Genomic DNA, 44,837 nt, shown 5'->3' with positions numbered 1-44,837 from the left:
TCGGCAGGCTTAAAGACTGGAGGCGCGTGGCGACCCGCTACGACCGATGCCCAAAGGTCTTCCTATCCGCGATCGCCCTCGCAGCTGTCGTCATCTATTGGTTATGAATCCTGACCCTAGGACCGTCAGCAGCCTGATGCCCGGCCGGGGGAAATCTCTGGCCGGGCCTCGGTCCGCCGCATCTGCGCCACGCCAAGGCGGGCGCGGATGGCGCGCGACAGCGCATCGATGCCGACCGTGATCAGCGCGGTCGCGGCAAGGATGACGACGGCGCGGTCGATGCGCAACTCGGCGATGGCATCGTCGAGATAGAAGCCCAATGTCGCGATGCCCAGAATTCCCATGATCGCGGACTCGCGGATGATGATCTCCCACCGATAGAGGCAGAGGGCGACGAAATTGCCGAACAGGCGCGGCACGATCTCCCACCCCCACAGCGTCAGCCCGCGCGGCGCGTCGGGTCGCAGGACCAGCACCTCGGCCTGCCGTCCCAGAAGGTGGCCGATGATCGCCCCGTTGTGCAGGCCAAGCGCCATGATCGCGGGCAGCATCGACGGCCCCCAGACCTGCAGGAACAGATAGGCCAGCATGTATTCGGGGAACGACCGCAGCACGACCAGCAGCAGGTGCCCCGCGGCGGCGCCGATGCGCCCGCTGACGCGCGGCACGATCAGCGCCTGGCCGAGGAACGCCATCGCACCCGCGACGACCAGCGCCAGCTGCGCCACGACCAGCGTCGCCACCAGACCGGGCAGGATCGCCGTCGTGATCAGGTCCCACAGCCACGGCCACAGACCCGCCGGATCGCCCTGCCGCAGGGGCGCCGGCACGATGTCCTGCGACAGGAACCGCCACAGCGCGCCGCTGCCCATCGGCGGAGACGTAACCTGCGACAGCATCGCCGCCGCCGCGACAAGCCAGGCCAGCGCCAGTCGCGGCCGCATCCAAATACGGACGCTGGCGATCAGCGCGATATAGATGACCATGACCGCCCCGGCGGCCCCGTATTCGCCCTGCCTGAAGAAGCTGTCCAACTGGAAACCAAGCGTCGGCAGGCCCACGAAGCCCAGCACCGCGGACGATCGCAAGCCGCATTCCAGGCGATAGAGCGCATAGCTGACCATCTGCGGCCGGGCCAGGGGCGCGCGCGCCCACAGGAAGCGCGTCAGCGGATCGACCCTTTGTCCCAGCCACTCGGCGGGGCGCCGGTCGGATTCGTCCAGGATCTCGGACAGGACCTTGGCGAAGATCCCGGCATAGGGCAGGGCGATGGCCAGAAGCCCCGACCAGACGCTGATGCCCCAGACCTGCATCAGGATCAGCGCCCAGAACAGCTCGTGCACGGAACGAAGCGCGATGGCCAGCCAGCGTACAGGGCGCAATCGGTAGAAGGGCGCCATGCACAGCCCCGCCAGCCCGCCGATGGCCACGCCCGCGATGGCAAAAGCCACGGTCAGCGCGACGGCGCGAAAGATCTGCTCGATGGCCGAGAAGTCGGGCGACAGAAAGCCCCGCGCCATGCGCGACAACGTGGCCCAGGGGTCGTGGCCCGCCGTCGTCAGATCGGCCAGCGGCAGGCACAGCGCCGCGACGATCAGGAACCCCGCGACGACGCCCGTACGTGACAGCCTAGCGTGCATAGAGCGCCTCGATCCGCGCGGCGTCCAGATCGGCCACCGCTAGGTCGAACAGGAACGAGCCCTGCCGCAGCCCGATGACCCGCGTCGCGAAGGCGCGGGCGATGGCGACGTCGTGCAGCGCCAGGACGGCGGTCGGGAAGCCATCGCGAATGGTCGCTGCCAAGGCCTCGGCCTGCCGGGGATCGACCGCCGACAGCGGCTCGTCCCCCAGGAGCAGGTCTCCGCCCCGGTGCAAGGCGCGTGCCAGGGCGACGCGCTGCTTCTGTCCGCCGGAAAGGGCCTCAACGCGGCGGTCGGCCTCTGGCGCCAGGCCCACGCGGGCCAGATCGGCCAGCGCGGCCTGCCGGTCGGCGCGAGAGGGCCTGATCAGCGTACGAAGGTTGCGCCACGCGCCGTGGTCGTCCAGCCGGCCCATCAGCACGTTGCGCAGGGCCGACAACTGGGGAACCAGCGTCGCGTCCTGCGGCACCAGCGCCACGCGCCGGTCCGGCGCCGCCGAGGCAAGCAGCGCCGCCAGCAGCGTCGACTTGCCCGACCCGCTGCGGCCCAGCAGCGCGACCCGTTCGCCGGGCGCGACGTTCAGCCGCACTCCGCGAAGGACCGGCGTGCCGCCATAGCCCAGATCGGCGCCGTCCAGTGCCAGCATGGCCTATTCCAGCAGGTCCAGCTGCCGGCCGACTTGCTCGATTGCGACATAATCTTGGTTATCTGCGGAAATGAATGCATTGCGCGGGAAGGCCGCCAGCAGCTCGGGATCGTCCATGCCCACCAGCGCCGCCTGCACCTTGTCCGCGAAGCCTTCGCCCCAACGTTCGTCCACATCACCGCGGATCGTCCAGTTATAGTCGGGATAAGGCGGCGTCTGCCAGATGACCTTGGCGGTCTCGACCTCGGGGGCGCCATCGGCCACGGCCTGATCATAGACCGCGAAGTTCAGCGCGCCGACCTGCCAAGCCCCGGACGCGACCAGGCGCAGGGTCTGGCTGTGATCGCCCGAGAACCCTACGCGACCGAAGAAGTCCTCCGGCGCCTCACCGGTGTTCTCGCGGATCGCGTATTCCGGCATCAGCCGACCCGACGTCGAGGTCTTGGCCCCGAAAGTGAAGGACATGCCGCGCGCGTCCTCCGGAAAATCTTCCGACGCGGTCAGGCCGGTGTCGGTGTTGGCGATGAAATAGCTGACGAACTGCGTATCTTCGTCGCCCTGGGCGATCGCCCGCGCGCCCGGCACCAGCAGCCGCGCCTGAACGCCCGACAGGCCGCCGAACCAGGCCAGTTGCACCTGGTTGTTGCGGAAGGCGGTGACGGCGGCGGGATAGGATTTGACCGGCACGAACTGGACGGGAACGTCAAGCTCCTCGGACAGGTATTCCGCCACGGCGTCGAAGCGCTCGGCAAGCCGGGTCTCGTCCTCATCAGGGATGGCCGAGAAATAGAGTGTGTCCTGCGCGGCGGCCGCGCCCGACAGGGTCAGGCAGGCTGCAACGAGTGAGGCAAAACGACGCGGATTCATACAGGGGCACCTTTTCGGATGTTGGTCGACAGGGCGAATACGGCGGGCCGGGCCTCTCACCGTGTTCAAGCCCCCGACATGCGGCGCGCCCTCCGGCCCGAGCGCGCCCGGCGCATCGGCTTGTCCGGCCCTTCTATCGCGGCCCCTGCCCCGCGCGCAAGCCGCCGGATCTTGACTCGGCAGATGGGCCGGATGATCATCAAGCCGTACCTATCATGACGACAGGCAAAGGGGGGTCCCAATGAACATCGACCTTTCGCGCCGCGGCTTTCTGAGGCTGGCGGGTGCGGGGGTTGCGGCAACGTCGCTTGGAGCCATGGGCTTCGGCGAGGCCGAGGCAGCCGAGGCCGCGCATGTCCGCGCCTTCAAGCTGGCCACGACGACGGAAACGCGCAACACCTGCCCTTATTGCTCGGTCGCCTGCGGGATCATCATGTATTCCAAGGGTGATGTGAAGACCGGCGAAACCGCCGAGCTTCTGCACATCGAGGGCGATGCCGACCACCCGACGAACCGCGGAACGCTGTGCCCCAAGGGTGCGGCGCTGAAGGACTTCGTCCACGCCCCTACCCGCCTGACGCAGCCGCGCATCCGCAAGCCCGGCGCATCCGAGTGGGAGGAGATTTCGTGGAACGACGCGCTCGACCGCATCGCCCGCGCGATCAAGGACGACCGCGACGAGAATTTCATCGCCACCAACGAGGCCGGCACCCCGGTCAATCGCTGGACAACGGCGGGATTCCTGGCGGCCTCGGCCACGACCAACGAAACCGCATGGCTGACCTACAAGACGGTCCGGTCCATGGGGATTGTCGGCTTCGATAACCAGGCGCGCGTCTGACACGGCCCCACGGTGTCCAGTTTGGGCCCGACCTTCGGCCGCGGTGCGATGACGAACGCATGGACCGACATCAAGAATACCGACCTCGTGGTCGTCATGGGCGGCAACGCCGCTGAAGCCCACCCCTGCGGCTTCAAATGGGTGACAGAGGCCAAGGCGCATCGCGGCGCCAGGCTGATCGTGGTCGATCCGCGCTATACCCGCACCGCCTCGGTGTCGGATTACTATGCGCCCATCCGTCCCGGCACGGACATCGCCTTCCTGATGGGGGTGATCCGCTGGTGCATGGACAACGACAAGGTGCAGTGGGAATACGTCCGCAATTTCACCAACGCGAGCCTTCTGGTGCGCGAGGACTTCGGCTGGTCCGATGGCCTGTTCACCGGCTATGACGAGGAAAAGCGCGACTTCGACAAGTCCAGCTGGGACTATCAGATCGGCGACGACGGCTTTGCGCTGACCGATCCGACGCTGCAGGACCCCCGCTGCGTCTGGCAGCTGCTGCGCCAGCATGTCGATGTCTACACGCCCGAATTCGTCGAAAACGTCACCGGCACCCCGCGCGACAAGTTCCTGACCATCTGCGAGATGATCGGCGAATGCAGCGCACCGGACAAGGTGATGACCTCGATGTACGCGCTTGGCTGGACGCAGCATTCCAAGGGTGCCCAGAACATCCGTGGCATGGCGATGCTGCAACTGATCCTGGGCAATATCGGGATGCGTGGGGGCGGGATGAACGCGCTGCGCGGCCATTCCAACATCCAGGGCCTGACTGACATCGGCCTGATGTCGAACCTGATCCCAGGGTATCTGAACATCCCGACCGAGAAAGAGGTCGACTGGCAGACCTATCTGTCGACGCGGGAATTCCGTCCGATCCGGCCGGGTCAGACCAGCTACTGGCAGAACTACTCCAAGTTCATGGTCAGCTTCATGAAGGCGATGTGGGGCGACGCCGCCACGGCCGAGAACAACTGGGCCTATGAATACCTGCCCAAGCTGGATGTCCCCGCCTATGACATCCTGCGCATGTTCGAGCTGATGGACCAGGGCCGGGTGAACCTTTACTTCTGCCAGGGCTTCAACCCGATGCTGTCGATTCCCAACCGGGAAAAGATCACGCGGTCGCTGTCCAAGCTGAAGATGCTGGTGGTGATGGACCCGCTGTCCACCGAAACCTCGCATTTCTGGCAGAACCACGGCGTCCACAACGACGTGGACCCGTCTGCCATCCAGACCGAGGTGCTGGAGCTGCCCACGACCTGCTTTGCCGAGGATGAGGGCGCGCTGGTCAACTCGGGCCGTTGGCTGCAGTGGCACTGGCCGGGCGCGACGCCGCCGGGCGAGGCCAAGCACGACACCTGGATCATGGCGCAGATCTTCCTGCGCGTGCGCGAGCTTTATCAGCGCGAGGGCGGTGCTTTCCCCGATCCGATCCTCAACCTGACCTGGAACTATGCCGACCCCGAGGAGCCCCTGCCCGAGGAACTGGCGAAGGAGATGAACGGCCGCGCCCTGGGCGACGTCACCGACCCGACCTCGGGCGCGGTGGTAGCGCAGGCGGGCCAGCAGCTGTCGGGCTTTGGCCAGCTGCGCGACGACGGCTCGACCATGGCGGGCTGCTGGATCTATGCCGGCAGCTGGACCGAGGACGGCAACATGATGGCACGGCGGGACAATTCCGATCCGGGCGATGCCGGCTTGTTCCTGAACTGGGCCTTTGCCTGGCCGGCGAACCGGCGGATTCTCTACAATCGCGCCTCGGCCGACCTGCAGGGCAAGCCCTGGGACCCCGACCGCCTGCTGATCGCCTGGAATGGCGAGAAGTGGGAGGGGTATGACGTGCCCGACATCGCCCCCACCGCCAAGCCGACCGAGGTGGGGCCTTTCATCATGAACCAGGAAGGGGTCTCGCGCCTGTTCACCAGGGGCATGATGCGCGACGGGCCGTTCCCGACCCACATGGAGCCGTTCGAGACGCCCATGGCCAACGTGCTGAACCCGCGCATGCGCGGCAATCCGGTGGGCCGCGTCTTTGAAAGCGACGTGGCGAACCTGGCCACCAGCGACGAATTCCCCTTCGTCGCGACCTCGTACCGCCTGACCGAGCATTTCCACTATTGGACCAAGCACAACCCGGTGAACGCCGCGTTGCAGCCCGAGTTCTTCGTGGAGATCAGCGAGGAACTGGCGGCCGAGCGTGGCATCGCCAGGGGCAGCCGCGTCCGGGTCTGGGGCAAGCGGGGTGAAGTCTGGGCCAAGGCGGTCGTGACCAAGCGGATCAAGCCGATGGTCTGCGGTGGCAAGCCGGTCCATGTGGTGGGCATCCCGCTGCACTGGGGCTTCATGGGCGCGGCCAAGAAGGGCTGGGGGCCGAACAGCCTGACGCCCTTTGTCGGTGACGCCAACACGGACACGCCCGAGTTCAAGGCCTTCCTTGTCAACATCGAACCCGCAGCTGAGGAGCCGGTCGCATGAAGGATATCGCCACCGCCCCCACGACCGCGGTTTCGAACCCGCCCGTCCAGCCGACCGAGGCCTATTTCGATGCGCGCGACGTCGTGCGCATCTCGGCCACGCGGGACGTGCCCCGGCCCGAGCGCCAGCTGGAGCCGGTCGCGAAGCTGATCGACGTCAGCAAGTGCATCGGCTGCAAGGCCTGCCAGTCGGCCTGCGTGGAATGGAACGACACGCACCCGGAGATCGGCGAGAACGTGGGGGTCTATGAAAATCCCCACGACCTGACGCCGGACATGTTCACCCTGATGCGCTTCAGCGAATGGGAGAACCCGGCCACGAACGAGCTGGAATGGCTGATCCGCAAGGACGGCTGCATGCATTGCGAGGATCCGGGTTGCCTGAAGGCCTGCCCGGCACCCGGCGCGATCGTGCAGTATTCGAACGGCATCGTCGATTTCATCCACGAGAACTGCATCGGCTGCGGCTATTGCGTGACCGGCTGCCCCTTCGACATCCCCCGCATCAGCGAGGTCAACCACAAGAGCTACAAGTGCACGCTCTGTTCCGACCGGGTCGCGGTGGGCCAAGGTCCGGCCTGCGCCAAGGCCTGCCCCACGCAGGCCATCGTCTTCGGCACCAAGGAGGACATGAAGGTCCATGCCGCCGAGCGGATCGAGGACCTGAAGTCGCGCGGCTACGAGAACGCGGGCCTCTATGATCCGCAGGGCGTCGGCGGGACGCATGTGATTTATGTGCTGCACCACGCCGACAAGCCGGGCGTCTATGCCGATCTGGAGGAGAACCCCCGCATCTCGCCCATCGTCGAGGGCTGGAAGGGCGTCACCAAGACCGCGGGTCTTGCCGCGATCGGTCTGGCCGCGCTCGGCGCGACGCTGCACGGCCTCTTCTCTCGTGGCAACGAGGTCGATGACCATGACACTCAGGCTGCGGATGTGCTGGTCAAGGGCCGCGATCCCGACGATACCCACGGAGGTCAGGTCTGATGGCGCCGCGTCCCTATTATTCCGAGCGTGGCGACCGGATCGACGGCCTGGCCCCGGTGACTGTCAGCCGCTATCGCGGCTTCACCCGTGCCAACCACTGGGTCACGGCCCTGGCGCTGATCGTGCTGGCGCTGTCGGGGCTGGCGCTGTTCGACCCGGCGCTCTACTTCCTGACCGGCCTCTTCGGCGGCGGACAGACGACACGCTGGCTGCACCCGATCGTCGGCGTGGTGCTGTTCTTCAGCTTCCTGCTGATGTTCGTCCAGCTGTGGCGCCTGAACATGCCCCGCCCCGAGGACACGACCTGGGTCACCAAGTTCGGCGACGTGGTCAAGGGGAACGAGGACGCGCTGCCGGAACTGGGCAAGTACAACCCGGGCCAGAAGTTTGTCTTCTGGGCGATGACCGGCCTGATCGTGGTGCTGATCGTCACCGGCGTCCTGATCTGGCAGCAGGTCGTGGGCCACTGGGTCAGCGTTCCGGTGCGCCGCGTGGCGGTGCTGGTGCATGCCATTTCGGCCGTGCTGATCCTTCTGGTCTTTATCCTGCATGTCTATGCTGCGATCTGGACCCGCGGGACGCTGCGCGCGATGACCCGCGGCACCGTCACCGGCGGTTGGGCCTGGCGCCATCACCGCAAATGGCTGCGAGAGGTCGCCAGCCGTGACAACAAGGGCCCGGCAGAGTAATCTGCCGGCCACCACCGCCGACATCCCCTGTGGCCGGTCGGCCCGGAGAGACAGATGACCACGACCATCCAGCCCGATCCCTCGGCCATCGGCGGCGTCCCGAAGGCGCCCCTGGCCTTCCTGCCGGACCCGGCGCGCCTGTTCGCCACCCGTTCCAAACGCCTGAGGTTCCTGGCCGACAGCGGCAGCAACCTGGCCCCCTATCTGCGTTTCCTGGCCGATCTTGTCGACCTGCAGGCGCGTCTGTCGGGCGAACTGCCGCCTGTCACGCCCCTGGCCACCGAAAGCCTGCACCTGGCGCGGGAAAGCCGGATGCCGCCGATCGATCGCAAGGCGCTGGCGACCAGCCCGTGCCTGCACGGCACGCTGGACAAGGTCTTGGAGGGCGCCGCGCGGATCGACATGCCCAAGCCCGCGCGCATGACGCTGACCGCCGTGACCTCGGCGCCGCTGCCCGACCGCCACTGGATGATCGAGAACGTGCTGGCCGACGTCATCCCCGCCGACAGCGTGGCGCCGCACCTGTTCGTGGCCGTGGCGGTTCAGCTCTATGCCGCCCGGCTGGCCGCCACGCTGGATGCGGCGCAGCTGGTCCCGATCCGCACCGGCACCTGCCCGTCCTGCGGCGGTCGGCCGGCGACCTCCAGCGTGATCGGCATCGGCGGGCTGGACGGCGTCCGCTATGCCTCGTGCGCCTGCTGCCAGACCCAGTGGAACGAGGTGCGGCTGACCTGCCTCTGCTGCGGCTCGACCGCGGGCATCAGCTATCGCAGCGTCGAGACGGTCGAGGCCACCGTCAGGGCCGAGGTCTGTTCGGACTGCGACAGCTGGGTCAAGATTCTTTATCACAACCGCAACCACAGCCTTGAACCCGTGGCCGACGATGTCGCCAGCCTTGGCTTGGACATGATGATGCGGGACACCGACAAGCGGCGCGGGGGCTTCAACCCGTTCCTGACCGGGTACTGATGTCGGGCTATCGCGCCCTGCCCTCGGTCGACCAGCTGCTGCAGTCCGACGTCGGGCGGCGGCTGACCGAGAACCACGGCCGGCAGGCGGTCACCACCGCAATCCGCCAGCGCCTGGACGCCGCCCGACAGGCCATCCACGACGGCGCCGACGGTGCGGCCGAGGCCGCCCGCCTGCCGCATCTGGTCGCCGCCGACCTTGCAGTGCAGGCGGCCACGCAACTGCGCCCGATGCTGAACCTGACCGGCACCGTGCTGCACACGAACCTGGGTCGCGCAATCATGGCGGATGAGGCCATCGTCGCCGCCAACGTCGCGATGGCCAGCTCGCTGGCCTTGGAATACGACCTGCAGACCGGCGGGCGCGGCCAGCGCGACGACCACCTGCGTGGCCTGCTGTGCGAGCTGACGGGGGCCGAGGATGCGACCGTCGTCAACAATAACGCCGCCGCCGTGCTGATCGCGCTGAACACCTTCGGGCAGGGCCGCAACTCCATCGTGTCGCGGGGCGAGCTGATCGAGATCGGCGGCGCCTTCCGCCTGCCCGACATCATGGCCCGCGCGGGAACCACGCTGGTCGAAGTCGGGACCACGAACCGCACCCATCTGCGCGACTATCAGGACGCGCTGTCGGACATGACCGGCCTGATCCTCAAGGTCCACACGTCGAACTACCGCATCGAGGGCTTTACGGCCGAGGTCCCCGCCCCCCAGCTGGCCCCCGTTGCGCGGCAGGCCGGGGTCGTCCTGCTGAACGACCTCGGCGCGGGGTCTCTGGTCGACCTGTCGCAATGGGGCCTTCGGCGGGAACCCACCGTGGCCGAAGCCGTGGCCGAGGGGGCGGATCTGGTGACTTTTTCGGGCGACAAGCTGCTGGGCGGGCCGCAGGCGGGCTTCATCGTCGGGCGGCGCCACCTGATCGCGCAGATCAACCGCAACCCGCTGAAGCGCGTCCTGCGCCTGGACAAGATCCGAATCGCCGCGCTGCAGGCCACGCTGCGGCTCTATCGCGACCCGGACAGGCTGGCCGCGCGCCTGCCGGTGCTGCGGATGCTGTCGCGGCCCCTGGACGACATCGCGACCCAGGCCCGCCGCCTGGCCCCGCAGGTGGCGGCGCTGCTGCCCGAGGGATACGGCGCCGCGCCTTGCGATTGTGCCAGCCAGATCGGGTCTGGCGCGCTGCCGACCGATACCATTCCTTCGGCCGGGTTGCGGCTTACGGGTCGTGGCGGCGATGCGCCCGACCGGCTGGCCGCCCGGCTGCGCGCCCTGCCCCGCCCCGTTGTCGGCCATATCCGCGACGGCGCGCTGATCCTGGACCTGCGCTGCCTGGGCGACGACGCCGACCTTCTGGAGGCTCTGGCCCAGTCATGATCGTCGGCACTGCGGGACATATCGACCATGGCAAGACTGCGCTGGTAAAGGCCCTGACCGGAACCGACGCCGACCGTCTGGCCGAGGAGAAGGCGCGCGGCATCACCATCGACCTGGGCTTTGCCTATGCCGACCTTGGCGGCGGCACCGTCACCGGCTTTGTGGACGTGCCGGGGCACGAGCGTCTAATCCACACGATGCTGGCCGGCGCTGGCGGCATCGACCTGGCGCTCGTGGTGGTCGCCTGCGACGACGGCGTCATGCCGCAGACTGTCGAACACCTCGCCATCCTGAGCTTTCTGGGCTTGTCACGCGGGCTTGTGGCGCTGACCAAGGCCGATCTGGCCGATCCGCCCCGCCGGGCCGAGGTGGCCCGGCAGATCCGTACGGCGCTGGCGGGCAGCCAGCTCTCGGAAGCGCCGATCATCTCCGTCTCGACCGTCACCGGCGAAGGGATCGACGACCTGCGCCGCACCCTGCGCGAGGCCGAGGCCGCCACCACCGCCCGCGCCGCGGACGGACCGTTCCGCCTGGCCGTTGACCGCAGCTTTACCCTTCAGGGAACGGGGACGGTCGTGACCGGGACGGTCCTTTCGGGACAGGTCGCCCTGGGAGATCAGGTGACGCTCAGCCCGTCCGGGCTGACGGCGCGGGTCCGGGGGATCCACGCGCAGAACCGGCAGGCCACGCAGGGTCTGGCGGGGCAGCGATGCGCGCTGAACCTGGCCGGAGAGGCCATCGCAAAGGACACAATCCAGCGCGGCGACATCGTCCTGACTTCCGCGCTTCACGCCCCGACCGACCGCATCGACGCGGAGCTGTCCGTCATGGCGTCGGAACCCAAGCCCATCGGCACCTGGTTCCCCGCCCGCCTGCATTGTCACGCGGCCGAGGTCGGGGCGCGAATCGTTCCGCTGGCCGGTCCCATCGCGCCCGGACAGTCGGGGCCGGTGCAGGTCGTGCTGGACCATCCCTTGGCAGCCGCCGTCCACGACCGGTTCATCCTGCGCAACGTCTCTGCCAGCCGCACCATCGGCGGGGGGCGGTTCCTGGACCTTCGACCACCGGCCCGCAAGCGCCGGACGCCGGAACGGCTGGCGCTGCTTGCCGCGGCGGCCGCCGCGGATCCGGCAGCGGCGCTGGTCGGGATGCTGCGGGTCGCGCCGGTGGATCTGGCCATGTTCACCCGCGACCGCGGCCTGACTGCCGAACAGGCGGCAGCTGCACTGGCCCGCGCCGACGGCACGACGATGGGCGGGCTGATCCTGTCCCGCGCGCAGATGGAGGGTCTGCGGCAGGGTCTGCTGGACCAGCTGGCGCAGTTCCACGCCGACAACCCCGACCTGCCGGGGATGGGGCGCGAAAGGCTGCGTCTGTCGCTGACCCCGCGCCTGACGAAGGATGCGAACCTGGCGTTCCTGCGCCGCGCCTCTGATGCAGGCTCGGTGATCATGGACGGGGCCTTCCTGCGCCTGCCCGGCCACGAGGTTCGCCTGACGCCCGAGGACGAGGCCCTGTGGGACAGCATCCGCCCCGCCCTTCTGGGCGAGATGTGCTTTCGCCCGCCACGCGTCCGCGATTTTGCCGGCACCCTTGGCGTCGACGAGAAAGAGGTTCGGCGCGTCCTGAAGCTGACCCAGAAGCTGGGCCGGACCGACCAGATCGCGCAGGACCACTTCTTCGCGCGCGAGGTCACGGCGCGGATGGTCGCGATCCTGCGCGATGTGGCCGCGCAGTCGGCGGACGGCTGGTTCACCGCAGCCGCCTTCCGGGACCGCGTCCAGAACGGCCGCAAGGTCGCCATCGAGATCCTGGACTTCTTCGACCGTCATGGTGTCACGCTGCGACGTGGCGACCTGCGTCGCCTGAACCCGCACAGGCTGGACCTTTTCGGCTAGAGCGTGACGCCTCCCTGCTCGATCACCGCCTCCATCGCGACATAGCTGGAGGTGGCGTTGACATGCGGCAGGGACGAGATCTTCTCGGCCATGATGCGGCGGAAATCGGTCATGTCGCGCGACCTGACCTTCAGCAGGTAATCGAAGCCGCCGGCGATCATGTAGCATTCCTCGACCTCGGGGATCAGGCGGACGGCGGCGTTGAACGCCTCCAGCGCCTTCTGCCGCGTGTCCGTCATGCGCACTTCGACATAGGTGACATGGGTCAGGCCAAGCCTCACCGGCGACAGGATCGCGCGGTATCCGGTGATCAGGCCCGCATCCTCAAGCTGCTTGATCCGCAGCGCCACCGGGGTCTTCGACAGGCCCACCTTGCGCGCCAGTTCGGTCACTGGAATACGGGCATTGGCGGTCAGTTCCGCCAGGATCCGCCGGTTAGTCGGGTCAAGAAGTTCGTTCATCTCGCTACAGCCGTCAAATTTGGTCCGTTGGCCTGATGAACTACATGAACTTGGACACATCGTCCATGAAGGGCACTGTATGATTGGCAGGACAGTCGAAGGGGACCTTCCATGTATGATCTCGATCCAACCGACCTCGGCCTGAACGCCAAGTTCCAGCCCGAGGGGCCCCTGCTTGACCGCCTGATCCGCGAGGCGGCGCTGTCCGATCAGACCCGCGCCCGCATCAGCGCCCGCGCCGCCACGCTGATCCGCCGTATCCGTGCCGAGTCGAAGCCGACCATGATGGAGCTGATGCTGGCCGAATACGGCTTGTCGACGCGCGAAGGCATCGCCCTGATGTGCCTGGCCGAGGCGATGCTGCGCGTTCCCGACCGCGCCACAATGGACGCCCTGATCGAGGACAAGATCGCCCCCTCGGACTGGGGGCGGCATCTGGGCGAAAGCTCGTCCAGCATGGTGAACGCCTCGACCTGGGCGCTGATGCTGACGGGCCGCGTGCTCGAGGACGCACAGCCTGGGCTGGCCGGCACGCTGCGCGGCGCGATCCGCCGCCTTGGAGAGCCCGTGATCCGCACCGCCGTCACCCGCGCCATGCGCGAGATGGGCCGCCAGTTCGTTCTGGGGCAGACCATCGATGCCGCGCTGGATCGGGCGAAGGGTCAGGAAGCCAAGGGTTATTCCTACAGCTATGACATGCTGGGCGAGGCGGCGATGACCGCCCGCGACGCGGACCGCTATGCCGCCGAATACCGCAAGGCCATCTCGGCGATCGCCGGGTCCTGCACGAAGGGCTCGGTCCGCAAGAACCCCGGCATCTCGATCAAGCTCTCGGCGCTGCATCCGCGCTACGAGGTCGCGAACGAAGCTCGCGTGATGGCCGAACTGGTGCCGGTCGTGCTGGAGCTTGCGCAGCAGGCCCGCGCCGCGAACATGGGCCTGAACATCGACGCCGAGGAGCAGGACCGCCTGGCCCTGTCGCTGAAGGTGATCGAGGCGGTGCTGTCAGACCCCTCGCTGGCGGGCTGGGACGGGTTCGGCATCGTGGTGCAGGCCTATGGCAAGCGCGCCGGCGCGGCCATTAACCAGTTGCACGCACTGGCCGCGCGGCTGGACCGGCGCATCATGGTGCGCCTGGTCAAGGGCGCCTATTGGGACACCGAGATGAAGCGCGCCCAGGTCGAGGGCATGCCCGGCTTTCCGCTGTTCACGTCGAAGACGGCGACGGATGTCAGCTATATCTCTCTGGCGGCCAAGCTTCTGCGCATGTCCGACCGCATCTATCCGCAGTTCGCCACCCACAACGCCCATTCGGTGGCGGCGGTGCTGGAACTGGCGGGAAATCTCGGCGCGGCCGAAGGGACGTTCGAATTCCAGCGCCTGCACGGCATGGGCGAGCGCCTGCACGATATCGTGCTGCGCGACCACGGCACCGCCTGCCGCATCTATGCACCCGTCGGCGCGCATCAGGACCTCTTGGCCTATCTGGTGCGCCGGCTGCTGGAAAACGGCGCGAACTCCAGCTTCGTCAACCAGATCGTGGATGAGGACGTCGCGCCAGAGGAGATCGCCCGCGACCCCTTCGAGGCGCTGTCCGATGCCCATGCGCCGCAGGCGCTGCTGGCACCCGAAGCCATCTATGGCGACGGCCGCGTGAACTCTCGGGGCTTCGACCTGACGGCGGAGGACGAACTGGGGCGCATCTTCGCCGCCCGCGATGTGGCCATTGCCGACGCTGCCCCGCTGACGGCGGCCGAGGCGACCGGCACCGCCGTCCCGGTGGTCAACCCCGCGACCGGCGCCACCATCGCACAGATCACCGAGGCCGATGAGGCCACCGTCGCCCGTGCCATTGACGCGGCCCGCCCCTGGGACGCCCCTGCCGCCACCCGGGCGCAGGTCCTGCGCCGCGCCGCCGACCTCTACGAGGCCGAGTTCGGCCCCATCTTCGGTCTTGTCGCGCGCGAGGCCGGCAAGACGCTGAACGACGCCGTGGCCGAACTGCGCGAGGCGGTGGACTTCCTGCGCTACTATGCCCAGCAGGGCGAGGCGCGCGATGACGCCCCGCGCGGCATCATCGCCGCGATCAGCCCCTGGAACTTCCCCCTGGCGATCTTCACCGGCCAGGTGGCGGCGGCGCTGATGGCCGGAAACGGCGTGCTGGCAAAGCCTGCCGAACAGACGCCGCTGATCGCCGCCATGGCGGTGCGGCTGTTGCACAAGGCCGGCGTCCCGGCCACCGCGCTGCAACTGCTGCCCGGCGATGGCGCCACCGTTGGCGCGGCACTGACCCGCGATGCCCGCATCGACGGCGTCGTCTTCACCGGCGGCACCGACACGGCCCGCCTGATCGCCACCAAAATGGCGCAGCACATGCGTCCCGGCACGCCGCTGGTCGCCGAAACTGGTGGCCTGAACGCGATGATCGTCGACAGCACCGCCCTGCCCGAACAGGCCGTGCGCGACATCGTCGCCTCCAGCTTCCGGTCGGCGGGACAGCGCTGTTCGGCGCTGCGCTGCCTTTATGTGCAAGAGGATGTCGCCCCGCACCTGATCCGCATGATCCAGGGCGCGATGGACGAACTGACCGTGGGCGACCCGTGGGATCTGACGACGGACGTGGGCCCCGTCATCGACGCCGAGGCGCAGTCGGGCATCATGGCCTATCTGGCCGACCACAAGGACCGCATCCTGCACCAGCTGCCGGTGCCGTCGCAGGGCCATTTCGTCCCGCCGACGCTGATGAAGGTGACCGGCATCGAGGAGATGGACCGAGAGATCTTCGGCCCCGTCCTGCACGTGGCGACTTACAAGGCGCGCGACTTGGACAAGGTCGTCGCGGCGATCAACGCCCGTGGCTATGGCCTGACCTTCGGCCTGCACACCCGGATCGACAGCCGCGTCCAGGAGGTGACCGAGGCGATCCACGTCGGCAACATCTACGTCAACCGCAACCAGGTCGGCGCGACCGTCGGCAGCCAGCCCTTCGGCGGCGAGGGGCTGTCAGGCACCGGCCCCAAGGCTGGCGGTCCGCTTTACCTGCCGCGCTTCTTCGCGCCTGACGTGACGCAACCGGGAACGACCTGGCAGGGCGCTGACAGCGCGGATCGGCTGGCCAGGGAACTGGCCTCGCCCCCCGCGGCCCCCGCGCCCGAGGAGACGCTGATGCCTGGCCCGACCGGAGAGTTGAACCGCCTGCAGACGCTGGCGCGCGGTCCCGTGCTTTGCCTCGGCCCGGGCCCGGACGCCACCGCCGCCCAGGTTCAGGCAGTCACCCGCGGCGGCGGCCAGGCCGTTCCCGCGAACGGATCGATTGAGCCGCAGTCGCTTCAGACGCTGCCGAACCTGGCCGCCGTACTCTGGTGGGGGGACGATCAGACGGGGCGTGCCCTTGCGCAGGCGCTGGCCCGCAGGCCGGGCCCGCTGGTGGCGCTGATCACCGCCCTGCCCGACCGTGCGCATCTCTGCCATGAGCGGCATCTTTGCGTCGACACGACCGCCGCCGGCGGCAACGCGGCGCTTTTGGCAGGCTGAAACGGCTTGCTTCACCCGCGCCCGCTCCTATCGGATCGGGCGCGGCAAGCCGTCATCACCACGGACGCGTGGCAAGGGCCGATTTCAAGCCCCCGTGGGCTGCCCAGCCGACGGGGAAGACGGACTCCGGCAGGGCGACTCGGTTTCACCCGCCCTGCCGGTCGATCAGTGCCTCAGTTCGAGGATGAACCGCTGCTGCCGGTCCGTTGCTGTTCGACGGCGTCCGAAACCGTCATCTCGGGGCTTTCGCCGCAGAGGGTCACGACCTCGGCGATCGGGATCTCGAAGAGACCCGTGACGCGGACGACGGCAGGCTGATCGCCCTGCATGGTGCCGTCGCTGCCTGCCGCGGTGCTGCCCGCCGCGGTGCTGTCGGCTGCGGTGCTGTCGGCTGCGGTGCTGTCGGCCGCGGTGGTATCAGCTGGGGCACTGGTCCCCGCCTCCTGCCCCTCGGCCTGTGCGGGCATGCTGCTTTCGCCCTCGGTCATCTGATCCGCCTCGGCCGACTGGCCGGCATCGGCTGGCTGGCCGGCATCGGGCGCGTCGTCACCAGTGGTCGCCGCGCCACCGACCTCGGTGGATCCGGGCGCACCCCCGGGCATCTCTGAACCGGACATCCCTGCAGAGCCTGTCATGCTGGCCTGCTGATAGCCCGACACGAAGTAAAGGACGCCAGGAATAAGCTGGCTGTCCATCGTGACGATATCGGCGCAGGTCACCTGATCCGCACTGCGTTCGCCCATGGCGTCCTGCTGCATCCCGCTCTCCTGCGTCTGCGCCAGTGCGGCGCCAGCAGGCAGGGCACAAAGTGCCGCGACGGCGGCAAGTCTCGTCGAGATTGTCATCGGGTTTCCTCCATCCCAAGGCGCCCCTAATCCGCCGGGAACCGGAATGTTCCCGCACCCTACGCGGCAAAACGAGAAACATTCCGTCACCCGCAGAGTTTCGGGAACTGGACGCAAGGAAACATGACCCCATGCTAAAGCCGATTCTGGCGTTGCTGCTGTCAGGCAGCGCCGTCGCAGCCCAGGATGCCGAAACGCTGAGCCGACACGCCCTGGACCTCGTGAATGAGGCCCGGCAGGAGCAGGAGCTTGGGTCGCTGACCCTGGGCGACGATCTGGAAGAGGCGGCGCAGGCGCATGCCACGGATATGCTGGAACGCGACTACTATGCTCATGTCTCGCCCGAAGGCGACGACGTGGCCGACCGCTATGCCGAGGCGGGCGGCAGCGAATGGGAGTTGGTGGCCGAGAACATCGCCCGCTGCATCGGCTGCGATGTCCCGGCGGACATCCAGCGGGTCGATGCATTTCAGAAGGGGTGGATGAACAGCCCCGGCCACCGCGCCAACATCCTGGCCGAGGGGCTGGAGCGGTTCGGCTTCGCGACCGCCTCGGACGACCGGACCGTCTATGCGGTCCAGACCTTCGCCGGCCCCGGAACGTCCCGCGGAGAGGAACCGGGTCGGTCCGTCAATGCACAGGCCGCCGCCGAACTTGCGCTGCAGCGGATCAACGCCGCGCGGGAAGAGAACGGCCTGAAGCCCCTGCAGCTTGATCGCGACCTCCAGCAGGCTGCGGCAGAGTTGATCCCGGAGGATCTGCAGGGGTTCGGGCTGGATGATCTGGACAACCTAGGCGACGCGCTGCCCGAGGATGCGCTGCAGGGCTGGCGGCGCATCCAGACGATGGGCAGCACCTGCGGCGGCTGCGGCACCGAGCCGGTGGAGGGCGATGTCAGGGCGATCCTAGGCGACTGGCTGGCCGGCGACAGCCCCTATCGCCAGCAGATCCTGCAGGAGGGGCTGACCGACGCGGGCATGATCCTGCGCGCCAACGGCCAAGGCCGGAAAGTGGCGCTTCTGCTGCTGGGCGAGGCTTTCTAAGCCGGCACATCCGTGCGGGTGCCGGTACGCGTCGCAGCCGCTCGGATACCCCGGTACGCCGACGCAAGTCCGGTCCACCGGCCGGTGCGGCATCCGGGGCTTGCGGCCTGAAACTTGTGGCTGAAAGCAAGCATCAACGGATCCGAATAAGGCAAGACCTTTCGCTGAAAGTGCTGATCGGGGCGTTCCTGGCAGCCGGGGCCGTCATCTTCTTGGCAAGGCTGCAAATGACGGGACTTGCCGAAAGGCTGGCGGAGCGCGCCGGCCTGGACGAGGCGCTGTTCGCCAGCGTCCTTCTGGGGGCGGTGACATCTCTCAGCGGGATCGTGGTGTCGGTGACGGCGGCGCTGGACGGCCGCGCCTGGCTGGCGTTTTCGAACAGCGTGGGCGGGATCGCGGCACAGACCGTGTTCCTGGCGCTGGCGGAGATGTTCTACCGCAAAGGCAACCTGGAACATGCCGCCGCCGATTGGGCAACATCTTCCAGGTCGTCGTGCTGATAGTGCTGCTGACCCCGCCCTTCCTTGCAATGCCGACGCCCGAGATGGCGATCGGGGCCGTTCATCCCGTCACCTTTGTGATCCCGTCGGCCTGCGCCTTGGGCCTGGTCGCGGGCTGGCAGGTGCAGCATTCGCCGTTATGGATACCTGCGACACAAAGACCGATCAGCCCGAGGAAGAGGAGACGCGCAAGCCCAGCACGACGCGCCTGTTCCCGACGCTCGCCTTCTGATGTCCCTGATGGGGGGCGCGGGCTATGTCATCGCCCGCAAGGCATCTGAGATTGGCGACCGGGCGCAGGTGTCGGCGACGCTGGTCGGCGTTCCGGCGACCGCGGCGGTCACCTCGCTGCCCAAACTTGCGACGACAGTGGCGGCGGTCCGGCTCGGTGCGCTGCAGCTGGCGGTGGGCGGGAACACGTTCGACGCACTGTTCCTGATCGCCTCTGACGTCGCCTATCGCGAAGGTTCGCTCTATCACGCGGTCCTGCCGCAGAACTATCTCTGGATCGTCTCGGCCCTCCTGATGACCGGCATCCTGATTGGCGGGCTGATCCTGCGACAGCGGCGAGGCCCCGGCCGCATCGGCGGCGAAAGCATGTTGCTGCTGCTCATCTATGCCGGTTCGGTGGCGGTGCAGGTGCTTGTCGCCGGATAAGTCACCGCGGCGCGACGTCCTGCAGGATCATCCCGCTGGCCTGCCGGGCCGGCAGGCGGTTCAGCGGCATCGACAGGTCCTGAGGCGGGACCGCGTAATCCATCCGCTCGACCAGCATGCGAGTGGCGCTGCGGATCGTGGCGACGGTCAGCTGCTCTCCAGGGCAGCGATGCGACCCGGCCACCTTGCCGCCGCCCTGCGGCACGAAGTCGAAGCCCTGGTCGCGCCAATCCGGCGCGCGGTTGGGGTCGAAGGCCATGGGGTCCGGGAATAGGCACGGATCGTGGTTCGTGCCGTGAAGATCCAGAAGAACCCAATCGCCCTTGCTGAAACGGTGGCCGTTCCAGTCGAAGTCGCACAGGGCGATCCCTCCGATGACCGGAAAGAAGGGATAGAGCCGCCGGACCTCCTCGGCGAAGCGTTGGTAGAGGTCGTCGCCACCCCCCTGCAGCGCCGTCCGCCAGTTCGGGTGGTCGTGCAGCGCCAACGCGGCGAATATGACGAAGCGGCCGATGGCAACGATCGGGCGCAGGATGTTCAGAAGCTCGACCGTAGCAGCATCCAGGCTCAGCAGTTGGCAGTCGGCATCCCGAAAGTTGGCGATCCTTGCCGCCGGGCTGGCCCAGCCGTCTTGGGCGCGCAGATCCTTCAGCAGCGTCGCGACGAAGCGCTCGGCCGATCGCCTCCGTGCCAGCGCGGCCACCATGCGCGGCCCCGGATGGCCCGCGTATTCGATCATCGAGGACAACTCTCGGCACAGGCGTTGCGGGTCCACGTCGTCCAGCGGCACGCGGGTCCATCGGCAGGCGGCGCGGGTCAGCACCAGGTTGACCTCATCCAGCAGAACGACCCGCGGCTGGCGCGACCAGCGCAGGATGGCGTCATGCCATTCGGCCTCGAAGACGTATAGGAAGTCGCGTTCGGCCTGGCTGCCCATGAGCAGTTCGATGAACAGCGTCTTGCGATGGTGATGCGCCGCCCCATCCAGCATCTGCACGCTGCCCTTGTCCTGCAACAGCCGCAGGACCGTCGGCGGCATCGCTCCGCGCCGGGTGAAGCAGCCACCGCCATAGAACATCCGCGCCGCCGCCTCGCCCCGCACGCAGGTAACCCGGCGCAACATGATCCGCGTGCGGAAGATGTCCGTCCGAAGCGCGTCGCAGCGCGAGCCGATGAAGCGATAGCCTTCGCGCAGGAACGCCAGCGTCTGGTCGAACCCCGCCGCCCGTGGGACCGTCACGCCGGCGTCCTGCGCGGCAAGATTGCGGTGCCGTCGCGAGAAGGCGAGGTTTCGGTTCGGCGACGGCTCTGGCCCCATGCCACGGCTGCCAGCTGCGGTTTCATTGAGACCGGTCGCCTACCTGGATCAACATTGCGAAGAAGTCGGCGAAGTCCCGGGGTGGAGGCGCTCCGGATCGAGCGGTACACGTCCCCGCAGTCTGCGGTCGCTGCTATCAGGAGCTGAAGATGGATGGGGCGGCGTCCAACTTCGGACGGGGCCGCCGGTAGTCGAATGAACCGTTTGCAGCTTGCGACACAGATCGGCCTCCGGCGGTTATCCTGCACGTCGCAATCTACGGGCTGCCGCAGGCCGCACAAGCCCCGCACCGGACGGGTCCTCAGCGGTCCAACCAGATGCGGCCACGCGAAAGACGCGTCACCTGACCTTCGGCGGTTCCGAAGGTGATCCCGGACAGTTCGGCTCATCGGGGCTTCCTCGGCTGCTGGGTCGCGTCCCGCGCCGAACCAGGGCGCGGGGCGAAAGTTCCAGGATTGATCGTCCGCTTCGCTCCGCGAGCGACCAGTGACCTTCGTGACCCAGAGATACCGCTCCGAAACCCAAGCCCCCCCGTCTCGCGGAGGATCCGGCGTACGGGTGACGATGCGACGGCATCGCATACGGGGAACAGTCCCGGCACATAGATCATGGATTGCGACGACTTACTGAAAATCCGATCCGGGGCGCGGCCGGTGCGCCATAGAAAAGCCTGCGCGACACCATGGGAGGAGCGTAGATGTCGGCAACTCGTTGTCGCAATCCGCGTGCATCAACCAATGGCCGCCGTCGCCTCCGCACCCATCTCATCTCGGTATGACGAACTTGTGTGGCTTATGCCCCTCGCTCCGAACCGTGGGGAGAACATGCCCGACATACACGCTGCAATCACCCCAGCCGATGATGTTCCATCCGGGCGCCGCTGCTCTCGAAATAGAATCAATGCGCATGCTGGCGGCAGATCCGTGCGCCTGCGCCTCGGCGCATTCGGAAACCTGCACGTCATCGGCGACCGGCACGGACATCATCCGTGCCAGCGCCGCGGTGGAGTGCGTGTTGGAACTCGCGGCCGGCCTCCGCGACCTGAGGTGCAGCCGCTTGACGCAGGTGATCCGGCCCGTGCTCAGGGGCGGCAGTCTTCGTGGCTCGCCCCGAGGCGGGTGAGCGGTCTGCTGCACTGGCCATGACGATCGTTCACTGAATACCGAAAGGCGGCGGCAGGCGAGTTGGGGCGTGAGGTCGAAGGCCGGTGGATGCAGGGATCAAGGCGCTTGGACAACCGAAGTGGGCCTGTCAGGCCCACCCCCGCGACCTACTTGGCCTGCTCAGTCGAAGAACGCGAAGTTGTCCTTGGACAGGCTGCCCACGGCGTCCAGCGTGGCAAGAAGGATCGCGTCGACGTTCTGGTCGATCAGGCCGTCGCCGTCGGTGTCCCGGCCGCGGCCATCCTCGTCGAACCAGAGCCGGTGGGCGTCGGTCTCGAAGACGAAGGTGGGGCCGGTCGTGTTCGCCAGGTGGCTTGCCTGGTTCACAAGCTTGAAGTTGAACGAGTCGACGTCGAATTCGGACTCCAGAACCGCCAGCTTGTCCGTGCCCCGTCTGAAGTCCGTGATCGTGTCGTGCGGCCAGTACGGGTTCTGGGACAGGAAGCCGTCGTCGCGTTCAAGAACGAAAATGTCCTGCCCGAGGCCGCCGGTCATCCTGTCGGCACCCGAGTCCCCGTCAAGGATGTCGTTGCCGCCACGGCCGTTCAGGACATCGTCCTGCCCGCCGCCACGCAAGGTGTTGGCAGCCCCGTTACCAAGAAGATAGTCGTCGTGCCCCGACCCGGTGATGTCCTCGACGTTGAAGATGCGGTCGTTCTTGGCCGCGCCCGCATTCGCGGTCTGATTGGCCAGGTCGATATAGACCGACAGGTCCGCGTCGTTGTAATCTAGCCAGTCATAGCCCGCGCCCCCGTCGACGCGGTCCGACAGATAATCCTCGGCGCGATAGAAGGACCCCAGGTGGAAGGTGTCCCGGCCAGCCTCGCCGAACATCCTGTCAGCGCCGTTGCCGTCGTCGAAGACGTCGTTCCCCGCTCCGCCATAGGCATGATCGGTCGCGGGTGAATCGTCGCCGTCGCCATCGGCGAAGGTGTCGTTCCCGGCCCCGCCCCACAGCGTGTCCGCCCCAAGCTGACCGTCGAGCACGTCGTTCCCGCCACCGCCGGACAGGACGTCGTTGCCGCCACCGCCATCAAGGCTGTCGTTCCGGCCCGCCCCCGTCACCCGGTCGACACCGTCGCCGCCGCTGAAGTCCAGCACCTCGAACCCGTCGACCACGGTGCCATTGGCCAGCCGCGTCACCGCCTGCCCCTGGGTCGCCAGGTTGTAGGTGACGCCGATATTGCTGTTCCAGACATAGCCGAAGGTCATGTGGATCGTGTCGACGACGCCCGCGCCGTCTCCTCCGATCGCCCGGTCGCCGATGCCGGCCCAGATGACGTCGCCCCCGGCCCCGCCTTCCAGGTTGTCGAACTCTAGGCCGTCATCGCTGTCCAGATAGTCGCCGGAATAAAGCTCGTCCGCGCCGACGCCACCGCGGACCGTGTCCGAACCCGAGCCACCCGCAAGCGTGTCGCGGCCCTGCGCGCCCTCGACGATGTCGTTGCCATCATCGCCCTTCTGGTGGTCGTTCCCGTCGCCGCCGTAGAGGCGATCATTCAGGTCGCCGCCGGTCATCAGGTCGTCGCCCCGGCCGCCGAAGATCACGTCGTTGCCCTTGGGATACCAATAGTCGTCGCCCTCGTCCCAATCGATGTACCCGACCAGATCGCCATAGAGAGTGTCGTTGCCGTTGCCGCCCTGCAGGGTGTCGTTCCCGTGACCGCCATAGAGGTCGTCGTTGCCACCACGGCCGTCCAGGCTGTCCGCCCCGCGGCCGCCCTGAAGTTCGTCCTTCATCTCCCACCCGCTCAGCCGGTCGTTGAAGTCCGTCCCGCGGATCTCGTAGCGCTCGACATTCTGGACTCGGAAGTTTCCGGGCGCCGCATACGTAGTCAGGTGGTCGCGGGCGTTGAAGATGATCGGCCCGAGCGCGGACTTGTAGCTGATCTCAAGCAGGTCGATCCCCGCGCCGCCGTTGATCCTGTCGCCCGACATCTGCGACATCAGGTCCAGGATGAACCGGTCATCGCCGTTGCCCCCGTCCATCGTGTCGCCGCCAGCGCCGCCGTCAATCGTGTCGTCGCCCTCGCCCCCCAGAAGCAGGTCCGCCCCGTCGGCGCCCGACGAGGTATAGCCGTCACCATAGAGCCTGTCGTCACCATAGCCGCCGACCAGGGTGTCCGAGCCGGCCTGACCTTCCAGGTCATCGTCGCCGAACCCGCCCCTCAGGGTGTCCCGGCCTGCGCCGCCGACGATGTCGTCGTCGCCATAGCCGCCGTCGGCCAGGTCGTTGCCGGCCCCGGCATCGGCATAGTCATCCCCGTCGCGCAGGTTGACGACGTCATTGCCAGACGTGTCGTCCCCATAGTACTGGCCGATCGCGTCGCGATCCGTCCAGCTGTTCTTGCCCGTGAACACGGCCATCGTGCACCTCTTGATCCATGAAATGGTAAAATCGGGTTGTCTGATCGAGGGCGGCCACCGTCATCCGTGATCCGCACCCGGCAAATCGTCATCTGTCGTCAGATCGGCGTCGTCACAAGCGCCGGGTGAGCCGTTCAAGGTAACGGCCACGGTCGGTGGCTGTTCAGGGAGACGCCTTCGGCCGGTCCTGCCGCGGACGTGGCGGCCGAAGCATCCAGGGCCGCCTTTCGGCCATGAGATTTGGGAAAACAGGGACCAGAAGGGCAGGAGAAACGGAAACTGGGACGAGGATCGGCATCATGAGGGTAAGGTTCCCGAACAGGATCACGTCGAACTGATAAAAAAACGGCCAGCATCAGCGCAGGCTTCCGACACTGCCGCCAGTGGCCGATGCTCTTGTGGACAAGACCGGGTTGCAGCGGAAAGGAACGTCAGCTTCTACGCGAGATCCGATCTAGCGATCACGGGACCGTTACGCCAACAAATTCGCCTAATCCCGCTTTAGTTTTGCTTACTGGCCGGGGCTGCAGTTAGTCGAAGACGTCGATGCGATAGCGGTCATGGATGGTTGTGCGGCCTGTCGTCCCAAGCGCGGTCTGGAAGATTTGCATGGCGCTGGTCCCGTCCTGGCTCTCGTCAGTGGACCCAAGCCAGTTGACGCAGACGATCCGCGGCCGCCGCGCAAGAAGCCATGCCGCCAGCTGGTGGATATCGGCCTCGCCCAGGAAGTAGAGCACCTCGGACAGCAGGACCAGGTCGGGTTGCAGGGCGGGAAGTTCGGCGGGGATGCAGGCTTCGCAGACGCTCACATGCGGATGCTCAGCGACCGCCTTCCGCGCCAGGGCGACCGCCCTGGGGATGCAGTCCACTCCGATCAGCCTGTGGCAGCGCGGGGCAAGCAGCGCAAGAAGCGTCCCGTTCCCGCAACCGATCTCCAGCGCGTTCCTGAACGGACCTTCGCCCACAGCCGCCAGCGTCGCGGCGAACTTCGACTGCTCGTAGGGGCTGGTGCGGTGGTTCCAGGGATCGTCGGACCCCGCATAGAGCGAGTCCAGATGCCGAAGGGTACTCTCAAGGGGCAAGAAATACCTCCGGCTCGGTCAGGAACAGGCGCTGCAGTTCCGGCTCCATGGTGAAGCCGTCAGGGTCGTCGGGGATCAGTCCGGTCATCTGGCTTTCATGGCAGGCAAGGGCGGCGGCCTTTTCCGGGCGGTCGGCGCAAAGCCGGAATCCGGTCGCCGGAAACGGCAGATCGGGGCGCAGGCGTCCCCAGATTGGATAGGCCAAGTGGCGCAGATCCGGCCGCGACCGCGCCAGCGTATCCGCCAGCCTGGCGCAGGACTGGTGGTCGACATGCGGGTCGCCCGACCAGGTGGACAGGAACAGCGCGCCCTGCGGCACCAGCGCCGAGACCTGCGCGACGACCGGGCCGCCATCGGGCGCCGCACAATCTGGGAAGCCCAGGTGGTGGACCTCGATCGGGCCCAGACGGGCCATGGCGTCCGCCAGTTCCTTCCGCCGCTGCGCCACAAGCCGAGGCTTGGGCCACAGGACGGAGCCCGGATGCGACCGGTGACCGTCCGTCACGCAGATCACCCGGCAGTCGACGCCCAATGCCGCGGCCTCGGCCAGAAGCGCGCCGCAGCCCAGGGTCTCGTCGTCGGGATGGGGCGCGAGGACGACAAGCGCCTGCCGCCCGTCCAGCAGCCCAGCCGCATCGACGCGCACGAAACCATCCACGGGCTGCAGGCGCATCACGGCCATCGCCCGCCCTCGACCATCCGGTCCATGACGGCCTGCGACAGACCGTCCGGGTTGGCCTGGCGCAGATAGAAGCCAAGGTCGCGGCGGATGCGCTCTGCCGGGTGCCCCTGCATGAAGGACGCCGCACCAAGCGCATCGTCCATCGCGGCCAGAAGCGCCTTTGCCTCGTCAGCGACCACGAGGCGCGCCAGGATGGACGTGTCTGCAGCCGAGGCAGGCGCGCCCGGAACCTCGACCCCGCGGGCGGCATCTTCCAGCCAGAGCCGCGAGGTTTCGCAGGCCACCACCATCCGGCGCAGGCGCAGCGATTGCAGCGGGGCAGAGGCCTGGCCACGCCGCTGAAGCTGCGCTGCCGCGACCTTTGTCAGGGTCCGCATGGCGCCCATCTGCACCGCGGCATAACGCCAGACGCCGCCCTGGAAGTGCGGCTCGGCCAGATAGTCTCCGGGCCGGCCCAACGGCACTGCCTCGGACGCGTCCAGACCATCCAGATCGCAGCGTCCCGACGCGGTCGAGGACATGCCGGACGGGTGCCATTCCTCGGGATAGAGCCGCCCGGCCAGCTGCGCGCGCGTGAACAGCAGAAGCTGCGGCCTGTCGCCGTCGCGCACCGACACGATGGCCCGGTCAAGCACGTCGGCGCCGCTGGCAAACAGCTTCGCGCCCCGCACCGTCCCGGCGTCAACGACTGCCGGGTGCGGACCGTCCGCGCCCCAGATGCCGAAAAGCGCGCCGGCGGACAGGTCGGCAAGCAGGCGCTCTTTCGCCGGGCCGGCATAGAGGTGCACCAGCTTGACGGCATTGACATGGCCCTCGAACAGCCGCCCCGCGGACAGGCTGGCGCCGCCCACGGCGCCCAAGGCCGACAGCAACTCCAGCGGGTCCTCCGGATGGTGGGCAAGGTCGCGGCAGGCCGCCAGAAGGCCGCTTTCCCGCAAGGCGGCGACAAGTGTCGCGCCAGTCGGCCCGTCCCGACCATCTTGGGGCGCATTGTCCAGCAGGGTGACAGCGCGACCGATTTCAGGTCGCATCGGTCAGCCCGCTCCGCATGAAGGGCCGGACCTCCTCTGCCAGGAAGACCGCAAGGCCGGGCAGCGCGCGTTCCAGATCCGACGCCCGCTGCGCAGGTCCGTGGGGAACCGAGCGGTCGGGCCAGAGGACGTGTTGCCCATCGCGGGCGGCTTCCCAAAGGCTCTCGATATGCGGTCTGGTCAGCATGGCCTGATCGGCCACAGGATCCGGGCTGAGGCTGCGCGCCCTGAGGCAGGCCGCCATGCCGCCCACGGCGCGGCCGTCCAACCGGCCCGACACAGCGGCACGCATGGCGGGGCAGTACCGCACCCGCAGGCCTTGGGCCTCGACCCGGTGGACCAGCGCCCGGTCCTCGCCGAAACCGACCGGGGGCAGGCCGCCGATGGCGTCATAGGTGCTTGTCCGCATCGCCAGGGTGGCCCCGGATTCCATGTAGTGCGGCCGTGTCCGGCCGCCCTGGCGCCCGCCCAAGCGGTCGGACGCGTAGCGGATCTCGTGCATGATGCAGCCGTACTTCCTCTCGATCCGGGCGATCCGGCAGCCAGCGGCTTCAGCCGGCAGTTCCTCGACGTCGATCGCGCCGCAGACCAGTTCGGACGTCGCCAGCCCCTGAAGGCTGGCCCGAAACCAATGAGGGGCCACGACGGAATCCGCGTCGGTGGTCATCAGCACGCCTTGCGGCGCCCGGTCGGCAGCCATTTCCATGGCCAGGCGCCGAGCGCCCCCGGCATTCGCAAGCGGCGGCGGCAAGGTGACCTCCTGCACATGAAGGCCGATGGACAGGCTGCAGGCAATGCTGTCGATCCGCGCAATCGTCCGGTCGCTCGAGTTGTTCACCAGAACGACGGCCGAAACGGGCAGCGCGACTTCCCGCGCGGCCCTGTCGAGTGCCAGCAGCGCCGACTGAATGCGGCTTTCCTCATCCTTGACGGGAATGGCGACGACGATCCGGTCGATGGGCGCATGATACGATGGCATTTGGTCCTGGGCGCAAGCTTTGGCCATGAACGCGCCCGAGATCAGGATGTTCCAGCGGCGCCACCAATGATGCGGTGACTGCACCGAAGTCGCACGTTCGGCAGCAGTCCCAGGCGCATCTTGCCAGAGCGTATGCCCTGCCGGCCCTCGATTCAGGCGGCCAGCCCGGCATAGATGCCGTTCAAGGCCGTCAGCTCGGCGTGGCTGCCGATCTCGACGATGCGACCCTCGGCCATCACGACGATCCGGTCGGCGTTGCGGATCGTGCCCAGCCTGTGGGCGATGACCAGGGTCGTCCTGCCCACCGACAGCGCGTCCAGCGCGGACTGGATTTCACGTTCGGTCTGGCTGTCCAGCGCGCTGGTCGCCTCGTCCAGGATCAGGATCGGCGGGTTCTTCAGGAACGCCCGGGCGATGGCCACCCGCTGCTTCTGGCCGCCCGAGAGCATCACGCCGCGTTCGCCGACCAGCGTGTCCAGCCCCTGAGGCAGCGCCGCGATCAGCGACGTCAGCTGCGCCTGCGCGGCGGCGTGCCTGATGTCGTCCTCGGATGCCTCCAGGCGGCCATAGGCGATGTTCTCGCGCAGCGTGCCGCCGAACAGGAACACGTCCTGGCTGACCAGCCCGATCTGCCGGCGCAGGCTGTTCAGGCGCATCTGCGGCAGCGCCAGTCCGTCGATGGTGATCCGCCCCTCGGCCGGTTCATAGAACCGTGGCAGCAGCGCCAGAAGAGTGGTCTTGCCCGCGCCGGACGGGCCGACGAATGCCACGGTCTCGCCCGCGCGGATCGACAGGTCGATCCCCGTCAGGATCGGCCGCCCCTGCTCATAACCGAAGCCCACGTTGTCAAAGCGGATGTCGCCTCGCAGCGCGGGGGCATCGACCGCGTCCGGGGCATCGGCGATCTCGGGGTCGGTGGCCAGCAGTTCCTGGAAGCGGCGAAAGCCCGCGATGCCGCGCGGATAGGTCTCGATCACGGCCGCAATCTTCTCAAGCGGGCGATAGAAGACGCTGACCAGCAGCAGGAAGCCCACGAAGGCGCCGGTGGTCAACTGGCCCGACAGCACGAAGCCCGCACCGACCACCATCACGATGACCTGCACCAGCCGCAACCCCATGTATTGCAGCGCGGTCGAGGCCGCCATGACGCGATAGGCGTCCAGCTTGGCCTGGCGGTAACGTGCGTTGTCGGCGGCGAACAGGTGGCTCTCGTGGCTTTCGTTGCCGAAGGCCTGCACGACGCGGACCCCGCCAAGCGCTTCTTCAAGCCGGACGTTGAAATCGCCGACGCGGGCATAGATGGCGCGCCAAGTGCGCGTCATCCGCCCGCCATAGAAGATCACCAGCGCCAGCATCGCCGGCACGATCAGCGCCACGATCACCGCCAGCTGCGGATTGATCCAGAACATCAGGACGAAGGCGCCGACAAAGGTCATGATGGCGATGAAGGCGTCCTCGGGGCCGTGATGGGCGACCTCGCCGATCTCTTCCAGGTCGCGGGTCACGCGGGCGACCAGCTTGCCGGTGCGGGCGCGGTCGTACCAGCGCCAGGACAGGCGCGTCAGGTGGTCGAAGGCCTGGGCGCGCATCATCGTCTCGATATTGATGCCCAGCTTGTGACCCCAATAGATCACCACCGTCAGCAGCCCCGCATTGATCGCATATAGGACCAGCAAGCCGATGGCCGCCGCGACCGTCAGCGTCCAATCGCCCCGCGGCAGCAGGTGATCGATGAAGCCGGTGACCGCCAGGGGAAAGGCCAGCTCCAGCAGCCCGGTCAGAACCGCGCAGCCGAAATCCAACCAGAACAGACCCATGAAGGGGCGGTAATAGGAAAAGAAGCTGCGCATGGTCGTGTCTTTCAGGCGGGGATGGCGACGGGCAGGCCATCGTCTCGGGTCAGGACCTGCATCGGCAGGCCATAGATGGCTTGAAGCGCTGCGGGGCGCATCAGGTCGGCGGGGCTGCCCTGCAGGACCAGCCGGCCGGCCTTCAGCGCGACGACATGGTCGCAGAAGCGGGCGGCCATGTTGACCTCGTGCAGGACGATGACGGCGCTGCGGCCTTGGGCATGGCACATGCGGCGGACAAGGTCCATCACCTCGACCTGGTGGGAGATGTCCAGTGCGCTGATCGGTTCGTCCAGCAGCAGCGTTCCCGCCTGCTGGGCGACCATCATGGCCAGCCACACGCGCTGGCGTTCGCCGCCCGACAGCGTGTCCACCAGACGGTCAGCGAACCGTGTGACGCCGCATTCCTCCATCGCCGCCGCCACGGCCGCGTGATCGGCGGGACCAAAGCGGCCAAGCGCGCCGTGCCAGGGATAGCGGCCAAGCGTGACAAGCTCTCGGACCAACATCCCTTCTGCGGGGGGCGTGGTCTGGGGCAGGAAGGCCAGCCTGCGGGCGTGGTCCCGGGCGCGCCAGTGTGACAGGGGGCGACCCTCAAAGGCGACATGACCGTGGGCTGGCATCTGCCGCGCCAGCACCTTCAGCAGCGTCGATTTGCCCGAACCGTTGTGCCCGATCAGCGCGATCACCCGGCCCGCTGGCAGATCCAGCGTCAGGTCGTCCAGAAGGCGGCGGCCCGGCACCTCGACCGACAGGTTGCGTATCTGAAACAGCGTCATCCGGGCCTCCTTGTCATCAGCCAGATCAGCCAGGGCGCCCCGATCAGCGTCGCAAAGAGGCCGAGCGGCAGCTCGTAGGGGAAGCCCGCCATCCGGGCGCCGAAGTCGGCCACCAGCATCAGCCCCGCGCCGATCAGCGCCGACCCGGTCAGGTGGTCGGCGGGTCGCACCAACCCGACGCGGCGCGACAGGTGCGGTGCCATCAGCCCCACGAAGCTGAGCGGACCGGTGATGACCGTCGCGGCGCCCGTGGCGGTCCCGGCCATGATGATCAGCACCAGCCGCGCCAGCCTCAGGTTCACCCCAAGCCCGCCCGACACCGACGGCCCCAGGGGCAGGACCGACAGCCAACGTGACGTGGCCAGCCCACCCAGCCAGATGGCGACCGCCAGCGCCGCCAGTGAGAGTGCGCCCGCCAAGCTGACCGTGCTGGTCGCGCCGCTCAGCCAGGTCAGGATCGCCCATGATCTGGCGTCTCCCACGGCCATCGTCGCGGACAGCACAGCCGAGGCGAAGGCCGAGACTGCGATGCCCGCCAGCAGCACGCGTTCGGCCGGCATGTCGCGCCGCGCCGTGAAGGCCAGCAGCAGCGCCAGCGCCAGCGCGCCCCCGGCCATCGTCCCCGATGTCAGCATCAGGCCCGAAGGTGCCGCGACCGCGAAGGTCACCGCCGCGAAGCCAAGCGATGCCCCGCCCGAGACGCCGAGTACCTCGGGCGAGGCCAGCGGGTTGGCCGTCAGCCGCTGGAGCATCGCGCCCGCCAGCGCCAGCGCGGCGCCGGACGCCGCCGCCGCGACCAGGCGCGGCAGGCGCATCGGAAGGAATGCGGCCATGCTGCCGGGATCGAGGACCGCCCAGCCCCCCGGCACCCGGCCGATCCACAGCAGCAGAGCGGCCGCCGTGATCAGGCCCAGGCCCACGACCGCCAGAAGCCGGCCGGGACACGACAGGCGCGGAGCGGTCCCCTCGGCAGTCTCGGTCCCCGGCGGGGTCGATCCGCGCAGGCGCGGCAGCAACCAGATCAGCAGCGGCCCGCCCACCAGACCGGTCAGCGCGCCGGTCGGGAACATCTCGCCGCCAGATCCCTCCACGGCCAGCACCAGCCCGTCGCAGATGGACAGCACCAGCGCGCCCACCAGCGGCGACCACAGCAGCAGCGGCCCGATGCCCCGCGCGCCCATGCTGCGCGTCAGCGCCGGGGCGGCCAGACCGACGAAGGCGATCAGCCCCAGCTCGGCCGACACGCTGGCCGCGACCGCGACCGCCAGCACCACCGCCGCCAGCCGCACCAGCGCGACGTTCAGGCCCAGCCCCGCCGCACCTTCGGCGCCAAGCGACAGGACCCGCAGGGGCCGGGCCAGCGCCCCGGCCGCCGCCCCGCCAAGCGCCAGCACCGCGGACAGGTTCCGCACCCCCGACCAGTCCTGCTGGACCAGCGACCCGCCGTTCCAGATCACCAGCGACAGCAGATATTGCCCCTGCGCCAGCGTCACAGCCGTCGCCACGGCCGAGGCGGTCAGCCCGACCAGCATTCCCGCGATCACCATCGTCACCGGCGCAAAGGCGCGCCGCGCCCCGATGGTCAGCACCAGCCCCGCCGCCGCCAGCCCGCCCGTCATGGCGATGGGCCAGCGACCGCCGGCCAGCAGATCGGGCGCGAAGATCGTCGCCATCACCAGCGCCAGCTGCGCGCCCGATGAAATGCCAAGCGTCGTCGGATCGGCCACCGGGTTGCGCAGGACGACCTGCAGGATCGCGCCCGACAGGCCCAGTGCCGCCCCCGCCAACAGCGCGATCACGCCCCGCGGCATCAAGCCGAAGCCCATGCGGATCTGCCCCAGGCTCATGCCCTCGGGGTCCAGCGGCCAGCCGGGCAAAGGCAGCTGCCGCGCCGCCAGCAGCCACAGCAGGCAGGCGGCAGCCGCGGCCAGCGGCAGGATGGTGCGGGTGGCGGTCATCTCAGGCGCGTCCGTCAAGGGTGTCTGCCAGCAGCCCGGCAAAACGCAGCGCGGCCGGGACGCCGCCGAACGCGTTGACCTTGGGCAGCTGGTGCACCCGGCCTTCGGCGACCTGAGGCAGCGCCTGCCACAGGACGCTGCGGGACAGGCCGCGCTGCGCCTGTAGCGGTATCGGGCCGACGATGACCAGCCGGGCCTCGGGCATCTTCGCCAGACGCTCGATGGGAACGGGAGCCATGAAGCTGAACGCGGTCTTGCCGGTCCAGGCATTGGTCAGGCCAAGGCGGTCCAGCGTGCTGCCGAACAGGCTGTCGAAGCCAAATGCCCGCAGATGACGGGCGTCGCCGATGTCGACCAGGGCCACCGGGCGGTCGGAGTGCCGCGCCAGCCGCGCGGCGGCGGCGTCCAGCGCCCTGTCGGTCTGTTCCAGCGCGACCTTGCCGGCCGAGGGGTCGCCCACATGTTCGGCCAGCGTCGTCAGCGCCGCCATCGCTTTGGGCAGCGGCGGTTCTTCCGGCAGGAAGAATGGCAGCGACAGGACCGGCGCCAGCCGGCGCAGCCGGTCTTCGTAGCGCGTGTAGTAGGGCGAACTGAGGATCAGCGACGGGCGCGTCAGCTGCAGCAGCTCGAAGTTCGGCGCACCGCGCAGGCCCAGGTCGACGACCTCGGGCGGGATGCGCGGGCTGACGACGTCGGCGCGATAGCGGATCAGCTCGCATGCAGCGACTGGCATGTGGCCGATGGCGACGGCGGTTTCCAGCATCGCCCAGTCGATGGCGGCCAGGCGCGGGGGCTCGGCCGCCCGCAACGGCGTGCTCGCCGCAAAAAACGCCCCGGCGGCGGTCAGAAGGGTTCGACGCGAGGGCCCGAGGGATGAGGCCCCGCTGCTTACCACTTGTAGGCCACCTTGGCGCTGACCGTGCGCCCTTCGCCATAGTAGCAGCCGAACGATCCGCAATTCGCCAGATACACCTCGTCGGTGATGTTGTTGACGTTCAGCGTCGCCTCGATGTTGCCCTGCGTATAGCTGGCGCCCAGGTCGACCAGTGTCACGCTGTCGAGGTCGAACCTGTTCGCGAAATCGCCCTTGCGCGACCCGATATGCCGCAGACCGCCGCCGGCCCGGAAACCGTTGTCGAAATCGTGGTCCAACCACAGGCTGGCCAGGTGACGCGGCGCGTTCGGCAGTTCAAGCCCGTCTTCGGGGCCACCGACCTGCTCGGTCTTGTTATAGGCATAGCTGGCGCGGACGTCCCAGCCTTGCGTCAGTTCGGCCGTGGCCTCCAGCTCCAGGCCCTTGGACTTCACCTCGCCGACCTGACGGCGGACGCCAGAGCCTAGATTGCGGGTCAAGTTTTCCTGCGTGAGGCCGTAAATCGCGGCGGTGAACAACGCGTCGTAATCGGCCGGCTGGTACTTGGCGCCCAGCTCCCACTGCTCGGCCTCGGTCGGCTTCAACGTCTCGCCCGTGGTGTCGTCGATGCCGATCTCGGGATCGAAGGAGGTGGAGTAACTGGCATAGGGCATCACCCCGTTCGCCATGACATAGGACAGGCCCGCGCGGCCGGTCCGGGCGCTGTCGGACTGGTCGATCACCTCAGTGCCATTTTCGCCGGTCTGCTTGGTCCAGTCCTGCCGTAGCGCCAGCGACCCCCGCCAGGCACCCCACGAGATCTCGTCCTGAAGGTAGAGGCCGACCTGCCGCTGCTTGATGTCGCTGACGTTTTCGTACCACGGCACGGGGTCCGGGGTTGCGCCATAGACCGGGTCGGACCAGTCGATCGGCACGGCCGTCAGGAATTGCGTCGTCGTTTCGGCATCGAACTGCCGGATATCCAGCCCCACCAGCACGTCATGCGTCACCGTGCCGGTGGTCAGCGTGTTCGACAGGCGGGTATCCAGGTTGATCCCGGTCGTGTTCTCCAGCTGATGGTTCGCACCGCGGGTGACGGCGGTGCCGTCGGGGGTCAGGCCCTGGTCCTCCTCGGGCTGGTCTCGGTCCAGACGAATATAGTGGCCGGTATACTCCCAATCGAATTTCTCGAAACGAAAGCCTTGGTCCAGGGTCCAGCCGCTCTCCAGTTCGTGGCTGATCTCGACGCCGAAGTTCGCCATCTTTCGGTCGCTGTCGTCAAAGCCGGGCTCTCCGAAATAAACCTCGCGAAGGTCCTTCTCATCTGTGATCCGCGTCAATGGGAAGGGCACGCCCGGAGGCGAGATCGGCGCGTCCTTGGTATAGGACCCGATCACGTCGATCGTGGTGACCGCGTCGGGCGACCAGCGCAGCGCCGCGCCCAGATATCCGCGCTTGTTGGTCAGCTCGTCGATCTGGGTCTTCATGTCGCGCGCGATGCCGGTCAGGCGCCAGGACAGCACCTCGGAGGGCGCCCGGTTCACGTCGAAGAACAGTTGGCCAGAACCGTTGCTGTCATAGCCCAAGCCAGCCTCGCCGAAATCGGTGGACTGGGCGCGCTTCTGCACCTGGTTGATGATCCCTGCTGGTGAGCCCGCGCCGTAGAGCGACGAGTTCGGCCCCCGCAGGACTTCGACCTGCTGGACGCCATAGGTCTCGAACGCGGGCGCGCCCATGTAGCGCAGCTGGCGCAGGCCGTTCACGTATTGCGCCCGTTCGCCGGGAAAACCGCGAATGGTCGGATCGTTGAAGCGCGGATCGGCGCCGACCGGCTCTCCCAGGACGCCGGCGGTATAGTTCAGGGCCTGCCCAAGGTTCCGGGCGCCCTGATCCTCGATCTGCTGGCTGGTGACGACCGAGATCGACTGCTGCGTTTCGGCCAGCGGCGTATCGGATTTCGTCGCTACCTGGCCGTAGGTGGCGATGTAACCTTCCTGCTGGGCCGCGGTGTCCGTCGTCGCGGTCAGCACGATCGGGTCCAGGACGATCGGCTGCCCGACGTCCTGTGCCATCGCTCCGGTGGCCGAGAGGGCAAGAAGGCTGGCGCCGGAAAGGCAGATGGAACGGGCAGAGGGAAGCATGATTGGCCTGCTGGTTGACGGATTCGCATTTATCTGACTAATTTGCTAAGGATAGTCAACCTGCCCTGACCGGCAGCGAATCAAAGGGGGCGGAGACGCCGCGGCAGGCCGGAGGATGCATGTCTCATCTGCGGAATTTTCGGGCGGCGGGGACAATCCCGAAGTCTTCCGGCACGGCGGCGGCGGCGCTGAAGGCCCGCGCCTCGGCGTGGGAGGTGCCCGTGGTCGAAGATCCGGACAGCATGTCGATGCACCTTTGGGGCGGCGAGCTGCGTCTGACGCGCCAGACCGACGGCCTGCGCATCGACCTGCTGGCGCCCGAGGAGCGGCTGGTCGGCGCGCTTCGCGAAACCGCAACAGAGCTTTTCGGCGAGGTCGGCCTGACGGTGCGGTGGGATCACGTCGATGTGGGTGCGCTGGCGCCGGGGCTGTCGTTGATGCGGGTCGCGGATGTCGCCCACCGGTCACCGAACTTCCTGCGGGTGCGTCTGACCGGGTCTGAGGCGGCCCGGTTCGGCACTGGCAGCCTGCACTTCCGGCTGCTTCTGCCGCCGCGCGGACGGACACCCATATGGCCGCGCGTGGCCGAGACCGGCCGCACCGTCTGGCCAGAGGGCCAGGACGCCATGCACCGGCCGGTCTATACGGTCGCGGCGCATAGGGCCGACTGGATCGACTTCGACATCTTCCGCCATGCTGACAGCCCGACCTGCATGTGGGCCGAAGGCGGACCCATCGGGCAAGAGGTCGGCGTCCTGGGGCCGGGCGGCGGCTGGTGCCCCGACGCGCGCAGGCTGTGGCTGTTCGGCGACGAGACCGCCCTGCCCGCCATCGCGCGGATGCTGGACCTGACGCGGGCGCCGGTGCAGGCGGTCCTGCGCTCTGCCGCCGGGGATCTGGGTCCGCTGGCCGAAAATCCCGCCGTCAGGCGCTGCGACGACCTGATTGCCGCGCTGGAGGCGGTCGAGGATTTTGACGGCGGCCAAGTCTGGTTCGCCGCCAGCACCGCCGAGGCGCGCGAGGCCAGGACCCTGCTGCTGCGCCGTGGACTGCCGAAGACGCAGTTCACCGCCGCAGGCTATTGGGCCGGCCGCGTCGAATGACCGGCCGCCGGACGGTGTCTGAAGTGACGTTCAGCCGGTGACGCTGGCCTTGTCGCGATCCGCCGGGCTGACCGGCTGCGGATCGGGGACATAGGTCGGCAGCCAGGCCGACAGCTCCTTGAGGATGCGCGCCGGAAGGTCGCCGTCGCGATCCGCAACTTCGGTTTCCACGGGCAGGACGTCGTTCGCGATCAGGATCTTGCCAAAGTCGGTCAGCGCCGCCCGGCCCCTGACGCTGTTGTGGCGCTTGAAGCGGGCCTTGAAGATGGCGCGGCCGTCATCGTCGAACAGCGACCAGGCCAGCTGCGCCATCACTTCGGTTTCGACCTCGGGCCGGGCGGCGATCGTGGCGTGCAGCGCACGCACGGAAAGGCGCGTGGCATCGTCGATAGTCTCAATACGACTGCCGTCCTCGATCCGCGACACGGTCTGCCGGACGGCCTCTCTCAGCAGGGGCGCGGGGTCCAAATCGATCTTGTTGAGGGCATGCAGCTTTCGCGCCGTGATCTTGTTCCTGCTGGCCAGCGCCCGGAGGTGGTCGGGGGTCATGTCCGCCGGCCTCTCGGAAGAAAGCGCCATGAAGTCGCCGACCAGGACCGAAGGCGGCGTGACCTCGGCGTGCTGGGGCACCGGCTCGTCGGGGTCGACGTTGCGGACCAGGCGATGCAGGCTGGGCGCCCGAAGGTCGCGGTTGGCGAAGAAGTCGTCCTCCAACGTCCTGGCCGCGATCAGGGACAGATAGCCGATATGGGTCGGCAGCCGGGGCACGTGCCGGTTTCGCTGCCGGATATCCTCGGCCTCGCGAAAGGCACCTTCCTCGGACAGGTCGAAATAGTGGCCCTTCATCTTGTGCAGCAGGATCGACGCGATCGCCTGGTCGTGCCGGTGGTCCGAGAATTCCGGATAGGGCTGGCCAAGCTCGTCGGGCTGATCGGTCAGCATGCGCGGATCGCGCGCAAGCGCCAGCCAGGTTTCTAGGAACTCGAAGGCTTCGGCCGACGGCATGAACAGCGCGGGACAGGCATTGATCTGCGGCGCCAGGCGCATTTCCTTGGTATCGGCATCGGCAAGGATGAAGCAGTCGCGCTTGGTGTACTGCCCCTGGATCAGCCAGGTCAGCCGGCTTCCAAGGATGAAGCGCTTGGGCATCATCGCCGTCAGCTCGGCCGCCGCGTGCGGGAAGGACGGGAACGGGTGGAACGACCCGGCCTTGTATCGCCCCGCATCGTTGTAGATGACGATGTCGTCCTGACCGACCTGCCGCAGCTTTTCAAGGATGATGTAGGGCTTCCACAGCCAATAGCCCGCGCCCCGCGGCTGTTCGAGAATGGCCCTGTTCTCGGCCCAGAACGGTGTCTCGCGCAGCATAGCCTCGGTATAGTGGGTCGCGGTGTCGAAGCCCGCTGCCAAGGCGCTTTCGCAATAGTTGTCGGCGTTCGTCGCGAAGGGCTCGACCCCGTTGCTGTAGACAATGAAGTGGGACTTGCCGATGCGGGAATTCGGATACACGACGGGGCCACCCTTGTTGCCTGGCGTTGTCATCGGCCCCGAGCCACAATCAGAACGCGAAGCAGCTAGGGGATTGGTAGTCCGGTCGGCCCTTCTGGGCAAGCATTCCGACGCGAATGACGGACAGCCTTTGCGGCTATGATCGCCCTTCCGCCGCGCCCAGGGCGTCTGCCGTCTGCTCGGCAAGACGGATTCCCGCCTGGTTCATCGTCAGATAGGTATAGTCCGCGCCCGCATCGCGGGCCTGCGCCTGCTGCGCCTCATAGAGCGCATGCGTCACGATCGGCCCTTTGAAGCCGCGACTTCGCAGGGCGCGCGCGGCGGTGACCTTGGCTTCGATGTCGTCGATGGCCAGGATCACCGCCCTCAGCCGGCCGAGGTCGCAGTTGCGCCAGAAATTGGCGTCCTCGGCATCGGCGAAAGAGACGTTTCGCCCTGCCTCCTGGTGCGATTGGACCTTGTAGACATCGGCGTCCAGGCCAAGTGGTCTGAGGCCCTGCTGTTCGATCGACCGATAGGCCGCACCGCCCGTCCTGCCCATTCCGAAGATCAGCACCTCTGCGTCGCCCATGTTCTTGGGCTGTTCGTCAGGGTGGACGATGTCTCTCTCGAACCTCTGCAACTGGGTGCCGAAGCGGGCGAACAGGGGATGCGCCAGGCGGTTGAGCGGCGCCGAGATCACGAACGACAGCGCCATCGCCACCGCCAGCGGCACAAGATATTCGGGCAGCACCCGCGCCGCGACGATCAGCCCGAATTCGGAGTATGCCGTCAGGCTGAGCGCGCTGAGAAACGCGCTGCGCGCCCGCAGCCTGAACATGATCAGCAGCGCAAAGAACAGCGCCCCCTTGAGCGCCAGCGCCGCGGCGGCCGCCAGGGCAAAGACCATCGCCGCCCCGTCCGGCAGGCCGGTCAGCCCGACCTGCAGGAAGAAGCCGACCAGGAAGATCTCTTTCAGCGCCCACAGCGACCTTCCAAGTTCCTTGGCCCGCTTGTGCGTGGACAGCAGCACGCCCATCACCAGGGCGCCGATTTCAGGCGACAGCCCAAGCGCACCGAACCCCGCGCCGCCGATGACCAGCGAGAGCATCATCCCCATCAGCACCAGCAGTTCGTCATTGCCGGCCAGGCTGAGAAGCCAGTGCAGGACCGGCCGCAGCAGCGGAAGCGCGACGATCGACAGCGCCCAGATGGTCGGCGTCTGACCGGACCACGCTGCCAGCACGACCAGCGCGATGATGTCCTGCACGATCAGGATGCCGATGGCCGTGCGGCCATGGAAGACGCCAAGCTCTCGTTTGCTTTCCAGAAGCTTCGCCGCCAGCACGGTCGAGGAAAACGACAGCGCGATCGCCAGCAGAAGGGCCGTGTTCCAGTCGTCCGCCATGAAAAGTCCAATGACAGGGGCAAGCAGCGCCACCGACAAAAGGAAGTGCAACAGCGCGCCGCCAAGCACCTGGGGCTGTGCGATCTGTTCAAGCCTCAGCTTCAGCCCGACGGTGAACAGAAGCATCAGCACGCCCAGATGAGCGACGTGCTGAAGCGCCTCCCCGGTGTAATGTGGCAAGCCGAAGGTCGGCGTCAGAAGGTTGATCCCGAAACCGGCCGCAAGAAATCCCACCAGCGGCGGCAGCCCGACCTGCCGCGCAGCCAGCCCGAAGACCAGCGCAAAGCTGATAGTGACCACCTCGAACAAACCGCCTGCCCCCGCGCCGCTGCAATTGCGGCTCAGCTTGCAGAGCCAAGGCTGTCCCCGCAAGGCTCTTGCCGATTCACGGTCCTGGGGAACATCTCCGGCCTGTCCCGGTTCACCGGCCTCGCACAGCGTACGGCCGCCCCTCATCCGCGGCCCGCAGCGATGATCGAAAGGATTGATGACGATGACCGAGTTCGAACCCACGCGTCGGGCGCTTCTTGCCGGTGCCGCAATGGCGGGGGCCGCGACCGCCACCGGCACGGCCTTTGCCCAGGACAGCAGCGACAATGGCGGCGACCCGTTGACACGGCAGGCCGCCGATTTCCCGAAGCCGCCCTATCCCAAGCAACAGCAGCCCTGGCCCGGCCTTGCCCAGAAGATGGAGCCGCGCCCCGACCACGGCGAAGAGTCCTATCGGGGCAATGGCAGGCTTCGCGGGATGCGGGCCCTGATCACCGGCGGCGACAGCGGCATCGGTCGCGCCACGGCCATCGCCTTCGCCAAGGAGGGGGCCGACGTCGCCATCGCCTATCTTCCCGAGGAAGAGCCCGACGCCCAGGACGTCAAGCGGGTGGTGGAAGACCAGGGGCGGACATTCGCCGCGTTCCCGGGCGATCTTCGCGACCAGAGCTATACCAAGGGCCTTCCCGAAAAGGTCGTGCAAGAGCTTGGGGGCCTGGACATCCTGGTCAACAACGCCGCCTACCAGCAATGGGTGCCCGGTCTGGAAGAGCTGTCTGACGAGCAGTTCGATCAGACGATGCAGACGAACCTCTATGCGATGTTCTGGCTGACGAAGGCCGCCCTGCCCCATCTGAACCCCGGAGCGTCGATCATCAACACCTCGAGCACCGTGGCCGCGGACGCGCCCGAGATCCTGATCGACTATTCGATGACGAAATCCGCGATTCTCAGTTTCACCCGGGCCATGGCCAAGCAGCTTGCGTCCCGCGGCATCCGCGTGAACGCTGTGACGCCAGGTCCGATCTGGACGCCGCTGCAGGTCGCCGGTGGCCAGAAGCCCGAGAATATCGTCGACTTTGGTGCCAATACACCAGCGGGACGGGCGGGACAGCCGGTCGAACTTGCGCCCCTTTATGTCGCCCTGGCTGATCCCGCCTTCAGCTACTCTACCGGCCAGGTCTTCGGAGCCACCGGCGGCAGCCCCCAACCGGCTGGCTGACCGGCATATGCAATGGGTGTCTGCACCACACCGAGTGTCAAGCGGCCAAAGGCCAGTCGGCGATATCGGGCGACGGGGCGTACCCATTCATATGAGTTCTGGAACGGGCGCATCACCCCGGCAACATCCACACCTTGCAGCCATAGACCTGCATCAACGCCTTGAACGACCCCCTCCTGCGCCCGTGTCGAAGGCGCAAGATGGTCCTGCCGGATGATCGCGAACCTTGTCTACTGTCCTGCGGCTTGACCGTTTGCGGCAGGACATGTCGGCAAGGCACACGTTGAAGATGACGCGTCTCCTGATGATGTACCAGCTGATGCGGTCTATCACCATAAGAGATGCGGCTGCAGCTTGCCTTCGGCGGTCTGCACTTCCGCGATGTCGATGTGAAGAAAGTCGATCGGATAGCGTGCGAGGCGCTACCGTTTTGGCTTGTTTCCTTCCTGTTCAGGCAAGCGTGATAGTTCCTGCCGCCGCAGGCAGCAATGCAAGGCCAAGCGCGTCAAACATGCTGTGGGGGATCGCGCCGCCTTGAGGCAGTCATCCGGCGTCCGCAGCGTCTGGCGCCGGAAGGCCGCAACCCTCGCCTCTTCGGCCTTGGACAAGACCGTCGAGCGCGGTTCCTTCGTCAGATCGCGTCCGGTCTTCGAATCTTCCAAACGTCGCCCCCTTACGTCATTTCGCCACCGCCTTTGGATTGATCCCCGGCTCTCGGCAAAACGTCGCGAGCGACGCGTGCGATCGTTCGGGCGCTATAACCAACGACGGGCAGCCGTCACTATTGTGGTTCGGGTGGCGTGCGTGGTCGTGGCGCTTCCGTGACGACCTTATCCCAACGGGCACCCTTCCATTTCCAAAAGAGGATCGCACCGTCGAACCAATGAATCAGATACCTAGCTGGCTCAGCCAGCATTCGGATGAGCCGCTGCGAAGAATACTGCAGCAACATCAAGCGTCACTTCGAGCTTGGTGGATCACCGTTAGATGCATGCCTCATACGGCTCGAACAGCAGAGACCGCTCGCGGCTTTTACGCCGCCCGCGCCTCCCAATCCGCATCGCAGTTCCTGCGCCTCCTCGTGTCGTGATGGTCATATCGAGGGGGTTCAGCAGACAACACTTCAGTATTTTCAGCTCTGGCTGATTTCTGCAAAAGATATTCGTTGCCTCAGGCAGGCCTTGATTCATCGAAGCGCCTTGCGGCCGTTGGGATCTCGAAAGCGCCCCCTCAGGCTGCCTCTGGCGGCCCTCATGGCGAAAGCATCGTGAGCCGAAAGATATCAGGAGGAGGTGGCGGGAACCGCAGCGACCGCGACGGCGTCAGATTTCCCGAAAGCCTGATCAATCAGGTGGGTACCGGGTAACGTGACCAAGGCCACGACAGAGCCAGCACCCTCGGAAAACTTATAGGCCAGTGGAAAAATGGCCGTGCGCGAGAAGAGCAGAAGCCCGCCAGCGTGAAATTTAAGAGTATCCGGGCGCCAATTCAAGCCCGCCTGTCGACCTTGAGTGCGACTGGACCTGTCGCTTGTTGTGCCCCTCTGGGTGCTTGTTCAGGCTGTGTGCTTCTCAAAGCTGAATGCCGACACGAGCTATGGAAGCCGTTGATGTGGCGGAAGATGGCTGTCTCAGCCTGGCTGTGCATTTCCCACGAGTTGCGCCAGATCAACTCGGCCTTGATGGTTTTGAAGGCGGTCTCGACGGCGGCGTTGCCGCAAGAGTTGCCTCTGCCGCTCATTGACAGCTCTCGGTCATGGTCGCGCAGGAAGTTCTGGTTGTGGTGCGAACAGCCGCGGTCGCGGTGGAAGATGCAGCTCGGTGTGGGAATCGCAGAGCGATGGCCATCTTCAAGGTCCGGATCGCCGGATCATGCTTCATCCGGTTGCTGACGGTCCAGCCGAGGACCCGCCTTGGATGCAGGTCCAGGATCACCGTGAGATTTAGCTAGCTTTTGCGGGTCGGGATGTAGCTGATGTCGCCCGCCCATTTCTGGCGGGGCCGATCCGCAGTGAAGTCACGGTTGAGCAGGTTCGGTGCCACGATCGCTGTACGTGTTCGCGTCAAATGTGCGGGCCTTCCGCGACGATCCCGTTCTCGTGCATCAGTCGCCCCGATCGGCAATGGCCTTACATCGAAGCCGGCTTCCTTCAGTTCTCCGGACATGCGCGGGTGGCCATAGCTGCCCAGGCTCAGGCGCGACTCTTCCTCGCTATGGACCAGAACAGCCATGTCCATGTGCTGCCGGCGTCTGGCCGCGCAGCTGCGAAAGGCTCGCAACCCGCGCGGGCTGGCAGAGCCGGTTGATCGGAAAGGCCCCGCGCTATTCTTCGACGAACCTAAACCTCAAGGCTTCCGGCTTCCGAAGACCTCAGTGGCCTTTCTCGGTCTCCCTCTTGCTGGGGGGGGAGAAAGTCCCCAGACTGCTTCCTGATCCTTGCAAGTCCTTGAGGATGCGTCGCGCAGGTGCTGCTCATTCTCCTGGGCTCCTCTGCTGAGGCCACATCTGGATCGCAAGGGGCATTCGCCCACTTGTTCAAAGTCGACACGCCAACCCCCCGGATCATCTGCGATCCGACGTCGGGAAGGTCCATTGGTCAGGGCAATCTGCACTGCATCTTTGCCAAACTCCTCCGTCTGGCTTATGCTCATGATTCATCTCCTTTGCTGCACATGATGCCATCAAGGGAGCGGCACCAAACCGCGACAGGTCCAGAAAGGCCCCTAGCAGGCCGCTGAAGTCGTTTGCCCTTAAGACAATCTGAAGAACATGGTTCACCCTTGGCACGGCAACGGTGGAGGGCGATGATGCGCGAGACAAACAAGATGAGCAGGTCGTTGTTTAGTTCTGTCGATCTGGAGGGACGCATCCCGGCTCGACACCGCTGCGCTGAATCCGGCAGATGGTGAAGTAAGCCATCAAGGGCGCCATCGGTTCGAGCCCGATGGCGAACGCGCTTGCCAGGCTCGATACCAAGTTCGCGGCGCTCTACACCGACTCCGGCCGCCCCTCCAGTGCCCCGCAACGGCTGATCCGGCCAGCCTGTTCCCGGTCCGTTCCGAGCGGCAACTGATGGAGCAGATACAGTATGACCTGCTGTTCCGGTGGTTCGTGGCACTGGGCATCGACGACGAGGTCTGGGTAAAGGGCGTCATCCCAGAACGGGCGAAGCCCCAAGCCGAAGGCCGACGGTGTTCACGAAGAACCGCGACCGACTGCTGACCATCGAGATGTCGCGAGAGGTGATGGCATACGTCGGGCAAACAGCCCCCGCACTGTTTGTTGACCCTCCTCATTCCTGGCGCACCGTGAGGTCGCGCCGTTCTTCTCGAATGTGCATTTCGCTGCGCGGTCCTTCGGTTCTTGGTCGACGGCACGCTGGTCAAGGCCGTGGTCTCGATGAAGAGCTTGCAGCCCAAGCCTGAAATCATACTCCTGATGATGAGGATCCGGGCGATCCGCCCTCGCCAGACATGATCACCGCCGACCGACCTGAAGCATCCCGAGCCAGGACCACCTTAATGTCCCGAAAGCGGGGCCGGCAACCAGAAGGGCGGCGGCAAGAGGCTTGAGCATTTACATGTTCCTTGCTTGGGCGTTGTTGCAGAACTCTGTCTGCGAAAGATTCCCATCGCAATTCCCTGTGGTTAGACGAGGTGCATGAGCAAGCCTCCATCCGCCCGCTACCGCACGACGAACTGGTCCAGCTACAC

The 44,837-nt window shown here is 67.0% G+C and carries 30 protein-coding genes and 3 pseudogenes; 14 read left to right on the top strand and 19 right to left on the bottom strand.

Annotation, left to right across the window (positions count from 1 at the left end):
- Window positions 1-107, top strand: a pseudogene (locus tag OC184_RS11805) (IS5/IS1182 family transposase); the annotation flags it as partial.
- An 18-nt stretch (window positions 108-125) separates the two neighbouring features.
- On the opposite strand, the gene OC184_RS11800 reads toward OC184_RS11805, so the two are convergent.
- From OC184_RS11800 to OC184_RS11790, 3 genes are read right to left on the bottom strand one after another with little or no spacing between them, the layout of a single operon-like run.
- On the bottom strand, window positions 126-1,640 hold the full coding sequence (locus OC184_RS11800) for a PhnE/PtxC family ABC transporter permease (RefSeq protein ID WP_265507391.1): 1,515 nt from the start codon (window positions 1,638-1,640) through the stop codon (window positions 126-128).
- Window positions 1,630-2,286: an ATP-binding cassette domain-containing protein gene (locus tag OC184_RS11795; protein WP_265507390.1), complete on the bottom strand. Its 657-nt coding sequence runs from the start codon at window positions 2,284-2,286 to the stop codon at window positions 1,630-1,632. Before OC184_RS11795 ends, OC184_RS11800 begins: the two co-directional genes overlap by 11 nt.
- A gap of 3 nt (window positions 2,287-2,289) precedes the next feature.
- Window positions 2,290-3,153: a putative selenate ABC transporter substrate-binding protein gene (locus tag OC184_RS11790; protein ID WP_265507389.1), complete on the bottom strand. Its 864-nt coding sequence runs from the start codon at window positions 3,151-3,153 to the stop codon at window positions 2,290-2,292.
- A 241-nt stretch (window positions 3,154-3,394) separates the two neighbouring features.
- On the opposite strand from OC184_RS11790, the gene fdnG reads away from it, so the two are divergent.
- The 6 genes from fdnG to selB are packed head-to-tail and all read left to right on the top strand — an operon-like array spanning window position 3,395 to window position 12,390.
- Entirely contained in the window at window positions 3,395-6,475 is a 3,081-nt protein-coding gene (gene fdnG / locus OC184_RS11785) for a formate dehydrogenase-N subunit alpha (RefSeq protein WP_265507388.1), read from the top strand.
- Window positions 6,472-7,461: a formate dehydrogenase subunit beta gene (fdxH, locus tag OC184_RS11780; protein ID WP_265507387.1), complete on the top strand. Its 990-nt coding sequence runs from the start codon at window positions 6,472-6,474 to the stop codon at window positions 7,459-7,461. Before fdnG ends, fdxH begins: the two co-directional genes overlap by 4 nt.
- Entirely contained in the window at window positions 7,461-8,150 is a 690-nt protein-coding gene (locus OC184_RS11775; protein ID WP_265507386.1) for a formate dehydrogenase subunit gamma, read from the top strand. The genes fdxH and OC184_RS11775 overlap by 1 nt, the downstream gene beginning before the upstream one ends.
- Window positions 8,151-8,204: 54 nt before the next feature.
- Window positions 8,205-9,119: a formate dehydrogenase accessory protein FdhE gene (fdhE, locus tag OC184_RS11770; RefSeq protein ID WP_265507385.1), complete on the top strand. Its 915-nt coding sequence runs from the start codon at window positions 8,205-8,207 to the stop codon at window positions 9,117-9,119.
- Entirely contained in the window at window positions 9,119-10,492 is a 1,374-nt protein-coding gene (gene selA, locus OC184_RS11765; protein ID WP_265507384.1) for an L-seryl-tRNA(Sec) selenium transferase, read from the top strand. Before fdhE ends, selA begins: the two co-directional genes overlap by 1 nt.
- The gene (gene selB, locus OC184_RS11760; RefSeq protein WP_265507383.1) at window positions 10,489-12,390 is read left to right on the top strand and encodes a selenocysteine-specific translation elongation factor; all 1,902 of its coding nucleotides are present in this window, start codon (window positions 10,489-10,491) and stop codon (window positions 12,388-12,390) included. Before selA ends, selB begins: the two co-directional genes overlap by 4 nt.
- Here selB and OC184_RS11755 read toward each other — a convergent pair.
- Entirely contained in the window at window positions 12,387-12,851 is a 465-nt protein-coding gene (locus OC184_RS11755) for an Lrp/AsnC family transcriptional regulator (RefSeq protein ID WP_265507382.1), read from the bottom strand. The two genes, selB and OC184_RS11755, sit on opposite strands and share 4 nt — an antisense overlap.
- Before the next feature lie 111 nt (window positions 12,852-12,962).
- On the opposite strand from OC184_RS11755, the gene putA reads away from it, so the two are divergent.
- Window positions 12,963-16,385, top strand: a complete 3,423-nt coding sequence (putA, locus tag OC184_RS11750; RefSeq protein ID WP_265507381.1) for a bifunctional proline dehydrogenase/L-glutamate gamma-semialdehyde dehydrogenase PutA — start codon at window positions 12,963-12,965, stop codon at window positions 16,383-16,385.
- 173 nt (window positions 16,386-16,558) lie between these two features.
- On the opposite strand, the gene OC184_RS11745 is transcribed toward putA, so the two are convergent.
- On the bottom strand, window positions 16,559-17,230 hold the full coding sequence (locus OC184_RS11745) for an HdeA/HdeB family chaperone (protein ID WP_265507380.1): 672 nt from the start codon (window positions 17,228-17,230) through the stop codon (window positions 16,559-16,561).
- Between the two features lie 131 nt (window positions 17,231-17,361).
- On the opposite strand from OC184_RS11745, the gene OC184_RS11740 reads away from it, so the two are divergent.
- The 3 genes from OC184_RS11740 to OC184_RS11730 all read left to right on the top strand — a co-directional run bounded on the left by OC184_RS11740 (window position 17,362) and on the right by OC184_RS11730 (window position 19,430).
- Window positions 17,362-18,273, top strand: a complete 912-nt coding sequence (locus OC184_RS11740; protein WP_265507379.1) for a CAP domain-containing protein — start codon at window positions 17,362-17,364, stop codon at window positions 18,271-18,273.
- A 116-nt stretch (window positions 18,274-18,389) separates the two neighbouring features.
- On the top strand, window positions 18,390-18,773 hold the full coding sequence (locus tag OC184_RS11735; RefSeq protein WP_407674402.1) for a hypothetical protein: 384 nt from the start codon (window positions 18,390-18,392) through the stop codon (window positions 18,771-18,773).
- A 231-nt stretch (window positions 18,774-19,004) separates the two neighbouring features.
- On the top strand, window positions 19,005-19,430 hold the full coding sequence (locus OC184_RS11730; protein ID WP_265507377.1) for a hypothetical protein: 426 nt from the start codon (window positions 19,005-19,007) through the stop codon (window positions 19,428-19,430).
- 1 nt (window position 19,431) lies between these two features.
- Here OC184_RS11730 and OC184_RS11725 read toward each other — a convergent pair whose 3' ends face one another.
- The 11 genes from OC184_RS11725 to OC184_RS11675 all read right to left on the bottom strand — a co-directional run bounded on the left by OC184_RS11725 (window position 19,432) and on the right by OC184_RS11675 (window position 35,633).
- Window positions 19,432-20,670, bottom strand: a complete 1,239-nt coding sequence (locus tag OC184_RS11725; protein WP_265507376.1) for a cytochrome P450 — start codon at window positions 20,668-20,670, stop codon at window positions 19,432-19,434.
- A 1,361-nt stretch (window positions 20,671-22,031) separates the two neighbouring features.
- Window positions 22,032-24,278: a calcium-binding protein gene (locus OC184_RS11720; protein WP_265507375.1), complete on the bottom strand. Its 2,247-nt coding sequence runs from the start codon at window positions 24,276-24,278 to the stop codon at window positions 22,032-22,034.
- A gap of 530 nt (window positions 24,279-24,808) precedes the next feature.
- The gene (locus OC184_RS11715) at window positions 24,809-25,360 is read right to left on the bottom strand and encodes an SAM-dependent methyltransferase (protein ID WP_265507374.1); all 552 of its coding nucleotides are present in this window, start codon (window positions 25,358-25,360) and stop codon (window positions 24,809-24,811) included.
- The gene (locus OC184_RS11710; protein ID WP_265507373.1) at window positions 25,350-26,042 is read right to left on the bottom strand and encodes a PIG-L deacetylase family protein; all 693 of its coding nucleotides are present in this window, start codon (window positions 26,040-26,042) and stop codon (window positions 25,350-25,352) included. The genes OC184_RS11715 and OC184_RS11710 overlap by 11 nt, the downstream gene beginning before the upstream one ends.
- On the bottom strand, window positions 26,033-27,073 hold the full coding sequence (locus OC184_RS11705; protein WP_265507372.1) for an acyl-CoA dehydrogenase family protein: 1,041 nt from the start codon (window positions 27,071-27,073) through the stop codon (window positions 26,033-26,035). Before OC184_RS11705 ends, OC184_RS11710 begins: the two co-directional genes overlap by 10 nt.
- The gene (locus OC184_RS11700; RefSeq protein ID WP_265507371.1) at window positions 27,063-28,052 is read right to left on the bottom strand and encodes a glycosyltransferase; all 990 of its coding nucleotides are present in this window, start codon (window positions 28,050-28,052) and stop codon (window positions 27,063-27,065) included. The genes OC184_RS11705 and OC184_RS11700 overlap by 11 nt, the downstream gene beginning before the upstream one ends.
- A gap of 152 nt (window positions 28,053-28,204) precedes the next feature.
- Window positions 28,205-29,902 (bottom strand): ABC transporter ATP-binding protein, encoded by a 1,698-nt coding sequence (locus OC184_RS11695; protein ID WP_265507370.1) that lies wholly within the window; start codon window positions 29,900-29,902, stop codon window positions 28,205-28,207.
- Between the two features lie 11 nt (window positions 29,903-29,913).
- On the bottom strand, window positions 29,914-30,681 hold the full coding sequence (locus OC184_RS11690; RefSeq protein WP_265507369.1) for an ABC transporter ATP-binding protein: 768 nt from the start codon (window positions 30,679-30,681) through the stop codon (window positions 29,914-29,916).
- Window positions 30,678-32,639 carry a Fe(3+)-hydroxamate ABC transporter permease FhuB gene (fhuB, locus tag OC184_RS11685; protein WP_265507368.1) on the bottom strand — a complete coding sequence of 654 codons (1,962 nt, stop codon included), beginning with the start codon at window positions 32,637-32,639 and terminating at the stop codon, window positions 30,678-30,680. Before fhuB ends, OC184_RS11690 begins: the two co-directional genes overlap by 4 nt.
- A 1-nt stretch (window position 32,640) precedes the next feature.
- On the bottom strand, window positions 32,641-33,534 hold the full coding sequence (locus tag OC184_RS11680) for an ABC transporter substrate-binding protein (RefSeq protein WP_378926824.1): 894 nt from the start codon (window positions 33,532-33,534) through the stop codon (window positions 32,641-32,643).
- Window positions 33,528-35,633, bottom strand: a complete 2,106-nt coding sequence (locus OC184_RS11675) for a TonB-dependent siderophore receptor (protein ID WP_265507366.1) — start codon at window positions 35,631-35,633, stop codon at window positions 33,528-33,530. Before OC184_RS11675 ends, OC184_RS11680 begins: the two co-directional genes overlap by 7 nt.
- Before the next feature lie 119 nt (window positions 35,634-35,752).
- Here OC184_RS11675 and OC184_RS11670 point away from each other — a divergent pair, with 119 nt between their 5' ends.
- Window positions 35,753-36,736, top strand: a complete 984-nt coding sequence (locus OC184_RS11670; RefSeq protein ID WP_265507365.1) for a siderophore-interacting protein — start codon at window positions 35,753-35,755, stop codon at window positions 36,734-36,736.
- A 30-nt stretch (window positions 36,737-36,766) separates the two neighbouring features.
- Here OC184_RS11670 and OC184_RS11665 read toward each other — a convergent pair whose 3' ends face one another.
- A complete protein-coding gene (locus tag OC184_RS11665; RefSeq protein WP_265507364.1) occupies window positions 36,767-38,245 on the bottom strand; it encodes a hypothetical protein in 1,479 nt (492 codons plus the stop codon).
- A gap of 136 nt (window positions 38,246-38,381) precedes the next feature.
- Window positions 38,382-39,932, bottom strand: a complete 1,551-nt coding sequence (locus OC184_RS11660; protein ID WP_265507393.1) for a cation:proton antiporter domain-containing protein — start codon at window positions 39,930-39,932, stop codon at window positions 38,382-38,384.
- A gap of 193 nt (window positions 39,933-40,125) precedes the next feature.
- Here OC184_RS11660 and OC184_RS11655 point away from each other — a divergent pair, with 193 nt between their 5' ends.
- On the top strand, window positions 40,126-41,124 hold the full coding sequence (locus OC184_RS11655) for an SDR family oxidoreductase (protein ID WP_265507363.1): 999 nt from the start codon (window positions 40,126-40,128) through the stop codon (window positions 41,122-41,124).
- Between the two features lie 1,488 nt (window positions 41,125-42,612).
- Here the strand turns inward: OC184_RS11655 and OC184_RS11650 are convergent.
- A pseudogene (locus OC184_RS11650) lies at window positions 42,613-43,775 on the bottom strand (IS3 family transposase).
- A 156-nt stretch (window positions 43,776-43,931) separates the two neighbouring features.
- On the opposite strand from OC184_RS11650, the pseudogene OC184_RS11645 reads away from it, so the two are divergent.
- A pseudogene (locus OC184_RS11645) lies at window positions 43,932-44,470 on the top strand (transposase); the annotation flags it as partial.
- Between the last annotated feature and the right edge of the window lie 367 nt (window positions 44,471-44,837).

Origin of the sequence: Paracoccus rhizosphaerae (assembly GCF_026162645.1) — a bacterium.
In the GTDB taxonomy this organism is placed as follows: Bacteria; Pseudomonadota; Alphaproteobacteria; order Rhodobacterales; family Rhodobacteraceae; genus Paracoccus; species Paracoccus rhizosphaerae.
The sequence above is the reverse complement of the archived record's forward strand: the minus strand, read 5'-3'. Positions and strand labels throughout refer to the sequence as shown.

Coding starts and splice junctions, on each gene's coding strand:
- OC184_RS11800 (WP_265507391.1), bottom strand. CDS start 1,640: ATGCACGCTAGGCTGTCACGTACGGGCGTCGTCGCGGGGTTCCTGATC.
- OC184_RS11795 (WP_265507390.1), bottom strand. CDS start 2,286: ATGCTGGCACTGGACGGCGCCGATCTGGGCTATGGCGGCACGCCGGTC.
- OC184_RS11790 (WP_265507389.1), bottom strand. CDS start 3,153: ATGAATCCGCGTCGTTTTGCCTCACTCGTTGCAGCCTGCCTGACCCTG.
- fdxH (WP_265507387.1), top strand. CDS start 6,472: ATGAAGGATATCGCCACCGCCCCCACGACCGCGGTTTCGAACCCGCCC.
- OC184_RS11775 (WP_265507386.1), top strand. CDS start 7,461: ATGGCGCCGCGTCCCTATTATTCCGAGCGTGGCGACCGGATCGACGGC.
- fdhE (WP_265507385.1), top strand. CDS start 8,205: ATGACCACGACCATCCAGCCCGATCCCTCGGCCATCGGCGGCGTCCCG.
- selA (WP_265507384.1), top strand. CDS start 9,119: ATGTCGGGCTATCGCGCCCTGCCCTCGGTCGACCAGCTGCTGCAGTCC.
- selB (WP_265507383.1), top strand. CDS start 10,489: ATGATCGTCGGCACTGCGGGACATATCGACCATGGCAAGACTGCGCTG.
- OC184_RS11755 (WP_265507382.1), bottom strand. CDS start 12,851: ATGAACGAACTTCTTGACCCGACTAACCGGCGGATCCTGGCGGAACTG.
- putA (WP_265507381.1), top strand. CDS start 12,963: ATGTATGATCTCGATCCAACCGACCTCGGCCTGAACGCCAAGTTCCAG.
- OC184_RS11745 (WP_265507380.1), bottom strand. CDS start 17,230: ATGACAATCTCGACGAGACTTGCCGCCGTCGCGGCACTTTGTGCCCTG.
- OC184_RS11740 (WP_265507379.1), top strand. CDS start 17,362: ATGCTAAAGCCGATTCTGGCGTTGCTGCTGTCAGGCAGCGCCGTCGCA.
- OC184_RS11730 (WP_265507377.1), top strand. CDS start 19,005: ATGTCCCTGATGGGGGGCGCGGGCTATGTCATCGCCCGCAAGGCATCT.
- OC184_RS11720 (WP_265507375.1), bottom strand. CDS start 24,278: ATGGCCGTGTTCACGGGCAAGAACAGCTGGACGGATCGCGACGCGATC.
- OC184_RS11710 (WP_265507373.1), bottom strand. CDS start 26,042: ATGGCCGTGATGCGCCTGCAGCCCGTGGATGGTTTCGTGCGCGTCGAT.
- OC184_RS11705 (WP_265507372.1), bottom strand. CDS start 27,073: ATGCGACCTGAAATCGGTCGCGCTGTCACCCTGCTGGACAATGCGCCC.
- OC184_RS11700 (WP_265507371.1), bottom strand. CDS start 28,052: ATGCCATCGTATCATGCGCCCATCGACCGGATCGTCGTCGCCATTCCC.
- OC184_RS11695 (WP_265507370.1), bottom strand. CDS start 29,902: ATGCGCAGCTTCTTTTCCTATTACCGCCCCTTCATGGGTCTGTTCTGG.
- OC184_RS11690 (WP_265507369.1), bottom strand. CDS start 30,681: ATGACGCTGTTTCAGATACGCAACCTGTCGGTCGAGGTGCCGGGCCGC.
- fhuB (WP_265507368.1), bottom strand. CDS start 32,639: ATGACCGCCACCCGCACCATCCTGCCGCTGGCCGCGGCTGCCGCCTGC.
- OC184_RS11675 (WP_265507366.1), bottom strand. CDS start 35,633: ATGCTTCCCTCTGCCCGTTCCATCTGCCTTTCCGGCGCCAGCCTTCTT.
- OC184_RS11670 (WP_265507365.1), top strand. CDS start 35,753: ATGTCTCATCTGCGGAATTTTCGGGCGGCGGGGACAATCCCGAAGTCT.
- OC184_RS11655 (WP_265507363.1), top strand. CDS start 40,126: ATGACCGAGTTCGAACCCACGCGTCGGGCGCTTCTTGCCGGTGCCGCA.